General features: G+C 36.2%; 45 protein-coding genes (1 of these 45 running past the window's edge). 34 read left to right on the top strand and 11 right to left on the bottom strand.

Translation table 11 applies throughout. The annotated features are described in order from the left end of the window. From AC5YDH_RS10440 to AC5YDH_RS10410, 7 genes are all read left to right on the top strand, one after another. Positions 1-1,423 carry the 3' portion of an ESPR-type extended signal peptide-containing protein gene (locus AC5YDH_RS10440; RefSeq protein ID WP_496119251.1) on the top strand. 50 nt of this gene lie to the left of the window's left edge, so the window shows 1,423 of its 1,473 coding nt (coding positions 51-1,473); its start codon lies beyond the left edge, outside the window; the stop codon is at positions 1,421-1,423. Positions 1,424-1,426: 3 nt separating this feature from the next. Beyond that, a complete protein-coding gene (locus AC5YDH_RS10435; RefSeq protein ID WP_496119253.1) occupies positions 1,427-5,104 on the top strand; it encodes a YadA-like family protein in 3,678 nt (1,225 codons plus the stop codon). A gap of 80 nt (positions 5,105-5,184) precedes the next feature. Next, on the top strand, positions 5,185-5,961 hold the full coding sequence (locus AC5YDH_RS10430; RefSeq protein WP_496119249.1) for an OmpA family protein: 777 nt from the start codon (positions 5,185-5,187) through the stop codon (positions 5,959-5,961). A gap of 4 nt (positions 5,962-5,965) precedes the next feature. Continuing rightward, entirely contained in the window at positions 5,966-6,418 is a 453-nt protein-coding gene (locus AC5YDH_RS10425) for a hypothetical protein (RefSeq protein ID WP_496119247.1), read from the top strand. Between the two features lie 297 nt (positions 6,419-6,715). Then, complete coding sequence (gene ilvD, locus AC5YDH_RS10420; protein WP_496119245.1) at positions 6,716-8,545, top strand: dihydroxy-acid dehydratase; 1,830 nt, start codon at positions 6,716-6,718, stop codon at positions 8,543-8,545. A 244-nt stretch (positions 8,546-8,789) separates the two neighbouring features. Further along, the gene (locus tag AC5YDH_RS10415; RefSeq protein ID WP_496119243.1) at positions 8,790-10,094 is read left to right on the top strand and encodes a hypothetical protein; all 1,305 of its coding nucleotides are present in this window, start codon (positions 8,790-8,792) and stop codon (positions 10,092-10,094) included. Then, positions 10,091-10,375, top strand: coding sequence for a chorismate mutase (locus tag AC5YDH_RS10410; protein ID WP_496119241.1), 285 nt, complete (start codon positions 10,091-10,093; stop codon positions 10,373-10,375). The genes AC5YDH_RS10415 and AC5YDH_RS10410 overlap by 4 nt, the downstream gene beginning before the upstream one ends. 38 nt (positions 10,376-10,413) lie before the next feature. Here AC5YDH_RS10410 and AC5YDH_RS10405 read toward each other — a convergent pair whose 3' ends face one another. Beyond that, positions 10,414-11,313, bottom strand: a complete 900-nt coding sequence (locus tag AC5YDH_RS10405) for a DUF4198 domain-containing protein (RefSeq protein WP_496119239.1) — start codon at positions 11,311-11,313, stop codon at positions 10,414-10,416. 102 nt (positions 11,314-11,415) lie between these two features. Here AC5YDH_RS10405 and AC5YDH_RS10400 point away from each other — a divergent pair, with 102 nt between their 5' ends. From AC5YDH_RS10400 to AC5YDH_RS10375, 6 genes are all read left to right on the top strand, one after another. Continuing rightward, positions 11,416-12,975 carry a DUF2271 domain-containing protein gene (locus AC5YDH_RS10400; RefSeq protein ID WP_496119237.1) on the top strand — a complete coding sequence of 520 codons (1,560 nt, stop codon included), beginning with the start codon at positions 11,416-11,418 and terminating at the stop codon, positions 12,973-12,975. Positions 12,976-13,004: 29 nt separating this feature from the next. Beyond that, positions 13,005-13,595 (top strand): PepSY-associated TM helix domain-containing protein, encoded by a 591-nt coding sequence (locus AC5YDH_RS10395; protein ID WP_496119235.1) that lies wholly within the window; start codon positions 13,005-13,007, stop codon positions 13,593-13,595. A gap of 9 nt (positions 13,596-13,604) precedes the next feature. Beyond that, positions 13,605-15,080 carry a sulfite reductase subunit alpha gene (locus tag AC5YDH_RS10390; protein ID WP_496119233.1) on the top strand — a complete coding sequence of 492 codons (1,476 nt, stop codon included), beginning with the start codon at positions 13,605-13,607 and terminating at the stop codon, positions 15,078-15,080. A 155-nt stretch (positions 15,081-15,235) separates the two neighbouring features. Beyond that, complete coding sequence (locus AC5YDH_RS10385; RefSeq protein ID WP_496119232.1) at positions 15,236-15,958, top strand: sulfite exporter TauE/SafE family protein; 723 nt, start codon at positions 15,236-15,238, stop codon at positions 15,956-15,958. A gap of 179 nt (positions 15,959-16,137) precedes the next feature. Beyond that, the gene (locus AC5YDH_RS10380; RefSeq protein WP_496119230.1) at positions 16,138-18,822 is read left to right on the top strand and encodes an autotransporter family protein; all 2,685 of its coding nucleotides are present in this window, start codon (positions 16,138-16,140) and stop codon (positions 18,820-18,822) included. 346 nt (positions 18,823-19,168) lie between these two features. Further along, positions 19,169-19,504, top strand: a complete 336-nt coding sequence (locus AC5YDH_RS10375) for a DUF1622 domain-containing protein (protein WP_496119228.1) — start codon at positions 19,169-19,171, stop codon at positions 19,502-19,504. Positions 19,505-19,575: 71 nt separating this feature from the next. On the opposite strand, the gene AC5YDH_RS10370 is transcribed toward AC5YDH_RS10375, so the two are convergent. From AC5YDH_RS10370 to ppc, 4 genes are all read right to left on the bottom strand, one after another. Continuing rightward, entirely contained in the window at positions 19,576-20,085 is a 510-nt protein-coding gene (locus AC5YDH_RS10370) for a fimbrial protein (RefSeq protein WP_496119227.1), read from the bottom strand. A gap of 262 nt (positions 20,086-20,347) precedes the next feature. Then, positions 20,348-21,253, bottom strand: a complete 906-nt coding sequence (locus tag AC5YDH_RS10365) for a LysR family transcriptional regulator (RefSeq protein WP_496119225.1) — start codon at positions 21,251-21,253, stop codon at positions 20,348-20,350. A 93-nt stretch (positions 21,254-21,346) separates the two neighbouring features. Further along, complete coding sequence (locus AC5YDH_RS10360) at positions 21,347-22,648, bottom strand: solute carrier family 23 protein (protein ID WP_496119223.1); 1,302 nt, start codon at positions 22,646-22,648, stop codon at positions 21,347-21,349. 295 nt (positions 22,649-22,943) lie between these two features. Then, positions 22,944-25,628 carry a phosphoenolpyruvate carboxylase gene (gene ppc / locus AC5YDH_RS10355; protein ID WP_496119221.1) on the bottom strand — a complete coding sequence of 895 codons (2,685 nt, stop codon included), beginning with the start codon at positions 25,626-25,628 and terminating at the stop codon, positions 22,944-22,946. A 623-nt stretch (positions 25,629-26,251) separates the two neighbouring features. On the opposite strand from ppc, the gene AC5YDH_RS10350 reads away from it, so the two are divergent. Next, positions 26,252-26,629, top strand: coding sequence for a hypothetical protein (locus tag AC5YDH_RS10350; protein WP_496119220.1), 378 nt, complete (start codon positions 26,252-26,254; stop codon positions 26,627-26,629). 104 nt (positions 26,630-26,733) lie between these two features. Then, positions 26,734-27,846 carry a molecular chaperone DnaJ gene (dnaJ, locus tag AC5YDH_RS10345; RefSeq protein ID WP_496119218.1) on the top strand — a complete coding sequence of 371 codons (1,113 nt, stop codon included), beginning with the start codon at positions 26,734-26,736 and terminating at the stop codon, positions 27,844-27,846. A 175-nt stretch (positions 27,847-28,021) separates the two neighbouring features. Here dnaJ and AC5YDH_RS10340 read toward each other — a convergent pair whose 3' ends face one another. After that, a complete protein-coding gene (locus AC5YDH_RS10340) occupies positions 28,022-31,141 on the bottom strand; it encodes an autotransporter domain-containing protein (RefSeq protein ID WP_496119216.1) in 3,120 nt (1,039 codons plus the stop codon). Between the two features lie 398 nt (positions 31,142-31,539). On the opposite strand from AC5YDH_RS10340, the gene dapB reads away from it, so the two are divergent. The 5 genes from dapB to AC5YDH_RS10315 all read left to right on the top strand — a co-directional run bounded on the left by dapB (position 31,540) and on the right by AC5YDH_RS10315 (position 36,632). After that, positions 31,540-32,361, top strand: a complete 822-nt coding sequence (gene dapB / locus AC5YDH_RS10335) for a 4-hydroxy-tetrahydrodipicolinate reductase (protein ID WP_154773137.1) — start codon at positions 31,540-31,542, stop codon at positions 32,359-32,361. Positions 32,362-32,528: 167 nt separating this feature from the next. Next, positions 32,529-33,806 (top strand): Vi polysaccharide biosynthesis UDP-N-acetylglucosamine C-6 dehydrogenase TviB, encoded by a 1,278-nt coding sequence (gene tviB, locus AC5YDH_RS10330; RefSeq protein ID WP_496119215.1) that lies wholly within the window; start codon positions 32,529-32,531, stop codon positions 33,804-33,806. Between the two features lie 26 nt (positions 33,807-33,832). Beyond that, positions 33,833-34,858: an NAD-dependent epimerase/dehydratase family protein gene (locus AC5YDH_RS10325; protein WP_496119213.1), complete on the top strand. Its 1,026-nt coding sequence runs from the start codon at positions 33,833-33,835 to the stop codon at positions 34,856-34,858. After that, on the top strand, positions 34,855-36,030 hold the full coding sequence (locus AC5YDH_RS10320) for an oligosaccharide flippase family protein (protein WP_496119211.1): 1,176 nt from the start codon (positions 34,855-34,857) through the stop codon (positions 36,028-36,030). The genes AC5YDH_RS10325 and AC5YDH_RS10320 overlap by 4 nt, the downstream gene beginning before the upstream one ends. Beyond that, the gene (locus tag AC5YDH_RS10315) at positions 36,027-36,632 is read left to right on the top strand and encodes an acyltransferase (protein ID WP_496119209.1); all 606 of its coding nucleotides are present in this window, start codon (positions 36,027-36,029) and stop codon (positions 36,630-36,632) included. Before AC5YDH_RS10320 ends, AC5YDH_RS10315 begins: the two co-directional genes overlap by 4 nt. A gap of 22 nt (positions 36,633-36,654) precedes the next feature. Here AC5YDH_RS10315 and AC5YDH_RS10310 read toward each other — a convergent pair whose 3' ends face one another. The 4 genes from AC5YDH_RS10310 to AC5YDH_RS10295 form a co-directional block, all read right to left on the bottom strand. Continuing rightward, entirely contained in the window at positions 36,655-37,110 is a 456-nt protein-coding gene (locus AC5YDH_RS10310) for a hypothetical protein (RefSeq protein ID WP_496119207.1), read from the bottom strand. A gap of 803 nt (positions 37,111-37,913) precedes the next feature. Beyond that, a complete protein-coding gene (locus AC5YDH_RS10305; protein WP_496119205.1) occupies positions 37,914-38,468 on the bottom strand; it encodes a hypothetical protein in 555 nt (184 codons plus the stop codon). A gap of 4 nt (positions 38,469-38,472) precedes the next feature. Further along, entirely contained in the window at positions 38,473-39,519 is a 1,047-nt protein-coding gene (locus AC5YDH_RS10300) for a PAAR domain-containing protein (RefSeq protein ID WP_496119204.1), read from the bottom strand. A gap of 28 nt (positions 39,520-39,547) precedes the next feature. Next, positions 39,548-40,246 (bottom strand): hypothetical protein, encoded by a 699-nt coding sequence (locus AC5YDH_RS10295; RefSeq protein WP_496119203.1) that lies wholly within the window; start codon positions 40,244-40,246, stop codon positions 39,548-39,550. Between the two features lie 279 nt (positions 40,247-40,525). Here AC5YDH_RS10295 and AC5YDH_RS10290 point away from each other — a divergent pair, with 279 nt between their 5' ends. The 12 genes from AC5YDH_RS10290 to galE all read left to right on the top strand — a co-directional run bounded on the left by AC5YDH_RS10290 (position 40,526) and on the right by galE (position 53,740). Further along, a complete protein-coding gene (locus AC5YDH_RS10290) occupies positions 40,526-41,071 on the top strand; it encodes an acyltransferase (RefSeq protein ID WP_496119201.1) in 546 nt (181 codons plus the stop codon). A 24-nt stretch (positions 41,072-41,095) separates the two neighbouring features. Beyond that, positions 41,096-42,214, top strand: a complete 1,119-nt coding sequence (locus AC5YDH_RS10285; protein ID WP_496119200.1) for a glycosyltransferase — start codon at positions 41,096-41,098, stop codon at positions 42,212-42,214. Beyond that, positions 42,211-43,305: a glycosyltransferase gene (locus AC5YDH_RS10280; protein WP_496119198.1), complete on the top strand. Its 1,095-nt coding sequence runs from the start codon at positions 42,211-42,213 to the stop codon at positions 43,303-43,305. Before AC5YDH_RS10285 ends, AC5YDH_RS10280 begins: the two co-directional genes overlap by 4 nt. Further along, the gene (locus tag AC5YDH_RS10275; protein ID WP_496119196.1) at positions 43,302-44,444 is read left to right on the top strand and encodes a glycosyltransferase family 4 protein; all 1,143 of its coding nucleotides are present in this window, start codon (positions 43,302-43,304) and stop codon (positions 44,442-44,444) included. Before AC5YDH_RS10280 ends, AC5YDH_RS10275 begins: the two co-directional genes overlap by 4 nt. Further along, a complete protein-coding gene (locus AC5YDH_RS10270) occupies positions 44,441-45,049 on the top strand; it encodes a sugar transferase (protein ID WP_496119194.1) in 609 nt (202 codons plus the stop codon). Before AC5YDH_RS10275 ends, AC5YDH_RS10270 begins: the two co-directional genes overlap by 4 nt. Then, positions 45,042-45,698, top strand: a complete 657-nt coding sequence (locus AC5YDH_RS10265) for a NeuD/PglB/VioB family sugar acetyltransferase (protein WP_496119192.1) — start codon at positions 45,042-45,044, stop codon at positions 45,696-45,698. Before AC5YDH_RS10270 ends, AC5YDH_RS10265 begins: the two co-directional genes overlap by 8 nt. 20 nt (positions 45,699-45,718) lie before the next feature. Next, entirely contained in the window at positions 45,719-46,888 is a 1,170-nt protein-coding gene (locus AC5YDH_RS10260; protein ID WP_496119190.1) for a DegT/DnrJ/EryC1/StrS family aminotransferase, read from the top strand. A gap of 118 nt (positions 46,889-47,006) precedes the next feature. Then, positions 47,007-48,881 (top strand): polysaccharide biosynthesis protein, encoded by a 1,875-nt coding sequence (locus tag AC5YDH_RS10255; protein WP_496119188.1) that lies wholly within the window; start codon positions 47,007-47,009, stop codon positions 48,879-48,881. Positions 48,882-48,907: 26 nt separating this feature from the next. Beyond that, positions 48,908-49,786, top strand: a complete 879-nt coding sequence (galU, locus tag AC5YDH_RS10250) for a UTP--glucose-1-phosphate uridylyltransferase GalU (protein ID WP_496119186.1) — start codon at positions 48,908-48,910, stop codon at positions 49,784-49,786. A 12-nt stretch (positions 49,787-49,798) separates the two neighbouring features. Beyond that, the gene (locus tag AC5YDH_RS10245; protein WP_496119185.1) at positions 49,799-51,055 is read left to right on the top strand and encodes a nucleotide sugar dehydrogenase; all 1,257 of its coding nucleotides are present in this window, start codon (positions 49,799-49,801) and stop codon (positions 51,053-51,055) included. Further along, on the top strand, positions 51,055-52,728 hold the full coding sequence (gene pgi / locus AC5YDH_RS10240; protein WP_496119183.1) for a glucose-6-phosphate isomerase: 1,674 nt from the start codon (positions 51,055-51,057) through the stop codon (positions 52,726-52,728). The genes AC5YDH_RS10245 and pgi overlap by 1 nt, the downstream gene beginning before the upstream one ends. Beyond that, positions 52,721-53,740 carry a UDP-glucose 4-epimerase GalE gene (gene galE, locus AC5YDH_RS10235; protein WP_496119181.1) on the top strand — a complete coding sequence of 340 codons (1,020 nt, stop codon included), beginning with the start codon at positions 52,721-52,723 and terminating at the stop codon, positions 53,738-53,740. The genes pgi and galE overlap by 8 nt, the downstream gene beginning before the upstream one ends. A gap of 57 nt (positions 53,741-53,797) precedes the next feature. On the opposite strand, the gene AC5YDH_RS10230 is transcribed toward galE, so the two are convergent. Next, positions 53,798-55,168 carry a phosphohexomutase domain-containing protein gene (locus AC5YDH_RS10230; protein WP_496119180.1) on the bottom strand — a complete coding sequence of 457 codons (1,371 nt, stop codon included), beginning with the start codon at positions 55,166-55,168 and terminating at the stop codon, positions 53,798-53,800. Positions 55,169-55,650: 482 nt separating this feature from the next. Here AC5YDH_RS10230 and AC5YDH_RS10225 point away from each other — a divergent pair, with 482 nt between their 5' ends. After that, positions 55,651-56,265, top strand: a complete 615-nt coding sequence (locus AC5YDH_RS10225) for a sugar transferase (RefSeq protein WP_496119178.1) — start codon at positions 55,651-55,653, stop codon at positions 56,263-56,265. A 365-nt stretch (positions 56,266-56,630) separates the two neighbouring features. Beyond that, positions 56,631-57,401, top strand: a complete 771-nt coding sequence (locus tag AC5YDH_RS10220; protein ID WP_496119176.1) for a glycosyltransferase family 25 protein — start codon at positions 56,631-56,633, stop codon at positions 57,399-57,401. Positions 57,402-57,671 lie beyond the last annotated feature (270 nt).

Genomic DNA, 57,671 nt, shown 5'->3' with positions numbered 1-57,671 from the left:
TGTTGTATCTGAGTTGGCTAAAGGTAAGAAAAAATCATCTAAAATTTCAAATATTGTTTCTATTGCCACATTAAGTATGACTGTAGGTCAGTATGTTGTTGCTGGGACCGAGTTGGGCGTTGGGGCTACTGCTGTACCAGCATCTGCTGTTGCAATTGGACAGGGAGCTAATGCTGCAGGTGAAAATGCAATTGCAATTGGTAAAAATGCATTTACAGATTCGTTGACAGGTATGGCTATAGGGTTGAATGCTAAAGCTTTAGCTGGTGGTGCCTCGGCTATAGGTCAATCTGCAAATGCTTCTGGCGTTAACTCTTTTGCTATAGGAAAAGATTCAGTTGCTTCGGCCCTTAATGCTTTCTCCTATGGAGCAGGAGCTCAAGCAACTGCAGGTGGAGCTGTGGCAATTGGTGGTATGGCAATATCATCTGGTGTTGATTCGAGTGCATTTGGTCGTGGGGCGGTAACAGAAGGTTTAAACAGTGTTGCGCTAGGTTCATATTCTAGGGCTGCTTCGGAAAATGGTACGGCATTGGGTTCTTATTCAAATGCTGGAGGTATTCATTCGATTGCACTGGGTCGTAGTGCACAAGCATTAGCGGGTGGATCAATTGTTTTGGGCTATCAAGGAACTGCAACAGCTGCGGCTACTGATAGTATGGTACTTGGTCGTGGTGCAACAGCTTCTGCACAAAATGCAATGTCTATAGGCTATTTTTCTAGTGCGGGTGGTCTGAACTCTATAGCATTAGGGAATGCAGCAAATGCAGTAGCAGGTGGATCAATTGCGATGGGTTCTGGCAGTATTACGACTGTTAGTGCTGTAGATAGCGTGGCACTTGGTCGGGGTGCAAAAGTCTCTGCACAAAATGCAATATCTATGGGTTATTTTTCTAATGCATCTGGAGATAGGTCAGCAGCTTTAGGCTCTGGTGCTGCTGCATCAGGTCAATTTGCTACTGCCTTAGGGCGAGGCTCTAATGCAGCGGCAGATAGTGCACTTGCTTTGGGTGCTCAGGCAAATGCATTAGGTATTTCCTCAATTGCACAAGGTACTAATGCGCAAGCATCTGGACAAAATGCTGTAGCGCTTGGTGCAAACTCATCAACTATTGGTAATGATGGTATTGCTTTAGGTTCTGGAGCAAATACAAGTGCAATTTATGGTGTTGCAATAGGTCATTCTGCAAATGCTAGCAATAATCAAGCTATTGCCTTAGGGGCATCGGCACAAGCGATAGGTGTTAATAGTGCTGCATTATCAACTTTTGCAAGTGCTATAGGTGATCGATCAATAGCTGCAGGTTCGGGTTCAAATGCTGTAGGTGACTCATCTATTGCTTTGGGCCGTGTATCTATAGCATCGGCAAGTGGGGCAGTTGCTTTAGGTTGGTCGGCAAATGCGAATGCAGAAAATGCATAAGCAATTGGTAAAAATGCTGTTGCGTCCGGTATTTCCTCAATTGCTCAAGGTGCTAATTCGAAAGCATCGGCTGAAAATGCAATTGCACATGGTGCGAATACGGTTGCATCTGGAAAAAATGCTGTAGCGCTTGGTGTAAATTCATCCACTATAGGTAATGATGCTGTTGCACTAGGCTCATCGGCAAATGCAATAGGGGGAAATGCCATTTCAATTGGTATTAACTCATTGGCTTCTGGTAATGATGGTATTGCCTTAGGTTCTGGAACTAAAGCTGTAGTTAATGCTGTTGCTTTAGGGGCATCTGCACAAGCGACAGGTGTTAATAGTGCTGCATTATCAACGTTTGCAAATGCTTTGGGTGATCGATCACTCGCTGCGGGTTCTGGCTCAAATGCTGCAGGTGACTCATCTATTGCTTTTGGTCGTGTATCTATAGCATCGGCAAGTGGGGCAGTTGCTTTAGGTTGGTCGGCAAATGCGAATGCAGAAAATGCACAAGCAATTGGTAAAAATGCTGTTGCGTCCGGTATTTCCTCAATTGCTCAAGGTGCAAATGCACTTGCTAGTGCTAGTAATACTGTTGCAATAGGTAATGGAGCTGTCTCGAATTTTGCAGATAGTGTTGCATTAGGTAGTGGCTCGGCAACAACTGCGCCAATGGGAGTGGGTTTCATAACAGGTACAGCAGTACCAACATCTGTAGTGTCAGTCGGTACAGCTTCAAATTTGCGCCGTATTCAGAATGTAGCAGATGGCTCAGCAATGCAAGATGTTGTTACCGTTGCACAACTATTAAAAACGCAAGAAAACGTCGGTAATATTATTGGTCCTTCAGCAACATTGGACAATGGTAACTTAACTACTACAAATATTGGTGGGACTGGTAAAAATACAATTGATGCTGCATTACGGGTTGTTAAAACAGAAGTTGAAAAAGGAAAGAACACGACAGTTGATTCTAAGACAGGCACAAATGGTCAAACGATTTATACAATAAATGCAGATAGCAGTTCAGTTACAGGCTCAACAGGGGTAACAGTGAGCGCTGGTAGCAAAGATACCAATGGCAATACGGACTATGTCGTAGATCTATCAGCAGCGACAAAAGACCAGATTCAGGCAGGTACGGATGCAGCGAATACGGTATCGACACAAGGCTTAACCTTCACAGGAACCTCAGGAACAACAGGTGTTAAGAAGCTTGGGGACACAGTTTCGATTGTAGGCGCAGATACGAACATCACGACCACAGCAGATGGCACGGGTGTGCAAATTGCGTTATCAAAAGACCTGACATTAACAGATGGTAGCATTAACTTTGGTGGCACAGGTCCAGTGATCAACAAAGGTGGCATCAACATGGGTGGCACAACGATCACCAATGTTGCAGCAGGTGTAAACAACACAGATGTGGCAACAGTAGGACAATTAACAAAAGTAGAAGCTGGAACGAATACCACTGTTACGACTGCAAAAGGTTCAAATGGAGAGACGATCTATACAGTAAGTGCTGTGCAAGGTGGTCAATCGGTACAAAACACAGTATCAGCAGGAACGTCAGGTTTAGTGACAGTAAAAGCCTCATCAACAGGTGGTGCGACAGATTACGAAGTAGATTTAACAGAAGAAGTAAAAGACCAGATTCAGGCAGGTACGGATGCAGCGAATACAGTATCAACTAAAGGCTTAACCTTTACAGGAACCTCAGGAACAACAGGTGTTAAGAAGCTTGGGGATACAGTTTCGATTGTAGGCGCAGATACGAACATCACGACCACAGCAGATGGCACGGGTGTGCAAATTGCGTTATCGAAAAATCTAGTCGATCTGAGCAGTATAACGGTGAAAAATGGTGTAGATGGAAAAGATGGCACAACTGTTATAGGTCAAAATGGGATTAGTGTAACAGGTCCAGAGGGTTCAAAAGGAGAACCTGGTAAGACAACCGCAATTACTGGTGGGACGATAGAAACAGAAACGATTCATCTTGCAGGTAAGGATGGAAAAGATGGCGTTGACTTAACCTCAGACCTTGTTGATGGCTTTGTAGAATATGACCGCAATAAAGATGGCAGTATCAACAAAGACAGTATTACATTAGCAGGTACACCAAGTACATCGACAAAGAATGCAGATGGCACCATTACGACGATAGGCGGTACAGTCATTAGTAATGTTGCAAGTGCTGGAGATTACAAAGATGTTGCGAATGCAAGCAATGCAGTAAATGCGGGTGATTTAAACAACGCAGTAACCGGTGCTACGACAGAATTAGCAAATAAAGGTCTTCACTTTGGAGCGAATTCAGGCGATCTCTATAAAGCGAAGCTAGGAGATACGATTTCGATTACAGGAGTAGCAACGAATACAGACTTTAGTCAGTCAGATGCAGGTAAGAACATTTATACGCAAGTTGATGACAACGGTAATATTGTTGTTGGGTTGGCGAAAAATCTAACGCTAACAGACGGTAGCATTAACTTTGGTGGTACAGTCATTAATAATACTGGTTTAACAATTGTTGGTGGTCCTAGTATTACGGTATCGGGTATTAATGCAGCGGGTAATAAGATTACTAACGTTGCAAAAGGTACAGCAGATAATGATGCTGTTAACTTTAGCCAGTTGAAAGCACTAGAAGATAACTTTAAAAATTATACAGGTGGTATTACCTCTGGCGTTGGTAATGTCGCTGTAAGTGGTAACTCTGGAGCAGGATATCAATCAACGACAGATGTTAAAGTTGTTATCAAAGGTGATGATACCAATACTACTTTTGCCAACTCTGATGAAGGGAAGAATATTTATACTCAAGTAAATGCAGATGGCGGTGTTATTGTTGGCTTAGCTAAGAATGTTGATTTAACAGCTGATGGTAGTTTGGATGTAGGTACCACGAAGGTTGTAGATGGCGAGATTACTGGTTTGACAAATAAAGATTTGTCAGCGAGTGATTTTGGTGAGGTAGGTCGTTCGGCAACAGAAGAGCAACTGGGTCTTGTTAAGGCAGATGTAGACAAAAACACAACCAATATTCAAAACTTAACAACTCAAATTAATAACTTAGATGTTGGAAAAGGTTTAGTTCAGCAATCTGATCCAACAGCTGAAATTACTGTAGCAAAAGATACAGGTGGTACAGTTGTTAATATCCAAGGTAAAGATGGTGTGGATAGGACTATTTCTGGCGTATCTGAGGGTGTTAAAGGGAACGATGCTGTTAACGTCAGTCAATTAAATAAAGTATTAGGTGGTGAACTTGATTCTGTAACAAATACATATATTGCACCAAATTATAATGTTGCTGGTAATACATACAATAATGTTGGTGGTGCTATTGATGCATTAGATAAAGCAGATCAAGCAACTAATACCAGAATTGATAATTTAACAAATAATATAGAGCAAGCTTTCTATAATACAAACAGTCGTATTAATGATGTAGAAAAACGTGCAAATGCTGGTATTGCAGCAGCTATGGCTCTTGAGTCGGCACCATATGTTCCAGGAAAATTTACATATGCTGCTGGTGCTGCATACCATGGTGGTGAAAATGCAATTGGTGTGACGTTAAGAAGAACTGCTGATAATGGGCGTTGGTCTCTAACAGGTGGTATTGCTAAAGCAAGTGAAGGTGATGCAAGTTTCCGAATTGGTATTAGTGGTGTGATTGACTAAAAGGTAAATTTAAATTGAAGGTGGGAAAGGGAAATCATATCTATTTCCCACCTTTTATTAAAAAAATTAAGGAAATAAGAATGTATAATAAATTATTAATTGGCATTTTTTTAGCATCTATCATTGGTCTAAACGTGCATGCTAATAATATATCAACAGATTTAGAGATTAAATTTCCAGAAATTAAGCAGAGCTATTTGAAGCAAATAAATCGTTTTGAAATAGATCAGTTAAAGCGTCTTGATGTCGGCTTAAATAAAGATCAAATTCGATATATTTTAGATAACCCTCATTTTAATGAAGGATTATTTGCTGTGAAAACATGGAATTATGTACTAGATGTTCGAGTTCCTGATACTAATACATATAAACGTTGTCAATTACGTATTGATTTTGATAAGCAAGTTCTAGCATTTACTTATTATTGGAAGGGTGAGCAATGTCAAGAGTTGTTAAATTATGGAGTAATAAAAGAGCAAGTTGAAATTAAAAAGCCGAAAGTGGGAATAAAGCAAGCCAGTGTATTTTTTAAATTCGATAGTTCAGATTTGAGTACTGCAATGACGAATATGTTGTTAAATGATATATTAAATGAGATTAAGCAATCTGGAAGTACAAATATCGTTGTACGAGGATATGCAGATCCGATGGGTAGTATTCATTACAATCAAAGATTATCTGAATATAGAACGAATGCTCTTGTAACGTATTTAGTAAATAATGGTATTAACCCAAACTATATTACGGTAGATGCTAAAGGTGCTACTGAACAATATAAAATTTGTAATGTTGAGAATATTCAGAGAAATAGAAAAGATTGTTTAGCACCAAATCGTCGTGTTAATATTTCATGGTAAAACAATGATATTAAAAATAATGATAGAGGCATTTATGAATAGAAAAATGATTCTTTTATTGAGTGCGATTTTATTTGGTACCCAAGTCTTTGCTATAGAAAAAGATCAGATTAATTTAAACAATATTTTTTGGGGGACATGGGGGTTATTTAATCCAGCAACATCATGTACTGAAGATTACCAATTTAGCCAACCAGGAAATTTTGTTTATAAAGCACAACAAAAGGTACTTAGTGGTGAGTTTGCTATTATTCGTAATAGCAATGCAAAAAATTTAGATTTACTTGTTCTTGATATTCAAAATGATAATCGCAAAGTAGGTTGTGGAGCAGATGCTAATAATTATCAAGGGAAAAAATCTAATTTTTTCCTAAAATGGATTTCTACAACTTCGGCTGAAATTTGTGTAGATGACATTGGTAAGCAATGTACAGGTTTATATTTAAATAAAAGATAAAATAGATATGAGAAAAGAGTCCTTAGGGGCTCTTTTTTATAGCTTTTATTTATGCAAAATTGAAAAAATATTCATATAAGTTTTATATTTTCTCTTTGCATATAGCGGTATAGTAGAAAAAGTACCATGAATTGATTAAAAAATTCATGTAGATGATGAAAAGTTCAGTGATCATGCTTTAAACACAGGTTATAGTATGAAAGCTCAGTCTTTGGCTGATATATTGAATATAAATAGGAATATTTTGCCAGAATAAGATGCGTTCTTATTCAAGCATATACATTGTTGGAAAACACCATGCCAGATTATCGTTCAAAAACATCAACACACGGAAGAAATATGGCCGGCGCACGTGGCTTATGGCGTGCTACAGGTATGAAAGATGAAGATTTCGGTAAGCCTATTATTGCTGTCGTAAACTCATTTACTCAATTTGTTCCGGGTCATGTACACCTAAAAGATTTAGGTCAGTTGGTTGCTGAACAAATTCAAGCATCTGGTGGTGTAGCAAAAGAGTTTAATACGATTGCAGTTGATGACGGCATTGCGATGGGGCATGACGGTATGCTGTATTCATTACCATCACGCGATTTAATTGCAGATTCAGTTGAATACATGGTAAATGCTCATTGCGCTGATGCAATGGTTTGTATTTCTAACTGTGACAAAATTACACCGGGAATGTTAATGGCATCTATGCGATTAAATATTCCAGTGGTATTTGTATCAGGCGGACCAATGGAAGCGGGTAAAGTCCAAATCCGTGGTAATGAACAAGCAATTGATCTTGTTGATGCAATGATTGTAGCAGCAGATGATAATTATACAGACGAAGAAGTTAAGGCTTATGAGCGTTCTGCATGTCCAACATGTGGTTCATGTTCAGGTATGTTTACAGCTAACTCAATGAACTGCTTAACAGAAGCTTTAGGTCTATCTTTACCGGGTAATGGTTCTACGCTTGCAACACATGCAAACCGTAAAAAGTTATTTGAAAAAGCAGGTCAATTGATCGTTGAAATTACCAAACGTCATTATGAACAAAATGATTACAGCGTATTACCACGTAATGTTGCAACTAAAGCATCGTATGAAAATGCAATGACTTTGGACATCGCAATGGGCGGTTCAACCAATACTGTTCTGCATTTGTTGGCTGCTGCGCATGAAGCAGAAGTTGATTTTACAATGGACGATATTGACCGTTTATCTCGTAAAGTACCTGTACTTTGTAAAGTTGCACCAGCAGTTAAAAATGTACATATGGAAGATATTCACCGTGCAGGCGGCATTATGTCGATTCTTGGTGAATTAGACCGCGCAGGCTTGCTTGATACTTCTGTACCGACGGTTCATGAAGCGACTTTAAAAGATGCTTTAGATAAGTGGGATATTATTCGTACTGAAGATGAAGAGGTATATAACTTCTTTAAATCGGCACCGGGTGGTGTACCAACACAAACTGCATTCTCACAAAATCGTTATTACACACGTTTAGATGGTGACCGTGAAAATGGTGTGATTCGTAATGCAGAACATGCCTTCTCTAAAGATGGTGGTTTAGCAGTACTTTACGGCAATATTGCACTTGATGGGTGTATTGTAAAAACTGCAGGTGTTGATGAATCAATTTTAAAATTCAACGGTACAGCACGCGTATTTGAGAGCCAAGATTCTGCAGTAGATGCGATTTTAGGTGGTAAAATTACAGCAGGCGATGTTGTTGTGATTCGTTACGAAGGTCCGCGTGGTGGTCCGGGTATGCAAGAAATGCTTTATCCAACAAGCTACTTAAAATCGAAAGGTTTAGGTAAAGATTGTGCACTTATCACAGATGGTCGTTTCTCTGGTGGTTCATCAGGTCTTTCAATTGGTCACGTTTCTCCTGAAGCTGCTGAAGGCGGTGCAATTGGTTTGGTTGAAGATGGCGATCGTATTGAAATTGATATTCCTAACCGAACTATTCATTTAGCTGTTGATGAGGCTGTAATGGCATCTCGTCGTGAAGCACAAGAAGCAAAAGGTTGGAAGCCTGCAGAAGAGCGTCCACGTAAAATTTCTAAAGCACTTAAAGCTTATGCAATGCATACGACAAGTGCTTCTAAAGGCGCAATACGCGAAATCTAAGCATGCATTTTTGCTAAATTAGCATTTAAAAAGCACTCATTTTTGAGTGCTTTTTTATGAAAAAATTTTACTAAAGTGGTTAAACATTGTTTAATTATGCAAAATGAAATTTATCAAAATATTGAACATTTCATTTTGAATTGTTATAAATTTTTTATCCAGCCTATACTATTTTCATTCTTTTTTTATTGAATGTATGTTTAGTACAGTTGCTGAACATGAAACATTTTTCGAGGCTTATCCCATGTCATTGCTACGCCGTTGGTTTGATCCAATCCGATCGAGCTGGTTTTATCAAAAACCTACTCGCCAAGAGGTGTTGTCTACAGATATGGGATTAACGGTTCATTTACGTTTAGATGATGTTTATAGCTATTTAGCAGTTCAGCAATTACCACAATTAGAAGAAATATTAATCAAAGAATTAAAGCCACTGAAAGTGGTGATTTCGAGAAAAACAGCTGAACCACCTAACCAAATGTCTGCAATGGAGTGGCAAAATTATTGTTTAAATGACGCCAAAATTTTGTCTAAACAGCATCGTTTTAGTTTTCATGAAACACCAGAACAACCAACAGATGAAGCAATAAAGCAAGCTGAAACAATTTTGAAGAATACGCCATTAAGAGGGCAAGATTTTTTATACTTATTGGAAGATGTTTTCCATATGCTTTGGCAAAAACAATATGGAAAATTACGTACGCTTTATGCCATGGCAAGCCAACATCATAAAGTTCAAAATTTTGAAGAACGTATTTTTAATGATGATGAGGTTTTGGTCAGTTATTTTCAGTTTGGTGACCGAAAGTATCATGCGGTAGATGATTTATTGCGTTTAACACGTCGCTTAAAAAGACAAAATCTACTGACGGGCAATCCAATTTTTTTGATTAACCATATTGAATGGCGTGAGCATTTAATTAGTGATGCAGAAGAGCTCAATGAAATACAAAGTTTAGACCCAGAGTTGGATTTATATATTGCTTTAGAAGATCCAATTTCGTGGTTGTTATTGGCATATATTAAAGAAGAATTAGCTAATTATTATAATATTCAATTAAAAGTATATCCGCTTACTTATCATGGACGTGATCTATTTGATTGGAGCTTGGCAACTCGTTTATCAAAGCGTACAGAAGTTGCATTTACGCCTTTTTGCAGACCCACTGAAGAAACTACAATTAATATGGCAAAGCTCTTTTATAGCGTGCCTGAAGAACAACAAATTGATGCAATTCATCATATTTTAAAAGCAGTATGGACAGAAGGAAAAGATTTATCTTATACGCCACATTTAACTGAATTAATGCGTGAATTAGAAATTAAAAAATATGCAGATTTAGATGTTCTTTCAAAACTTGAAGAAAACGATATTCATTGTGAAATGAAGTCTCAACCTAATTTTCCAGTGCTCGATTTAAGAATAGATGGGCAGAGTTATGTATTTAATAGCTTATATCGTGTTTGGATGATTGAAAGTATTTTCAGTAACGTGTTAGAAGAGAAGTATAAAAACGCAAGTAATATAGATAGTGAAACGGAAAAATGAAAAAAGAAAAAGTGGAATCTTTGGAAGAAGCCCGCAGCCGCATAGATATTATTGATGATGCATTAATTGAACTGATTGCAACGCGGCAATTTTATGTTGATCAGGTCATTCGCTTTAAGCGTAAATCGGAAGATGTTAAGTCACCACGTATTGAAGAAGTTGTTGAAAAAGTTCGAACTTACGCATCTGAACAAGATTTAGATCCAGATTTAATTGAAAATATTTATAGGGAAATGATTCAGCATTTTATTCGCCGTGAATTAAAAGAAATTCGACCATAAAAAAACTCCTCATTTGAGGAGTTTTTTTATCGCATATATTATTCAGCAACTTCTACAGTTAGACCGTAAATAAATGCATCTGTTGAGGGCTTTTTAGTATTGTCAGGATTTGCTTCTGGATAAGATGTTGTAATTAAATAAATACCTGCTTTCTCGAAAGGTACTTCGATTTCGCCTTTTGCATTTGATTTTACTGTTGGTAATTCACGAGTTTTATCTTTGTCGAAATGACCAGCACCTTTAAATACTTCAAACTCTAAATTTGGTACTGTTTTACCATTAAACAGAACTTGGGCTTTTAAGGAATCACCTTCATACAATTCACTTGGGTGAGTTAAAAGTTTTAATTCAAACCCTTTTTTTGTTGGCGCTGGAATTGGGCTAGGTTTGCCTTTTGTTACATAAGATTCAGCAATAAATTGGTTTTTCACTTCTAATTTTTCAGCCTTTTCAGGCACTTGATCGGCAGAAATAACGCGAGGAATTTGAGTTGTAGTCGGTGCTTTTTCGACTTCAGCTTTTAGCACTTCTGGTTTAGGTGCTGCGGCATTTGACGCTTGTGGCATTGGAGCACGAACAGGACGGACACGTAACCAACGACCATCAACTAAAGCATAATTAGAACTATTCCCCAAAGCATCTTTAGTTTGGATTTTATATGTACCTTCAGTTTTTAAATCAAACTCTGCAACGTTAAAACGCTTTAAAGAAGCAGCTGCATTTAATGCTTTTTGTTCGCCATTTGGCTCAGTAATTATATAAGTTGTTTTGAAGTTCGCACTTGGTACATAAAACTTTTCAACCGTCATACCACTTTGGAAACTTAAATTTGAAGTTGTGATATCAAAAGCTTCTGGCAAGATGTATGGGCTAACAGTGTGGGCTTGGCTCAAAACTGGTAAAGAAGAGAGCAATGCAATTTTTAACCAATGATTCATTGAACCATTCTCCATAGTTATATCGAAATTATCTGTTGTAATCTACTTGATAACTACTCTCATTATCAATAATATTTGAAAAAAATCTTCTGGTGAATCTTAATGATTTCAATGATCCAAAAAAATAAATGCGCACAAGCCACATTTAAACTCACACCATTAGTGATGGCATTAGTATGTATTACACCAATGAATGTAAGTGCGACAGAGTCAGTTTTATTAGATGGTCAAATTGAGCAGGAAGAATCTACGGTACATCGTTTTCATCGAGATTATGTACTTGGTACATCTTTAGATGTAGTTGTGACAGGTGTTTCAAAACAAGACGCTAAGTTAGCTTTAGATGCGATTCAATCTGAAATTGCAGATTTAGATCAAAAGCTTTCAATTTGGCGTGAAGATAGTGAAATTTCTGCATTAAATAAAAATAAACAAGGCGAAGTTTCGGCAGAATTATTTGAAGTGATTGCAGCATGTGAAGCATGGCGCAGCAAAACATGTGGTGCTTTCGATGCACGTTTAGGTCAGCTCATAACCCTTTGGGAAAAAACACAAGGTATTACCGATTTAGACACGGAAACACATGCACAAGTATTGAGTTTATTGAAACCAGATAGCGTATCTTTAGAAGCATCTAAACAAAAAGTGAAGATGGATGATGCAGTTGCATTTGCACCAGATGCTTATGCAAAAGGCTATATTATTGATCGTGCGATGCTTGCTGCACGTGCCAAAGTACCTGCGGTTGAAGGTTTGTTAATTGATATTGGTGGTGATATTCGTGTTTGGGGTAGCGCACCGAAAAAAGAGAGTTGGAGTATTGGTGTTCAAGATGCATTTAATCATCACGATTTAGCCGTACCTACCGATATTTTAAAATTAAAAGATCAAGCCGTTGCATTTAGTGGTCAAGGTTATCGTTCACTTGCAGATCAATCACATTTAATTGATCCAAAAACAGGTATGCCATTACAACATGTTGAACAATGTGTTGTTGTGGGCACATGCGCAGCAGATGCAGATGCGCTTGCTACGGCACTTGCTGCAATGTCACCTACTGAAGGTTTAGCACTAATAGAAGCACTTGTTGGCTATGAAGCTAAACTGACTATGACAGATGGTGCAACTTTTCAAAGTGCAGGCTGGAATGGTTTATTGGAAAATAAACCTGTTCAAGTTGAAATGCTTACGGTTGCTGCGAGTTCTTCTACAAAATGGCCAGCAGGTTATCAAGCGACTATTGATTTAACGATCCCAAAAATTAATGTAGAAAAATATCGTGCTCCATACGTTTCTGTATGGATTACAGATGAAAATAAAAAAATTGTAAGAACCCTTGCTGTTTGGGGTAAAGACGAAAAATGGATTAACTCAAACTATGTTTGGTGGCGCCGTTATGGTCGTCAAATGACAAACTTAGACGCAGTTGCAAAACCGTCACGTCAGCCAGGTAACTATAAGTTAGCTTGGGATGGTAAGGATGATCAGGGCAAGACGGTTGCAGCAGGTCAATACATCGTTCATATCGAAACTTCACGTGAACATGGCGATCATTCATATCAAATGATTGATCTTGATGTGAAGGCGAAACCTTCGAGTCACAGTTTGCCAGCTCAAGCAGAGATTGGTAGCGTGAAACTTAACTTCCAAAAAATTCGTTGATCCTTAACTAGGATCATAAGGTCTAAATCGTGTACCAACGCCGTGATTTTTACCGCCATGCACGCTATGTGCATGGTTGGTTATCTGCATTTGCATTTATTGTGCTCATTTTTTTCTCACTAACAGGGTTGTTCTTAAACAATCCAAGTTGGTTTGAGCCTGCACAAAATGAAACTACAGTAAAACTTGAATTACCTGAAAAGGTCGTTCAATCTCTTTTAAAGCAAGAAAATCCATCTACAGAATTAATTGATTATGTTCGTGAAAAGGAAACCGTGATTGGGCGTTTTCAAAGTAGTGAGGTTCTTGATGGTGAGGTGATGATTCGGCTAGAAAGCCCTGCGGGTTCAACCGATATTTGGGCTTTATTAGATACAGGCGAAGTTGAAATTACTCAAAAACCAGTAACGACAGTATCTTTAATTAATGATTTACATCGTGGCAAAAATGCGGGAATGGCTTGGAGCTGGCTCATTGATATTAGCGCGATTGTGATCATGATTTTATCAATTGCGGGCTTTATCTTATTCCTTAGTATAAAAACTCGTTTGATGACGCATTTATTGATTACAGCTTCAAGTTTGGCTGTATTAATCATTTTTATTTGGCTTGCTGTGTAGGCAAATGTTATGACACAAGCAACCATTTTTCTTATTGGTATTTTTGGATTTTTATTCTTTGTCTATTTATTTTCAATTGTATGGCTTTGGCTAAATCAGTCTAAAAATATACCAAAAATACAGCTTGATACGGATACTTATTTAATCATCTATGCAAGTCAATCAGGTCAAGTAGAGCGTTTTGCTCGTCAAAGTTATACGCAGCTCAAAAGTATAGGTATATGTGCTGAATTAATAAATATAGAGCAATTAAAGTTTGAAAATTTACAGCAAACATCACGTGTTCTATGGATGGTCAGTACCTATGGTGAGGGGGATGCCCCAGATTCTGCCCAGAATTTTCAGCAGAATATCATGCAAAAAAATATCGATTTGTCCCACATATCTTTTGCTGTTTTAGCTTTTGGTGATCGACGTTATGACAATTTTTGCTATTTTGGTTTAGAGCTCAATACATGGCTTTTGAAACAACAGGCACATCCATATTTTGATGCTATTTGTGTGGATCAATATTCTGAAATAAATTTAGAACAGTGGTCTCATCATTTGTCACAAGTCATGGGTCATGAGTTGGAACTGAGCAAACTAGCAAAAAATTGGATTGATGTTTCAATGCAAACACGTACACATTTAAATGCATGTAGCTTAGGTGAACCGATTTACCACATTGAAATGTCACGTGAACATTTGCAGTGGCAGTCGGGTGATATTCTTGAAGTTCAGGCTGCAAATACAAATTTGGAAATTAGAAATTTTTTAAATGAAGTCGGAGAAGATTCAAGTAAAACAGAATACGTTCAAACTTTAAAATTTAAAAATATTCGTCAAACTCCACCTCGCATAGCAGAAGAAAGTTTTTCTGATTGGATAGCTCAATTTGAAAATTTAGCGACACGAGATTATTCAATTGCATCTATTCCCGAACAAAATACTTTAGGTTTAGTCGTTCGTCAGCATCAAACTGAACAGGGCTTAGGCTTAGGTTCAGGCTGGTTAACATTGGGTGCGAATATTACTGAAAATGTACGTGTAAATGTGCGTCACAACTTGACTTTTCAGTTAGAAAATACCGCAAAACCAATGATTTTTATTGGGAATGGTTCAGGTATTGCAGGTTTGTTATCACATTTGTATCGCCGTGAAAAATCAGGTTTTGATCAAAACTGGTTGATTTTCGGTGAACGGCAAAAGTCAGCCGATTATTTATTTGAACAACAGCTTGAGGCTTGGAAAAAATCTTTATTTTTACAGCATTTAGATATGGTTTTTTCACGTGATCAAGCTGAAAAAAAGTATGTTCAACATGTCCTGATTGAGCAAGCTGATCGGTTACGTGCATGGGTGGAAAATGGGGCATATCTATATGTATGTGGTAGCTTGGAAGGAATGGCACAAGGGGTCGATGAAGCATTAAAAGAAGTGCTAGGTCATACAACTATTGAGCTATTAAGAAAGCAAAAACGCTATCGTCGCGATGTGTATTAAGTTTTATATTTTATGAAATAAAGCTCCTTTTCTAGGGGCTTTTTTATTGCCGATTTAAAGCCTCAACTTTTTATTGAGGTGTACTTCAAAAAACACTGATTTTTAAAATTAAAGAATTTGAATAGCATAGCGACATATGCAAATAGGTGGCATTCATGGTTTGGTTTGTTATTACGGTTTTTGCTTTAGCTGGAATGATTAAAGGCACGATTGGCTTGGGCTTACCTGCGGTTTCGATGGGTTTATTGACCATGGTCATTAGTCCATTTCAGGCAGCAACTTTATTAATTATTCCATCGATGGTAACAAATTTTTGGCAATTATTTGCTGAAGGACGAGTACTACAATTGATTCGCCGTTTTTGGTTGTTGTTGCTTGGAATTATTGTTGGTTCTATTTGGAGTGTTTTTCCAACGTTAGGACATAGTGATTTTAATAGCGAGGCTTTGTTGGGCGGGATGCTTGCTCTGTATGGAGTGTATGGTTTATGTGCCAAAAGTATGCCCAATTTGTCGAAACATGAAAAATGGCTCTCGCCTATTATAGGGTATTTAGGTGGTGCTTTAACGGTAGCGACAGGGGTGGTGGTAATTCCTGTTGTGCCATATTTGCAGACTTTAAATTTGCAACGAGATGATCTGGTTCAATCGCTCGGCTTGGCATTTACTACATCAACGATTTGTTTGGCTGTATTTTTACATCAGAATCCTGTTGAAAATCTGCCTATAGATTATGTGATGTCTGCTATTGCATTGATTCCTGCTTTAATTGGAATGTGGTTAGGCACAAAAATTCGTTATCGTATTTCTGAACAAAAATTTCGAAAAGTGTTCTTTTTCGGCTTAATCGCTTTAGGTAGTTATATGATTTTACGATGAAAATTAACTAGGTATTCTCATAAGAATTAAATATTTTGATTGCTTAGTTACTATAAAAGTAAATAATTGTTATTTGTATAATCCATTGACTTTTGTTACGTAAATCACACTATTAAATAAATATTATTACAAAAAAATACGATATAAGTATGAATTGTACAATAAAAAATCGGTTTAAAATGAATAAGACTCTTAAATATAATCATTTGGCTTTGTGTTTATTTTTAGTTATTTCTGGAAAAATTTGTGCCGCAGAGATTGGTGCTATAAGTAGTGGAAAAGGTAATTTTACCATTCCAGAGAATAGCACTATTACCGTGAATAATGCCGAAAGTGTTATTGGTATTAATGTGGGCAATAAAGATCAATATTTGATTAATAATAATGGCTCAATTGATATAAATGTTACTTCTACAACTTTAAGTGCGACTGGTATAAATTTGTCGAGCACTGGTCAATTGAATTTAGGGGAAAATAGTACCGTAGTTGTTCAGGCTGAAGGAAGTGCATTTGGAATAAGAGCTACAGGTAAAAATGATTTTAAAGCTGAAAGTTTAGGTCTAAAAATTTCTTCTAATGAGAATGGGACAGTACGAGGGTTTGATTTATCCTCTAATGGGGTTGTAAACCTTACAGGTCAAAATTCGATTGAAGTAGATAATAAAAATCATAACGCTGTAGGTGTATATTTATTTTCTCAACCAGGCAGTAAATCAATATTTAATGCAAATGATTTAACAATAAGTAAGAGTGGTACAGGTGTTTTTTCCGGTATTAATAGCAATGTTACTTTGTCGGGAATTACAAATATTAATGCATATAATATAGGGCTTGATGCGGAAGGTGTTTCTGCTGTACCAAATATTGGCGGAGTAATTACAGCAGATCAGATAAAAATAGTTTCTGAAAGCATCGGGGTCAAAGCTCAAGAAAGTGGAAAAATTTATATAGGTAAGGGAAGTTCTGTTGAAACAACATCAGGGCATGGTTTGTTTGCTAATAGTAGAGTAAATAATAATACTCCTCAAGAAACGATGATTGAGTTTAATGGTGATGAAAACACGCTTAACTTAATAAAAGTGAAAGATGGAGCAGCTGTTTTTGCTAATAACGCTTTAGCAACAATAAATTTAAAATATACAAATATAGATATTACTTCAGATCTTAAGAACAGTTATGGTTTAGTTGTTCAAAATGGAGCTATTATAAATGCAAATACCATCTCTATCGTTGCCTCCGACTTAGATACAAGTCAATCAAATTTTTCATCTATTTATGCAACTGGTAATGGTTCAAAAATAAATTTAGAGGGTTTAACTTCAATAGATACCTCAAAAACAAATCAACATGTTGCAATATATAATAGAAATTTAGCTGTCATTAATATTTTAGGAGATATTAAGTCTACTGGCGATAAAACAGCAATAGATAATGATAATTCGACAATAAATATTTATGGTCTAAATAGTACATTTTCTGGTGATATTAAAAATAATAGTAATGGTGTAATTAGTTTAAGTAATTATGATCCAAATAAGCCAATTCAAGGTGTCCTTTTTGGAAAATTAAATATTGGTGGCAATTTTACTGGTACAGGCGGTATTCTACAAATCGACACTAAACTCGCATCTGATAATAATGTAAATAAATTAGATACAGACTTTATTATTATAGCTGGTGATGCTACAGGTTCTACTGAACTTAAAGTGATTAATGCTGGTGGCTCAGGTGCTAGAACTTATAAGGGTATCCAGATAATTCAAACAGGTTCATCAACTTCTAATGCATTTTTTATTGGAAATAAAGGATACGTTACAGCAGGTGCTTATGACTATGGTCTATTTCTAGATAATAATAATTGGTATTTAAGAAGCCATCGAAATGATGGGGGTATTGATACAGATGACCCTGTTTACACTCCAGATGTTGGTGAATACTTAGCAACAGAGACCATGGGGAATACCCTTTTTACATCTCGTTTAGAAGATAGAGAAGGTGCAAGCCAATATCAAAACCTAGGTAAGAATAATAAAGATTTAGGGAAGGTTTGGGTTCGTGCCTCTGGTGGGCACAACCAATTCAAAACGATGGAGAGTCAATTAAAAACGACGGGGAATAGCTTTGTCACTCAAATCGGTACGGGCTTAGTTACTCTAGGTGAAGAAGATCAATATAACTTAGGTGCTATGACTGGTTTTGCTTATTATGATGGTAAAACACGTTCAAAAGTCACTGACCGTGAATCAAAAACAAAAATCGATGGTTATAGCTTGGGTCTATACGGTACTTGGTATGCTCACCCAGTTGAAAAACGTGGTGCTTATATTGATTCATGGGTACTTTGGAATAAATTCAATAATAAAATCGATACACCAGACCAAAACCAATATAAATACAATTCATCTGGTGTAACAGCATCCATTGAGGTAGGTGGTGATTATCTGTTGAATAAAAATGGTAAAAAAGACTGGTGGATTCAACCACAAGCTCAACTCATTTACCAAGGCGTACACGCTGATGATTTTAAAGATGCCCAAGGTGTTGATATTTATCATGGGAAAGATAATGTACAAGCACGTATGGGTGTTAAAACCTATTTAAATATTCCAACCAATGGAAATAAATTAACAAGCTACCGTCCATATATTGCTTTGAACTATATTCACAATACCAATCCTTACTCTGTTGTAATTGATGGTATTCGTTATGAAAATGAAGGTTCAAAAAGCCAGGGAGAGTTTAAAGTAGGTGTTGAAGGAAATACGACTAAAAACAGTCAAGTTTGGTTAAATGCCTCGTATACTACAGGTAGTCATAATAATGAATCTTATCAAGGTAATATAGGATGGAAGTATTACTTCTAATTCATATAATCAGTGAAAATAAGACCTCAATTGAGGTTTTATTTCTATGATATTACTAATATGGCATAGGTAAATAATCAATAATGTTATATGCCCATATAGTATTTTGAACAATTTCTTTTTTTAGAGTATTACTCTTTGACTTAATTGCTTTAGGTAGTTATATGATTTTACGATGAAAATTAACTAGGTATTCTCATAAGAATTAAATATTTTGATTGAATTATTATTGTGGAGCGTGAAAAATAAACAATAGCAGTTTGAGCTACTCATATTTTTAATTCATATAAAATTTGTGATGATTGATATCTGCTATTTCATAACTCATTTACAGTCGTGGTTACCAATGCTTGATATTTCAGTTTTACGTGAATTACTCAACTCAACTGTGCATTTATTGCAGCTGTCTTTAGAAATAATTTCAATTATTTGTGTTGTGATTGGATTAATTAAAGCATTAATTATCTTATTTAAAATGCAGTCTGGGCGGACAGCACGTTATTCATTAGGGGACTGGTTAGCGACAGCCTTAGAATTCCAATTAGCCGCAGATATTTTAGCAACTACAGTTGACCCTGATTTAGAGAGCCTGATTCAGCTAGGAATTCTTGCTGTAATTAGAACTTTTTTAAATTATTTTTTAGCAAAGGAGCTAGAACATAAGCCAGAAGCTGAAAAATAACGATATAAATCATTTAAAGTTTTGTGTAGAACATGACTCCTCCAAATTTAGAGTCATGTTTTTGTTAGCATTTAGTGATAGTTGATTGCGAAAACAATCATTGAATTCACTTTTTTCTCTGCTTCTATATTGTTTTTAACAATATAACGTGCTGAAAAATTTAAATTTTTATTTATTGCATTTTCTTCAAGTAGATAATGTTTTCCTGCAACATGTATCGCTTGGTTATTATCATCTAATAATTCAAGTGAAACATTCGGTAATACTGGGTCATTATTTTTTATATAAGTACTAATAAGTTTTGTATTTTTATTGGTGTTCACATCGTATATAGAATAACTAATGTTTGGACATTGTTTATCCTGACAGCCAGTGAATTTAACTTGAAAAGGGGTACTTTGGGTTGAAGATGGGTTAAGTTCATTCAGCAAAATTACTCGATTTGTATCATTACTGACATAGAGTTCTGAATTTACAACTTGCCCCATAAATGTAATTTTTCCACCTTCTTTAGGAACCTTTGCATTTGCAATATTGATTGAAGTGAATAAACACACAGTGAATGGCAGAAAATTTCTCATGATGTTTATCTGTATCGCATGTAGATATTGCTAGAATACAGAATATTTCTTTTTGTTGGTATAGTGTTTGTTGTGTAATTTATTGTAATTTTACTGTTCTAAATATAACCAGTTGATTTTATAAATATAATTTAATTTGTTTGTATTTTTGAGTAAATCTCATTCTGTATTTATTAATGTGTGATATATCTCACTTATTTAGTAAAGTTAAATTATTAGATCAGCTAGTTTAGTGATTATATTTGAGCTTTTCTGCCTTAAATTATTTCAATTTTATCTGACTATTTTGAGATATTAAGAACTGTGCAAAGTGTTGATAGGCTACAGGTAAATCATCAAAATTTTGTGCAGTAAGTAACAGTTTCCTGTTTGCCCATTCACCGACTAATTCCACTTGCTGAAAAGAATAAAAATCCTTTAAACGCAAAGCAGCACGTTTTGGCATAATTGCAATCCCTACACCATTAGCAACCACCTGAGCAATTGCTGTAAAATTAGGTAAACGCAAACGATATTGAATAGCACATCCTAATAATTTTGCTTGAGTTTCAATAGATTGTTGTAAAGAGTGGTATTGCATTAAACCTACAAAAGCATGAGAAAGTAGATCGGAAAGGCGTAGTTGATTTTGAGCTGCAAGCTCATGATGAAGAGGGCAGACGAGTACCAAGGGATCATCTGAAAATTCTAAAGTTTGTAACTCATGTGACTTAAAAAAACTTGAAATTAAACCTAATTTAGCAGTCCCTGATTCAATTGCCTGCACAATGTCATTTGATTCTGCCTCTTTTAAATCGATTTGCGAATTTGGATTTTCAATCAAATATTGTGGTAATAATAATGGTAAATATTCACTTTGTGCAGAAGAATTACACCACAGTGTAATATTCGAGTTTAAGCCCGAGGCAAAAGGTGCCATTGCTTGATGCATTTGCTTTGTTTGTAATAATATTCGCTGAGCATGCTCAACAAAAGTCTGTCCTGCAAGTGTGAGTTTTACTCCCGTTGCATGGCGAGTAAACAAGCTTACATCAAGTGACTGTTCAAGCTTTTTAATACGTTCACTACATGCTTGAAGAGAAATAGCAGAACGTGCAGCGCCTTTGGTTAGGCTTCCTGTATCTACAATATGAAGAATAAGTTGCAGATCGAACAAATCTAAGCGCATAGTGAATGATCAATAATGTTATATGACCATAGTAAGAAAAAATGAGCCATAAAAAAAGCAGTCCGAAGACTGCTATAAAATTTTATTATGCTTTTAAGATTTATCACCTAAACTGAAGAACCAGTTTAAAATAAGTGCTACAAAGGTAGCCGTACCAATACCACCAAGGTTGAAATTACCAAATTGTAGTGCGAAATCACCTGTACCTAAAATAATGGTAACCGCAGCAACCATCAGGTTCTTATTCTTTGAAAAATCAACTTTGTTTTCAATCCAAATTTTTGCGCCTGCAATGGTAATTAAACCAAATACAACAATTGATGCGCCCGTTAAAATGGCAGTTGGAATGGTATGGATAATTGCACCAAACTTAGGAGAGAAGCCTAAGAAAATTGCGAAAATTCCTGCGAATACAAATACGATGGTTGAGTAAACACGTGTTACAGCCATAACACCAATGTTTTCACCATAAGTGGTCATACCTGGAGCACCAACACCACCAGATAATGTTGTTGCAATACCATCTGCAACAAAGGCTTTACCAATGTGCGGGTCAAGGTTTTCACCTGTCATAGCACCAACAGCTTTAATATGGCCTAAGTTCTCAGCAACTAAAATCAATGCAATAGGTGCAATGATGAGCATTGCATTCATATTGAATTCAGGACCATGGAATTGAGGAGCACCGAACCATGCTGCTTGATGAATAGGTGCAAAATCAATAGGTGTACCATTGCCCATTACATTTGAAACAATGTAGTAAGTGAGGTAAGCAAGTAAAAGACCAATTAATAATAATAAACGTTGTAATAAACCACGCGTGAATACAGCAATTGAGCCCATACAAAGTACAGTTACTAGTGCCATCCACATATTAAAGTTATTACCAGCTACGTTTTTCACTGTAACAGGAGCAAGGTTTAAACCAATGATCATGACTACTGCACCTGTTACAACAGGTGGCATGAGCTTTTCAATCCAACGAGTACCCGTTGCCATTACAATAAAACCGAAAATGGCATACAGCACACCACATGCCATAATACCGCCAGCGGCTAAAGCAATATTGGCATTTGGAGCTCCTGTTCCTGATGCTGCATAACCTGTTGCAGCAATCACAACACCAATAAATGCAAAGCTTGAGCCTAAATAACTGGGAACACGACCACCAGTTATAAAGAAGAACAAGATTGTACAAATACCAGACATTAAAATTGCAAGGTTGGCATCAAAGCCCATTAAAAATGGGGCAAGAACTGTTGCACCAAACATAGCAAAAGCATGTTGTATACCCAATACAACACTTTGAGCAGGAGGTAGGTATTCGTTTGTACCTACTGGACGAGCGTCAATGCTGCCTTCGTACGGGCGCCATTTGGGAAACCAATTGGACATATAATGAGCACTCAAAAAATAAATTGTGCACATCATACTCTTGTTAGATTGAAGTTTTAATGTTTGTAACAAAAAAAGATTCAAACTAATTGCCTGACTTTATTTGGTTTTTTACCACTTGTTTGAAATGGTGTTGATGAAAAGTTTCGTAAAATCAGCAGTTAATGGAAACAAGTTGTGTTTTGTAGTGAAGTGTAAAGTTTGTAATTTTACTGATATAGCTCATGATTTTTTTTAATGAATGTTTATTAAAAAAGCACACTCAGAAGTGTGCTTTTAATATTCTGTATAAATGTTAGCCGGTATTGCGTAATCCCGCAGCAATTCCGGCAATACTAACCATTAAAGCATGATCAACAGGTGTATGTTCAGCTTGTTTTTCTCCCATATATGAACGACGACGTTTCATTAACTCCGCTTGAAGTAAATGAAGTGGAAGTAAATATGGTTTGCGAACTTTCATTGATTGATCAAGTACATCATTACTACTTAAAAGCTTAGATTCACCTTTCAGTGCCAATAATGTTTTCACTGCATCTTTTAAACGTTGACGGAGTTCTTCACCTAGAATTTTTAAATCTTCATCTTGGGTAAGGTGAGATTCATAATAAAGAGCAACATGGCTATCTGCTTTTGAAAGTACCATTTCTAGCATGTCGATAAGGGTCTGGAAATATGGCCATTCTTTTAACATTTCATCTAAAAGATCTTTTTGATCATTTGCAATTACATGATTAATGGCAGCACCTGTACCTAACCATGCAGGAAGCATTAAACGAATTTGTGTCCATGCAAATACCCAAGGAATGGCACGTAAAGATTCAATACCACCGCTCACTTTACGTTTTGCAGGACGAGAACCAAGAGGGAGCATTTGCAGTTCAAGCTCAGGTGTAACAGTGCGAAGGTATTTCACAAAATGTGGATTTTCTCTAACTGTTTTACGATATACCTGAACCGATAAATCTGTCATTTGATGCATTAGCTCGCGCCATTCATCTTTTGGGACAGGTGGTGGTAAAAGCGTTGCTTCCAATGTTGCAGCGGTATAAATCTCTAAATTCTGTAGTGCAATACCTTCTAAACCAAATTTGAAACGAATCATTTCACCTTGTTCAGTCACACGGATTGCACCTGAAATTGAACCCGGTGGTTGAGAAAATAATGCTTGCTGTGTAGGTGCTCCGCCACGGCTAATTGAACCGCCACGACCATGGAATAAAGTTAATTGCACACCGTATGTTTGTGCGACAGCAGTTAATTCTTCTTGAGCACGATATTGTGCCCAGTTTGCAGACATAAATCCTGCATCTTTTGCAGAGTCTGAGTAGCCAATCATGACTTCATGTTTACCTTGAATATGTTGTTTGTACCAATGCATACCGAATAGGGTATTCATGGTTGCAGCGGCACCATCCAAGTCTTTTAAAGTTTCGAATAAAGGCACAACACGTAAAGCATGTTTAATATCGGCTTCTTTTTGAAGAAGAAGAACAGCCAAAACATCACTTGGATATTCAGCCATTGAAATAATATAAGCACCTAAACTTTCTTGAGGTTGTTCTGCCAAAGTACGCATGGTGGCAAATACTTCCTGAACATCTGGATGTTCAATGAGGCTACCTGCAGGTTCATTTAAGTATTTAGGTAACAGAGGGCGTTTGCTTTGCAACTCTTGTAATAAGAAGTTTTGGCGCGCTTGTTCTGTCCAGGTTTCAAAATTACCTAAACCTAAATATTCCGTAATTGCAGAAATGGCCTGGCGATGACGACCAGACTCTTGGCGAATATCGAGTTTTAAAAGTTCAATGCCAAAACAGTTTACACGGTGGATGTAATCGAGCAATTTGCCATTGGCAATAGCAGGTAAATTACACTCAATTAAAGATCGGTAGCATAAAAGTAGGGGTTGTAGAAGCTCATCTTTACTTCGAATAACAAGGCTTTCATCTGCATCACGACCTGCAAGTTTTTCAGATAACCAAGAACGAGTCGCTTTTAATTTTTCACGGATATCTCGTAAATACTCACGGTATGGTTCTGCATGATTTTTGCCTAGAGCTTGTTTGAGCTCATTTGAACACTGCTGAATAGAAAGTTCCCAGCGCAAATCTTCAATATCACGTAAATACAGGTCTGCAGCTTGCCAACGAGAAAGCCATAAAACTTCTTGAGTCACGTTATGTGTCACATTGGGGTTGCCGTCACGGTCACCACCCATCCACGAAGCAAAACGAACAGGTGCAACGGTTAAAGGCAAACTTTGACCGCATTGATCTTGCACCATGTCATTTAATTCACGAACAAATTTTGGAACAGCATTCCATAGGGTTTGTTCAATGGTTGTGAATCCCCATTTTGCTTCATCGATTGGCGTTGGTTTATTTTGGCGAATTTCATCTGTTTGCCAAGCAGAACAAATGAGTTGTTTTAAATCTGCTAAAACAGTTTGGCGCTCATGAGGTGTTAATTTTTGTTGGTCAAACTTATGTAAGCAGTCATTAATGCCATCGTACTTTTGAATAAGCGTACGACGACTCACTTCTGTTGGGTGCGCCGTTAATACCAATTCAATTTTAAGATCACAAATTTGTTGATAGAGCGTTTCGGGAGAAATTTCTTTTTCTTTAAATTTTTCAAATAAATGATCAAGCGGATTTGGAGAGGGTAAAGACTCATCAAATTCACTTTGGCGACGGCTACGAACCACATGGTATTGTTCGGCAATATTGGAAAAGTTTAGAAAGTGAGTAAATGCTCGGGTCAGTGGCAAAATTTCTTCATCTCTTAAACTCGATAATAATTGTTCTAATTCTTTTTCTGCTTCAACTTGCCCATCTCGTGCGCCCTTAGATAAAGCACGAATTTGTTCGACTTGATTAAACAAATCTTGTCCTGCTTGTTCCTTGAGTGTTTCACCTAAAAGATTACCCAGTAAACGTACGTCTTCGCGTAATGGAGCAGCAATTTGTTGAATCATTTTAATCATTCCCCGCTGGATGTTCTATTTTGAATATACCGTGAATACGTGACATTTTTAGGTGACTACAGACAAAAGTAGCACAAATACTGTCGATAAAATCTGCAAATGGCATGCCATTTAAGAAAATGAAATAAAGATTTAAATAAAATGATGTGAAGTTAAGAATGTAACGATAAAAATATGTATATTTTTAGATGTGATCGATGAGCAATATTCATGATGAAAGACGGCTTCACGTGGAACATAAAGAGAAGAAAAGTATTTTAAAAGTGAAAATAAGTGATAAATTTTTATGAAATTTCAATAAAAAAATAAAGTTAAAAAAAGAGGTCTAAATTTAAAATAAAAATGACTTTTTAATTTATTTTTATACTGTTCAAATGGATATAAGTAACTAACAAAATAGAACTTACATTATTTTTAACGCAATTTTCCTGCAAGCGTTATATAGCCTTAGGTTTAAAGTAAAAAAAAATAACATTAGTGCATAATTTTCTGTCAATATGGGGTGTTAAAACCTGTAAAATTAACTATAGTAGCACCTTAATATTTTTAAGATATTGAATACATAATTTTGCTAAAAATTATAAAATGAAATGTGTAATGGGGTAGTAACGAACATGGGCAAGGACAGCATAACAAAGAGTCGTCGTAACATCGCGATTTCGTATGTGTTTATGTTTCTCACTTTATTTACAATTGTCTTTGGATTGTTTTCCTATTTATTGGCTCGAAAAGTATCGGTCACTGCCGATTTAGAAGTTTGGTTGCAAACACATGCTTTTTGGGTAATGCGTAATATTGTTATTTATTTCTTCCTTTGTTTATTTGCCTCACTTTGGTTTATTCCACTGTATTTTTACTATTGGGATACTTACATGTGGGTAACCGCTTGCACTGTAATCGGTGTCGTTTTTGCTATAGTTGCATTTTTATTTTTATTAAATGCATGGTTAAAAGGCATGTCTAAATTTTTCAAAAATAAAGCTGTTTTTTAAATTAGATCAATTTTTTTCAAACATCCTCTTGTAAAATTTGGTTTGACCCCCAATTCAGACCACAGTTAAGTATTAATAAAATTCCGTGAGGAGCATCGCCTGACATGGCTAAACGTGATTATTATGAGGTTTTAGGCGTATCTAAAACTGCTAGTGATGATGAAATTAAGAAAGCCTACCGTAAGTTGGCGATGAAATATCATCCAGATAGAAACCCTGACAATGCGGAAGCTGAAGAGAAGTTTAAAGAAGCGGCTGAAGCTTATGAAATTTTATCTGACAGCGAAAAGCGCAGCATGTACGACCGTATGGGGCATCAAGCTTTTGAAGGTGGCATGGGCGGCGGCGGTGGCTTTGGCGGTGGTTTTAGCGCAGAAGATATCTTTAGCCAGTTTGGTGATATTTTTGGTGGTGCGTTTGGTGGCGGTGGTCGTCAGCAACAACGTGCGCGCCGTGGGTCAGACTTACGTTATGTAATGGATCTTACGCTTGAAGAAGCAGTGAAAGGCGTGAAAAAGACCATTACGTTTACAGCCCCTGCACCATGCGAAGCATGTGATGGTAAAGGTGCTAAAGATCCGAAAGATGTTGAAACTTGTAAAACTTGTCATGGTGCGGGTCAAGTCCGCATGCAACAAGGTTTCTTTTCTGTTCAACAAACATGTAGTACATGTCGTGGACAAGGTCAAACGATTAAGAACCCATGTAAGTCTTGTCATGGTTCTGGTGTAGCAGACCGTCAACAAACACTTGAAGTGACTATTCCTGCGGGTGTAGATAATGGCGATCGCGTTCGTTTATCTGGTAAAGGTGAAGCGATTCGTGATGGTCAATCGGGTGATTTATACGTGGAAGTTCAAGTGCGTGAGCATGAGATTTTCCAACGTGATGGTGCAGATCTTTATATGGATGTACCTGTTTCAATTGCCGATGCTGCTTTAGGTAAAGAAATTGAAATTCCAACGCTTGATGGTCGTGTAAGTTTGAAAGTGCCTGAAGGTACGCAAACAGGTAAGTTGTTCCGTTTACGTGGTAAGGGTGTAAAACCTGTGCGTACAAGTATGACGGGTGATTTACTTTGCCGTATTGTGGTTGAAACGCCTGTGAATTTAACTTCACGTCAACGTGAGTTATTGGAAGAACTTCAAGCGTCTATGGATGGAGATGACAATAAATCTTCTCCGAAGAAGAAGTCTTTCTTTGGTCTGTTTGACTAATTGATGTTGAATAAAAAAAGGACGCTAAGGCGTCCTTTTTTGTTCTTAAAATATGATATAAATATAAAAGCTAGAGCTAAATTATATTTCGTATAAGAGATTTTATGTTAAATCGTAAAAAACCAAGGTTCCTGAAGGAACCTTGGTTTTTATAATCATATAGTCGGGGATTTACTTAGAACTTGTAATCCACTTTGAGTAAAGCACTACCACCTTCGCGTTTGCCAAAGTAGCCACTGCCTTTAAGGTCAAGACTCAGACGTTTGTATCTGCTTGGCTCATAATGTAAACCGGCTGTAACAACACCTGTACTGCCTTTCACACTCGCATCATCTATTTCAAAGCGCCCATAGGTCGTACCTTGTGCTTTACCATCAAACTCATATTCATAACCTAAACCTGAAATAAAGCTCAGTTCTGGGGTGAATTGATAGCTATTTTCAGCATTGAGTAAAACACGATGTGAATTTAGCCCATCAAAATGGAAGTCATCCCCTGTGATATTTACATCATGACTCGAGGTACTTGCCCATGAGTATTTGGCACTTAAATCAACGGTATTTCGTGTATTCCAAGCCCAGTCATACCCTCCTTTTAAACTCGCACCATAGTAGTTGCCTGAGAGGTTATAACTTGCACGTTCTCCTGTCACAATATGACGAATGTCATCTGTTTCAAAGGCTGTATGTAAACGGCCTCCTCGTAGTGTTCCATCTAAGTAAACTTGATTCTCAAAGGTATAACGGCCAAATAAGCCCACCCCGTTGAAACGGTTGTGGCCTTTGCCGTGAACATCGGGTGCATTGTCAAAGTCATTATAGGTTTTATAGCTATCCCAGCCATTTTCCATAAATGCACCCCAAACATAATTGTCGTCATAAACACTGAAACCTGCAGTGAATAATCCACTGTTCGATTTGATGTGAGAACCCGTGTTATAACGCGAATGTTGCCCTGAGAAGATCGCAAAAGGCACTAAACTTCGTTTATGCTGTTCATCTCCAAAGAGATTATCTGAAAGATGGTCAGCACCTCGTGTTAATAGCATTAAGCCTGATAGATTACCTTCTAATAAGGCTTTGAGATGTGGATTCACTTTAGGATCAAGGGCTGGGGTTGGGATATCTTCGTTTACACCTGATTTGAATAGGGCATACACTTGATCTTTGTCATGATCCACTACGGTTTGTACATCATAAAGCAGTGAAATCCCTTGTTGAACTTGTGTAACTTTATCTAAATAGCCCTGTCCATCTCCTTTTAAGTTCCCTTTATCTGCTTGCATTAAGACAAACTTGGTTCCTGTTGCAATCGCTGGACCAGATTGAATCCCCACCACATGGATGTTTGAGCTAATTTGAGCATTATCTGCCAATAGGTTTTTGGCTTGTTGGCTAATATTAGAAGTTAATAGTGCAGTTTTAACCTCTTCTGTGATGACATAGCTTGGATTCGTGGCATCCTCTGCAATGGTTGGGATTAATGCTTTAATGTCATCAGAAATACTGGTAGAGGCTAAGGCTTCTTGACTCACCGTGTTGTAGATTGTTTTTTGTAGTTGATTGGCGCTCATATTTTCTAATGAACTACCTAAATACACAGTATTAGCTGTGATCAGATTCTGTTTGGTTAGCGTTGGATTTAAAGTAAAGTTATAGTTTTGGAAGTTACCAATTTCTTTAATCGTAATTGGGACATTGTTGTTGTAATTTAAAGTATTACCAGTAAAGACATCATAGGTTTCTGGACGGACAAAGGCTTTTACATCTGAAGCAGTACCGTCAGCCTTGGCAAGGAAATAGTCTTGCTCTTTATTATAATTTAGATAACCACCGTAGATCACGGATTGAGGGTTGCTAAAAGTATGTTCCCCCACAATGCTAATGGTGTTGTTATTAGAAAATGCTTGTGTGCCATTAACATTTATAGAGTATGTTCTTAAACCGAGTTTTCTACATGGTCTGTTAGTATCTAATCTACCATTTCTATTATCATCACAATATACAGGTGATATATTGTCTTTATAGATTAAAATTTTTTGACTAATTTCATCTATTCCATTTTTTAACAAATTATGACTAATGTTGAAATCAATGACTCCTGTTTGTACATTGCCTGAAATAGATGATTGACCCTTTAAATCAATTTGATTTTGTTCTACATTAATATCAGTATTTGATAAATCAACAGTGAAAATTATTGTACCTGGCTCCTGTGTTGTTACACCATTTAGGAATGTAGTCACTGCACCTGTAGTTAAATTTCCATATTGAAAATAGACACCAGCTTGACCTGCAGTTAAATTTCCTACTGTAGTTTCGCCATTGATATTGATTAGATTTTGATTTGCAGTAAAAGTGTTGGCATTGGCATTGATGTTGGCATCGGTGGAGAAGTTGGTGGCATTGATATCAGCATATTGTAAATGAATTAGATTTTGACCTGCAGTTAAATTTCCTACTGTAGTTTCGCCATTGATATTGATTAGATTTTGATTTGCAGTAAAAGTGTTGGTGTTGGTGTTGGCTGATATGTATGCATCGGTGGCATTGATATCAGCATATTGTAAATGAATTAGATTTTGACCTGCAGTTAAGTCTCCTATACTCTGATTCAAATCATTTTCTTCAATTAAAATAGAGTTGGTATTGTTGCTGATTTGAATATTCTGAAATTGATCTATCTTTGAAATGAATGTTTTATTTTCACATAAAGTTGTATTAATCACACAGTCAATGTTAGCTGTTTTTTGTGTATGTTGCACAAGCCCAGAATAGACAGAGCCAATATCCCCCTGTTTTAAGATAATTTGATTATTACTGAGCGCTATCGTTTCTGCTTGATCATCTGCTGTAATATTTGCATAGCCTGCCACCAAAAAATCAGGTGTTATTCCTACGCCATTCACATAGTCAATCGTTAGCTCGGTATCTGAGGTCGCGGGAGTTCCATTATTGTCTACAATAAAACCCTGCTGCGTACCATCTGTATCTCCAATTAGATCTTTAAAACTCCCCAATACGGTACTACTGCTGAGTGGTTCGCTACCGGTGTAACTCACGGGTATTGCCGCATAACTGATCCCACTCAGTACGCTTGTTAGTAATACCCCTATAGCAATGCTGAGCTGTTTCTTTAAAAATGTAGGTTGAATATAGGTAGCGACAGCAGATGTATCATTTTGAGTATTTGCTTTAGTATTTTGTTGGCTTTGACAGTTGCTACTGGTCTTTTCAGAAACGACAGCAATTTGTCCTGTTCTTTTATTAAAAATGGTTTTATAGAGATGATTCATGCGCTTCCCTTATTATTTCTATTAAAATAATGTGTTGTTGGTTTTTATTTAACCTATTGTTGTTTTATTTGTATACTATTTCTTTGTTTTATTAAGAAGTTAAGTTTTCCTAAAATTAACATAATACACCTTATACGAAATGCTCTTTTTTATTTCTTATAATTCATCATCTTATGTCGATGTGAAAAGCCCAATCCTCACCGATTGGGCTTTTTTGTTGATTTTTCATGTTCCACGCCTATTAAATAATCATTGTTCCACGAATTTGATTAGTAAAAATAAAAAATCATCAGCAAAACAAATTTCAAATAACACACATTTTTATAGACAGAATCTTAGAGTTCAGCACGACATTTGCTATAGTAAGAACAATTTTGAATCATCTTTAGGGAAATAATATGTCAGCAGCTCCACGCATTGGTGTATTAGGTGCAGGCGGTCGTATGGGACGCATTCTAATTCAAGCCGTTCAACAAGCAGGTTACCAACTTGCAGCAGCAGTAGAACGCCCTGAAAGTAGCTTAATTGGCTCAGATGCGGGCGAACTTGCAGGAATTGGAGCAGTAGGCGTAAAAGTTTCAGGAAGCTTGGAAGAAGTACTTAAGGACTGTGATGTTGTCATTGACTTTACAGCACCTGTAGCAACAGCAAACCATCTAAAGCTTTGCCGTGAAGCAGGCGTTGCAATTGTCATTGGTACAACAGGTATGAATGACGAACAAAAAGCATATTTAGAAGAAACAGCAACCCAAACACCTGTGGTTTATGCAGCAAACTACTCGGTAGGTGTAAACGTATCTATTAAACTGCTTGAACTTGCTTCAAAAGTATTTGGCGATACCGTAGATATCGAAATTATTGAAGCACATCACCGCCATAAAGTAGATGCACCATCAGGCACAGCTTTAATGTGGGGCGAAGCCATTGCAGACACATTAGGTCGCGATCTTAAAGAAGATGCCGTATATTGCCGTGAAGGTCATACAGGCGCACGTGAACGTCAAAGCATTGGCTTCCAGACCATTCGTGGTGGCGACATTGTGGGTGAACACACAGCAATGTTTATTGCAGATGGCGAACGTGTTGAAATTACCCATAAAGCAACAAACCGTATGAACTTTGCATCGGGTGCAGTACGTGCGGCAGCTTGGGTTGTAGGTCGTGATGCTAAAAAATACGACATGAAAGATGTTTTAGGCTTTAATGATATTCAAGTTTAAAACTCAATTAGCTTGGTAAAATAAATGGGGTCAATCGGATATTTATCTGAATGATCACAATTTTACAAAAGCTTTTAATAACGGGAAAATTCTGATTTCTGTTATAATGAAAAGAGCCTATAAAATGGCTCTTTTTTATTATATGCACAACAAAATAAGGCTCTGTAATGTTGCAACTCGCTGAACTAAAAATCGCAATTATTGGATTGGGTTATGTTGGTCTTCCTTTGGCCGTTGAGTTCGGTAAGAAAGTGCCAGTTGTGGGTTTTGATATTCATCAAAAACGAATTGATGAATTAACATCAGGACATGATCATACATTAGAAGTGTCACCTGAAGAATTAGCGCAAGCATCACAATTAAGTTACACCGCAAATTTAGAAGATTTAAAAAGCTGTAATTTCTTTATTGTGACGGTCCCAACGCCTATCGATGAATTTAAACAACCCGATTTAACACCACTTGTAAAAGCATCTACAAGTATTGGTCAGGTGTTAAAAACAGGTGATATCGTGGTGTACGAATCGACGGTATACCCAGGTGCAACAGAAGAAGTTTGTATTCCAGTTTTAGAAAAAATTTCAGGTTTAACATTCAATCAAGATTTTTACGCAGGTTATAGCCCTGAACGTATTAATCCTGGTGATAAACTGCATCGTGTAAGTAATATTCTGAAAGTTACATCGGGTTCTACGCCTGAAATTGCTGAATTTGTCGATCAAGTTTATAAATTGGTGATTGAGGCAGGCACGCACAAAGCGGAAAGCATTAAAGTAGCGGAAGCAGCAAAAGTCATTGAAAACACGCAACGTGATGTGAATATTGCACTCATTAATGAGCTCGCACTTATTTTTAATAAAATGGGCATCGATACAGAATCAGTATTAAAAGCAGCGGGTACAAAATGGAACTTTCTTCCATTTCGCCCGGGATTAGTCGGTGGTCACTGTATTGGTGTAGATCCGTACTATTTAACCTATAAAGCGCAAGCGATTGGTTATCATCCTGAAATTATTTTGGCAGGTCGTCGTTTAAATGATGCGATGGGTGCTTATGTCGTGACTCAGCTTGTAAAGAGCATGATTAAGAAAAGAATTCAGGTCGAAGGTGCAAAAGTTCTCGTTCTTGGTTTAAGTTTTAAAGAAAATTGCCCAGATATTCGTAATACTAAAATTATTGATATTGTAAAAGAACTTCAAGAATATCATATTGATGTTGATATTTATGATCCTTGGGTAAATGCAGACGAAGCGGAACATGAATATGGTATTCGTACCACTGAACAGCTTCAAAATGGTGTTTATGATGCTGTGATTCTTGCAGTTGCACATGAGCAATTTGTGGCTTTAGGTGCAGAAAAAATTCGTGCATTGGGTAAAGAAAGTCATGTGTTGTATGACTTGAAATATGTTTTGCCACAAACAGCATCAGATATTCGTCTGTAATTAAAATCAAGATTAGGAAAGAAATAATGAACCAATTTGAAGTGGTTTGTGAGCAATTAAAACAAACACCAAAAACTTGGTTAGTGACGGGTGTTGCGGGCTTTATTGGCTCGAATTTGTTGGAAACGTTATTAAAGCTCAACCAAAAAGTGGTGGGTTTAGATAACTTTGCAACAGGACATCAGCACAATTTAGACGAAGTAAAGAGCTTAGTAACGACAGAGCAATGGGCGGGTTTTGCCTTTATTGAAGGTGATATTCGTAAATTTGAAGATTGTCAAAAAGCATGTTCAGGTGTGGACTATGTTTTACACGAAGCGGCTTTAGGTTCTGTACCTCGTTCTATTGCAGACCCAATTACCACCAATGAAACCAATATTAGTGGTTTCTTGAATATGTTGACCGCCGCTCGTGATGCTGGCGTTTCAAGCTTTACTTATGCGGCAAGCAGTTCGACTTATGGTGATCATCCTGCATTGCCAAAAGTTGAAGAACATATTGGTAATCCACTTTCTCCATACGCCGTGACTAAATACGTAAACGAGCTTTATGCCGATGTATTTGCACGTACTTATGGCTTTAAAACCATTGGTTTACGTTACTTTAATGTGTTTGGTCAGCGTCAAGATCCAAATGGTGCATACGCTGCGGTTATTCCAAAATGGACAGCATCCATGATTGCAGGCGATGATGTGTTCATTAATGGTGATGGCGAAACAAGTCGAGATTTTTGCTTTATCAATAATACGGTTCAAGCCAATATTTTGGCAGCCACAACAGTAAATGATGATGCGAAAAATCAAGTTTATAACGTAGCAGTAGGCGATCGTACAACACTCAATGATTTGTTTAATGCAATTAAAGTAGCTTTATCTGAAAATTCAGTGAATTATCAAAAAGATGCAGTTTATCGTGAATTCCGAGCAGGGGATGTACGCCATTCTCAAGCGAGTATTGCGAAAATTGAAAAGCACTTAGGGTATGACCCGAAATTTAAAATTGATGAAGGGATTCAACTTGCAATGCAGTGGTACGTTAAAAATCTGACATGAGCATTAAAAGGCTTGTTTTAAAATATCAATCAATTGGATTAATTACATCCAGTTTATTAGTAGGTGCGATAATTACATTTATCGCACTTCCTTTTTTAACGCGCCTATATTCTGTTAAAGATTTTGGTCAATATGGTGTAGCACTTGCAATTGTGAGCGTGCTTTCAACCATTGCCAATTTACGTTTAGATCAAGCCCAACTTGTGGCAGATGATGAACATCAGAAAAGTTTAATTTTTGAAGGTTCAGTTTTTTCACTGATTTTCTGTGTGTTAACGGCAGTTGTTCTTAGTTTCTTTTTTGATATTTCAATGATTCTTGCCATCTGTTTTGGTGTGCTATCGAATACTGTTTTACAAAGTTTATATAATTATAAATTTGCTCATGAAGCAGAATTTTTCTGTGCAGGTTTAAATATTTATCGCAGTTTAATTGTGGTCGTTGTACAGCTTGGTTTGCCGCTGATCATGAGCATTAGTTTGGTAAGTAGTTATGCGGTTAGCTCGGTCATTATGTTCTGTACTGTGCTGTTCTATATTGCGATTCACGGCTTATACAAAGTGAGTTGGAGTAGTTATAAAAACTATAAAGATTTCATTTTTTCCAATACGCCGCACGCATTATTAAATAGCTTTTCACATAATTTACCGTATTACGTGGTGTCGCATTTTATTGGTTATCAGGCAGTTGGTTTTTATGCCATTGTTGAGCGTACTTTACGTGTACCTATTAACCTTATGTCGCAAACCATTCGACAGTTCTTTATTCGTAAATTTAAACATGCAGATTCGCCTCGAGAAGCCTTAAAAAGCAGCGTGTTTTTAAGCCTTATTTCGCTGCCATTTTTTGCACTGTTTTTTGTATTGCCTGAATCTTTATATTTGATGGTTTTTGGACAGCATTGGGTAGGTATATCGCTGTATTTTCAGATTTTAGCTTTGGGATATTGGGCGGTATTTTGTAATCCACCAAGTTCAGCTTATTTAATTGCAAAACGAAATAGCCAACAATTGTTTAAATTACAAATTGTTGAACTTATTATAAAATTTGTCTTGTTTGCAGCATTGTATATGTTGATAGACAATAAAATGTATATGCTTTTAGCAGTGCCAGCGTCTTTAATTTTCTACAATTTTGCCATTTTGTATGTGGTATGGAGAAACCCAAAGTGATCTTTTTTAAATGTTTAAAAGTACTCAATTGGTTTTCTGCATTTTGCCGAAAAAGCCTATATAACATGGCATTTTCTAGTCAGTTTAAGTATTTTGGTAAAGGGACAAAACTCGATATTTCAGGGCAAGTTCAAATTGGTAAAAATGTATATATGGGTGATGATGTAACGCTCATTGTAGAAAGTGGCGCATCCTTAACCATAGGTGATAATAGCTTTATAGGAGAAAGTTGTTATATCAAATGCTTTGGTGGAAAAGTGGAAATTGGACGTGATGTAAGCATCAATTCCAAATCATTTTTAAATGGTTGTGGTGGTTTAAAAATTGGTGATAACACCCGCATTGGCACACAAAGTATTATGATTGCGAGTAATCATAAGTTTGATGATCCTGATGTTTTGTTTAAAGATGCGATTACCAAAGAAGGCATTGAGATTGGTCAAAATGTTTGGTTTGGTGCACGTGTGACCGTGTTAGATGGTGTACATATAACTAATGATGTTGTAATTGGTGCGTGTTCATTGGTGAGTAAAAATATTACCGAAGCAGGTGTATACGTAGGAACACCTGCGAAAAAATTGGCACAAAAGTCAAAAGAATAATTCGAATAGGTTTAATTTATATCTATAAATCTAAGAAATCGCTCTCATAAGGATTCTTTTTTATCTTCACATTTCCCGATTGTAAAGTCTTGAATGGCTTTATTAGCATTTCTATTGGAAACACAAAACTCGTGCCGAATGACATTTCGTTATCTGCTTCAATAACGATTAAGTAGGGTTTACCTTCTTGATAAATAGTATTGCTAAAACTTGATGATGAAATACAAGACGCTTTTTTAGGATATTTTTCCTGAAATTTAGATGTAAACTCTCCAAGTGTTTTAATTGTTTTATCTTCAAATAAAGTTATGTAATACGTTCCTGATAGCTTCATATTCTCAATATAAAAACATGGCTCATTGTTCTTAATAAGAATAGAAACATCCCCCCCTCTATATTCTCGACTCATAGAAAAAGACTGTGATGAGAAAGCTAAAACAACAATGCCTAAAGTTATTTTATTTAACAGATTAATCAAATCAATAATTCTCCTGTCCTCTTGATTTTGAAATCAACTTATCATTATTAGGATTTACTAAAAATTCAGATATAACTCTTTTTAAATCAGGTAGTTTTTTGTCTTTTTCATATAAGTAAAGTGAAATTTTCGAGCATAGGTTATTGGCATTTCATTACCTATACTCCTATATACCTTAGAAGCTCTTTTATTGACTAAGTTTTATTTCTTTTTGCTGATATTGCATAAAATATTGGTATAAAAGGGAAAAAAATTATTATTAAATTCCATCCAATAATTCGCATAAAAATTGAGACATCTGTGTAAAAAATTTTCCACCAAATTATCTCAAGAATGATTACCATAAACACAGCAGCAAATATAACACTTAATAAGAAATCCCTATTTTTTCCATATATTTTCAAAACAACAAAATCTATGAAAGTAAAAAGTGTAATATAAAATATATGCCCTATTAAAAATCCGAAAATGACTAATATGGGAGAAATTATTAATGTTACAAATGCAGCAATACCATCTAATTTATGTGTGTATTGGAGGTTTAAGAGATCATAAACAAAAACACACCAAATAATAATGAGTAGATATAGTGCTCCTCGAAAACACTTTTTAATGAATGAAATAACTTCCGTGTTTTCATACCTTTTATCAAATGTAGCTTTAGTAACCATTGTCAAAAAAATAAAAATCAATACAACACAGCTAGTTAGAATTATTGTGACTATTTACCAAATTTAAAAATCTGCAACATAAAAACGAAGATCTTTTGATATTCATAATGTAATCAGCTCAATTTTATTAATCTAATAAAATTGTACTTTTAATGTGTAATCTAGCGTACGATATGGTTTAACACCCCAATCTTTTTTATATTGCATGACAGCACACTTAACATCTGTACTTGAATATGTAAACTCTTCTATCAAATCACCTTGTGTACACATAAAAGTAGCATGCGCCTCATTGCCCTTGTATTGCAAATGAACAAGTTTAGCTTTAGAAGTGCATTTAGCACCAATAGATGTGAAAGTAGTTTGTTCTATATAGGGGAGATCTGGAAAATCCTGCTTCATTATTGCGTAGTTGGCATCACTAATTAACTTTATTAAATGCTCATCTTTTGGCAAATTAAGACTTAAGGGACTACAATTCCTAGATGTAGCACGATTGGTATCAATCTTATATTGTCCTGCCGAAAGAGTTTGATAGGTGTTATAAAAGCGGATGAAAGAAAAATCCTGTAAAGTCCTTTTTAAGGGTTCAGGATATTTCTTCATAACATAGGGTAAATCTTGAAAATCTAAAAAGAGATACACTACAACGCCAAAAACAATAAAATATCGTTTCTTTATTTTCACACTATCACCTGCTTAATATAGGTGTTTTCGCACCATTTTTCATATAATCAAAGTGAAACTTTCGAGCATAGGTGGTTGGCATTTCATAGTCATACTTTTTATATACATTAGAAGCAGTTTGTTTACCTGTCATTAACTCAACAAGCGTACCTCCTACTTGAATTCCTGCATTTTTAATCTGACTCGTATTATCAAGCTTCCAACTATATCTGTCGCCTTTTATCAGCAAGTATCCTACAAATTGAAAATTAGGCTGTCCTCGTGCATCAGTGCCTAATTTAGTTAATTTCCCTTTAGCAGTAAAAGCCAATCGTCCTAATGGCCACTCTTTAGATCCAATTGTTCTAAAATAATCACCACCTAGGCCTAAATCTTCCCATACGAAATCTATGGTTTGTCCATTATTCATTTTGGATAGAGCAGTACCAATATCAAATTTTTTATCAACACTTTTTTGAATCAATGAAGGTAAGTCTTCAAATGCGACTTCAACGTCCCATGCTTTGGGGTCAATTTCATAAGTAATCGGACTTGTTCCATAAGCATATTGATGATGCATTGCTTTAAAATTTTCAATAAAACTTCGCTTTTCTTGAGCTATTGTTTCAGGTCTATTAGATTCAAGCTTACCCCACCACCATTTATAATAAGAATTGCCCTGATCCTTATTATCCACCAAACTATTATTTAAATTTTGTTGGAGGCTAGGAGCACTAACATTCAGCGGGTTTTTAGGAGTATTTATAACAATTCCACCCGCAACATTATGAGTAAATGATGTTTGAGAATTTTTAAGTACAGGCGGTGGATTACATTTACAAATACAAAGATCACCATCTAATGCAGGTATGTCTTTATGATTGTCAAAAGGTCGTCGCATTCCTGCTGCTTCTATATATCCAACAGAACCACATGCAGGACACTTAATTTTGTCACCGATATTACTTGCTAAACGGTTATGCCATACAAAGGATTTTCCACCCCCTGTGTGACGCTGAACAATACCGCCTGCGGTGGTTACATCATTTTCAAAAATTTGATAACGAATCATATTTTTACCTATTTATTTTTATAAAGCTTTAACTTGGTTGTTGTGAGTTAAAAACATCTTGTTTTGTAAATTTCCACTTTTGACCTAACGGAGAAAATAGAGCGAGTTGACCACTCAAACCAAATTGAATTTCTTGTACAGGGGTAATTTGAATCGAAGCAATTGCTTTTTTAGCTAAGGTAGATAGCTCTTCATCTGAGGTGTTATTTAATGCTTCAATGGATTTGGCATATTCATCATTCATAATGCTTTGCCAATATTCTCTTAAACTTTCGAAGTAAGATTCATCAAATTTAAAAGTGATATGTGCTCCTTGGGAAGGAGCATTTTCATCGCTAAAGACTATTGGAATTAAACTCATACGTGGTGTGCGATGATTTGGCGTAATTAATGAATTTTGTTGAGATGCAACATAGGCATTAAAAATATGAATGTGTAAAGTTCCACCCATCATAGAAATCATTTGAGGTAAATCAATTCTTGAAAGCTCCCAACGTTCCCATTGATTTTCATTGTGGGGAATAGATGCATTTTCAATTTGTCGAATAATTTCTGCGTCTAAGGCAGAAACAAATACAACTGGTCCGCCTTGTAAAGCACCAGTGCCAGCCCAAAAAGTCTCAATCACGGTTTGACCTAATTCATTTTCTATACAACGTGCTAGTACCGTCATTTTATAATCAGCAATATAATGAATAGGGTGATCTTTTCCACCGCAGTGCAACATAAGTAGCCTCTTTTATTCTATTTTTTATTTAGGGTTTTATATCAGAATTTTAATTGAAATAGATAAATAGAATATATTTCATGTGCTTTATGTTTTGAGTAAGCAGAGTTGAATCTATTTAAAGAATGAATATGGTTTTTAGACCCGATTCTTCAATAAATAGAACATATCTGAAAACTATATTTTCAGTTAAAATAAGCGCACCTGATTCCGCATTATTTAACAGAAGTATTCGGTTTTTATTTTCTATTCCCCTCACTAAATCAAAGGTTTTTCGCCATGAAAGTTTTGAAAGCTATTTTGTGCCAAGTTTTTGATTTAGCGTATTTCTTTATAAAAGGCAGTGTTGCTTATGCACGTAAAAAAGGCGTGGTTGTAGGTGAGCGTTGCCGTATTTATATTAAAAGTTGGGGGTCTGAACCTTTTTTAGTCCAAATTGGTGATGATGTAACAGTGACATCGGGCGTAAAATTTATTACCCATGATGGTAGTACCTGTTTGGTTAAAGATGAACATGGTAAGCGCTATCAAAAATTTGCATCTATTACCGTAGGTTCACGGGTTTTTATTGGTGTGAACACTATTATTATGCCTGGTGTAAACATTGGTTCTGATGTAGTGATAGGTGCAGGCTCGGTCATCACCAAAGACATTCCAGATAATTCTGTGGCAATTGGTGTACCTGCAAAAGTGGTTTCAAGTTTTGAGGATTACCAAGCCAAAATTAAAGCGACTTGTGTAAGCGATACAGACTTAGCCAGTGTGCAAAGTTATGCCGAACGTGTGCAACGTGCTATTGAATTGCAAAATCAAAAAAACTCTTAATTTCATCTAATTTTAGGTCTTGTTATGCTGAATAAAGTCATGTTCTTTTTACCCACGCTTGGTGGTGGTGGGGCAGAGCGTACCGTCATTCAACTTGCCAATAGTTTTGTCGAGCAAGGCTTAAAAATTGATTTGGCTGTTTGCAATATTCATGGTGAAAAAGGCAAATTGTTGCCTGAAGTGAACCCCAAAATTCAGTTAGTAAATTTGGATTGTGGTCGTGTGGTGAATGCTTTATTTCCTTTGAAAAAAAGGCTTCAAGCTGAACATTACGATTGTGTTGTTGCAACTCAAACGCATACGAATGTGATTTGTGCCTTTGCTAAAAAATTGGCAGGCGTAAACACTAAAATGATTTTTAGAGAAGTTTCGACACCTTCTAAAAATATGAAAAATGAAGGGCTATCGAAATTAATTTTAAAAGGTTTAGTGAATTTTACTTACCCAATGGCAGACCAAGTGGTGTGTGTGTCGAATGGTGTACAGGAAGATTTTCGTGAATATTACAGCTATAAAAAACAAAATCTTATTACCATTTACAACCCTGTAATTGACGATGCTTATTTTGAAAAATTAAAAGTGCCAACATCACATCGCTTTTTCCAAACCAACTCTAAAGTGGTAATGGCAGTAGGACGTTTAACCGAAGCGAAAAACTTTGCCTTTTTAATTCGTTCTTTTGCAAAGTTACATCAAGCACATTCTGAAACTCGCTTACTTATTTTAGGTGAGGGTGAGTTACGTGCCGAACTTGAGCAATTAATTAAAGATTTAAACTTGGTTGATGTAGTCGATTTAGCAGGTTTTGACCCAAATCCATACGCATATTTTAAATATGCCGATTTATTTGTTTTAAGTTCAAATTGGGAAGGTTTGCCGGGTGTATTAATTCAGGCATTGGCTTCAAAAATTAAAGTGGTGAGTACCAACTGCCCAAGTGGTCCAATGGAAATTTTAGTCAATTCTAAATTTGGATTATTGGTGGAATGCAACGATGAGCCTGCAATGACATCAGCCATGAAAAAGGCATTATTTGAAAATTATGTGGATTATAGTGATGCCGAGTTCGAGCAACATTGCAGTCAATTCCATAAGACCAATGTGCTCGAGCGCTATTTAAATATGATGGAGAATCCATCTTGAATAAGCAAAAAGTGGTACATGTAATTACCAATTTTGCAGGCGTTGGCGGTGCAGAAATGATGTTGTCTCGCCTTATTCAGCAAACTCAGCATGAATGTGAACACATTATTATTTCATTAATGAAAACATCCGAAGTTTATGCAGATGCTCTTGCGATGTGTTCATCACATTATGTTTTGGGATGGAATGGTTTAAATAGTTTTTCTGTATTAAGAAAATTACGTGTATTGCTAGAAAATTTGGCACCTCAAACCGTGCAATGTTGGATGTATCACGCTAATGCACTGACTTCGCTTGCGACATTGAAAATGAAGAATAAACCTCAAGTTTATTGGGGTATTCATCATTCATTGGCATCTCCAAAAGATGAGTCGATTAGCACCAAAGTGGCTTTAGCATTCAGTAAATTTTTGGCTAAAAAGCCTGAAGGTATTATTTATTGTGCGCATTCATCTTTAAAGCAGCATACTAACTTTGGTTTTCAAAATACAAATTCAGCCGTTATTGCTAATGGTGTAGTTTTAGAAAAATATCAGCCTAATCCGCAACTGCATAATCCAATTGTGATTGGTTTTGCAGGGCGTTATCACCCAGCTAAAGGTTATCCATATTTATTTGAAACCATTGCAAAACTTAAAGATCAGCTGATTATTTTTAAAATTGCAGGTACAGGCGCAAATTTAGAAAACCCTGAAATCAAAAAATCTTTTGAACAATACAACTTAGATGAAAACCAAGTTCAATTGCTCGATCAAGTTTCAAATATGCCTGCGTTTTATCAGTCAATTGATGGCTTTTTAATGACCTCAATTACGGAAGGTTTTCCGAATGTTTTGGTAGAAGCAATGGCTTCAGGCTTACCTTGTATTAGTACCGATGTCGGTGATGCAAAATATATTGTGAATGATCATGGTTGGATTGTTCCACCACGTGATGCTGATGCATTAGCACAAGCAATTTTGGCTTATGTACACTCATCAATTGAACAAAAACAGCAATTGAAACAGGCAACACGGTTACGTGTAGAGCAAAATTTTGGTATTGAAAGTGTGAGCCAACAATATTTGGCAATGTGGAGTAAAAGCAGATGAAATTTTTAATGGTGAGTAGCTTTTTACCATCTGTCTTGAATTTCCGTGGCAAATTATTGGAAGCCATTCATGCCAAGGGTTTTGAAATTCATATTTGTGCGCCAGATTTAACGGAATTTCCAACTGAGCTCGAACAACTTAAAAATATGGGCTATCAGGTTCATTCGGTGCCCATGCAACGTACAGGAACCAATCCAATTCAGGACTTCAAAACCTTATTGGCTTTGGTTGCATTGATGCGTCAAATTCAGCCTGATTATGTACTTTCTTATACCATTAAACCTGTCATTTACGGCACATTTGCAGCTCGCTTGGCTCAAGTGCCACAGAGCTTTGCGCTGATTACAGGGCTTGGCTATGCATTTCAAAATGTGGAATCGGGTAAACGTAGTATTTTCCAAAAAATGGTACATCATTTATATGCCCAAGCTTTAAAATTTTCAGATAAAGTTTTTTTCCAAAATCCTGATGATTTAAAATTATTTCGAGATATGAAATTACTCGATGCTAAAAAACTTGCGGTTGTGGTGAATGGCTCAGGCGTAAATGTTCAGGATTTCGATGTTATGCCTTTGCCTGAAAATAACCAAGGTGAAGCCAAAGCATCATTTTTATTGATTGCTCGTTTGCTTGGAGATAAAGGCGTACGTGAGTATGCACAGGCAGCGCGTATTGTAAAAGCAAAACATCCTGAAGCGGAGTTTCACTTGGTGGGGTGGATTGATGATAATCCATCTGCAATTTCACAAGTTGAACTTGATGCGTGGGTGGCAGATAAAACGGTGAATTATTGGGGTAAATTGAGTGATGTACGCCCTGCAATTCAGGCAAGTTCGGTATATGTGTTGCCATCTTACCGTGAAGGTACGCCACGTACAGTTCTAGAAGCAATGGCGATGGGTCGTGCCATTATTACCACAGATGCACCAGGCTGTCGTGAAACGGTAATCAATGGGCAAAATGGTTATTTAGTTGGGGTAAAATCAGTCGATGATTTGGTGCAAACCATGCAGTATTTCATTGAAGATCCAAAACTCATCCGTTATATGGGGCAGCGTTCACGTGAAATTGCATTGAATAAATATGATGTGCATCAAGTGAATAAACACATGATGACTGAAATGGGGATGTTGCCATGATCAAACGATTACTTGATATTGTGATTGCATCAGTTGCATTGGTTTTATTGTCGCCTGCATATTTTATTGTTTCTCGCAAAGTAAAAAAGAATTTAGGTTCGCCTGTACTTTTTCGTCAAGTACGTCCGGGCTTGCATGGTCAGCCTTTTGAAATGATCAAGTTTCGAACCATGAAAGATGCAATAGATGCCGAAGGTAACCCATTACCCGATAGTGAGCGTTTAACGCCATTTGGTAAAATGCTTCGTGCGACAAGTCTTGATGAAATGCCTGAGCTTTGGAATGTAATTAAAGGCGATATGAGTATTGTTGGACCACGTCCACTACTTGTGGAATATTTACCTTTATATAATGAAGAACAAGCTAAACGTCATAATGTACGTCCGGGCATTACGGGTTATGCTCAGGTCAATGGTCGCAATGCAATTTCTTGGGAAAAGAAATTTGAGCTTGATACATGGTATGTTGAAAATCAGTCACTTTGGCTTGATTTCAAAATCATGCTAAAAACAGTGAAAAAAGTACTCGCAAAAGACGATATTAGTGCTGAAGGCGAAGTGACGATGAGTAAATTCACAGGCACAGTGGAACATAAAAATGACTAAACTTTATGCGGTTTATGGTGTTTCAGGATGTGGGCGTAGTCTTATGCCTGTGGCGCGTCAACAATTAGCCCGAAAACAAGATTCCTCAGAAATAGTGTTTATTGATGATGCATTAATAGAAATATCTAAAATAAATGGTCATCGTGCAATGAATTATGCACAATTTTTAAAAGAAGCTGCCTCGCAAAAATCTGTACTTATTGCGATTGCGAATAGCAAAATTCGTGAAAAATTAGCAACACGATTAGTTGAAGATGGTATTACGCTTTGGTCTGTTTTTGCAGATAACGTGGTGTTGATGGATGAAACAAAAATTGCAGAAGGTTGTGCAATGAGTCCATTTGTTAGTATTACGTCAAATATTAAAATTGGAAAATGCTTTCATGCCAATTTATATAGCTATGTTGAGCATGATTGCATCATTGGTGATTTCGTTACCTTTGCACCAGGCGTAAAATGTAATGGCAATATTCATATTGAAGATCATGCTTATATAGGTGCAGGTGCTGTTATTAAACAAGGAACACCTGAAAATCCTTTAGTAATTGGTCAAGGTGCAATTGTAGGTATGGGGGCTGTTGTCACTAAAAGCGTACCTGCTGGTGTAACTGTTGTGGGAAATCCAGCTCGAATAGTCGAGCCGAAATAATTTTAAACTAGGAAAAATCCATGTTAAATACTGCATTTGAACCGTGGCCAAGCTTTACTCAAGCTGAAGCAGACGCGGTATCAAAAGTTCTATTGTCGAATAAAGTGAATTATTGGACAGGTCAAGAATGTCGCGAATTTGAAAAGGAATTTGCACAATTTGCAGGGACAAAATATGCAGTAGCCGTAGCAAATGGTACGGTGTCATTGGATGTTGCATTAAAAGCATTAGGTGTTGGTGCAGGTGATGATGTCATTGTGACATCACGTACTTTCCTTGCATCTGCAAGTTCAATTGTGACAGCAGGGGCAAATCCTATTTTTGCTGATGTTGAACTTGATTCTCAGAATATTTCATGCCGTACCATTGAAGCTGTTCTTACACCAAAGACCAAAGCCATTATTTGTGTGCATTTGGCAGGTTGGATGTGTGAGATGGATCCAATCATGCAATTGGCAGAAGAAAAGGGTATCTACGTGATTGAGGATTGTGCTCAAGCACATGGTGCGATATATAAAGGCAAATCTGCGGGTTCAATTGGTCATATTGGCGCATGGTCTTTTTGCCAAGATAAGATTATGACGACGGGTGGTGAAGGCGGTATGGTGACCACCAATGATGAAAATCTTTGGAAAAAAATGTGGTCTTATAAAGACCATGGCAAAAATTACGACAGTATTTATAACAAACAACATCCACCAGGATTCCGTTGGCTGCATGATAGTTTTGGTACCAACTGGCGCATGATGGAAATGCAAGCGGTGATTGGTCGCTTACAACTTGTTGAAATGCCTGAATGGACTGCAAAACGTAATGCCAATATGGAACGTATTCAAGCTGCATTTGAAAAGAGTCCTTATTTTACTGTGGCAAAACCATCTACAGATTATGTTCATGCCGCTTATAAATGTTATGTACAAGTAAATACAGATGCTTTACCTGAAGCTTGGTCACGTGATCGAATTATGGCGGAAATTAGTGCTTTAAACGTGCCATGTTTTAGTGGTTCTTGTTCTGAAGTGTATTTAGAAAAAGCATTTGATGGAACAAATTGGCGTCCTGAAAAGTCTTTAGAAAATGCAAAATCTTTAGGTGAAACAAGCTTGATGTTCTTGGTACATCCAACATTATCTGAAGAAAGTATGCAAAAGACATTGAGCGCAATTCAGCAGGTGATCGCTCAAATCTAAATAGATTCGCCAAATGATGAACTCAGGTATAATCATTTGGCGTATAACATTTAAAATAGTGTTCTATTAAGTCGATTATTCATATAGAACAGCACATGCTTGGATCGAATCTTACTCTGTGAAATCAATCATTTTACCTCTATCTACAGCGCCACGTATTGTGAAGCAAAGCTTCTTGGTGCTGATGGATTTTCTTATTTTCCCCATTCTTATTTGGCTTTGTTATGCCATTCGATTGGTGAATTTAGGTGTAGAAGCGGTGCCAAATATTCCATTTGGTCCGCTATGGGTCGCTGCGATTGCAAGTTTGATTTTGGTTGCATGTGGTGTTTATAAATTTATTGTTCGTACCTTCAATGAGGCGCTGATTGCTCAATTGGCATTGGCAACCTCATTAACCGTTTTTGCGCTTTATCTTCTCGCATATTTAACGCCTGCATTTATTCCAATGTCTATTCCACTCATGTTTGGCTTCATGATGTTTGCATGGATTTGGTTTAGTCGTGGTGTAATTCGTTTTGTGGTGCGTTCACAATTTTTGTCAGATGTACTGCGTAAACGTGTTGCGATTTATGGTGCGGGTTTTGCAGGTCAGCAAATTGCAGCACTTTTAAATAAATCAGATGAACATTTACCTGTATTTTTCATTGATGATAATTCATCTTTATCGGGTCAAATGATTGGGCGTTTAAAAGTCCATAATGCAAAACACGCTTTAAAAATTTTAAAGAAAGACACAGTTGATGAAATCTTAATTGCATTGCCGTCGGTTGGTCGTGAGCGTAAAAGTGAAATTATTAAATTTCTTGAGCCAACACATCTTAAAATCACTGAATTACCGAGCCTAACTCGCTTAGTTGATGGTGAAGTTCGTATTTCAGATATTCAAGAAGTCGATATTATTGATTTATTAGGACGTGATCCTGTTCCACCAGTACCTAGTTTACTTGCTAAAAATATTCAAAATAAAGTCGTGATGGTCACAGGTGCAGGCGGTTCAATTGGTTCGGAACTCTGTCGTCAAATCATCAAAAATCAGCCAAAAATGTTGATCATTTATGAAATGACAGAGTTTGCTTTATATCAAATAGAAAAAGAATTACGGTTATTGTCGAATGAAACGATTGTTCCAATTTTGGGAACAGTACTCGATCAAATGAAACTTGAGCGTGTTATTCAACAATACCAGGTTCAAACGATTTATCATGCTGCAGCTTATAAGCATGTGCCTTTGGTGGAATGTAACCCAATTGCAGGTATTAAAAATAATGCTTTGGGTACGGCTTATAGTTTAAATGCAGCCGTGAAGCAAAGTGTTGAAACCTTTGTTTTAATTTCTACTGATAAAGCGGTACGCCCTACAAATGTGATGGGTGCATCGAAGCGTTTGGCGGAGTTGTATTGTCAGGCGATGGCAGAAGTACAAGATCAAACTCAAATTAGTATTGTTCGTTTTGGTAATGTTTTAGGTTCATCAGGCTCAGTTGTACCTTTGTTTAGACAGCAAATTGCTAAAGGTGGTCCAATTACGGTGACCGATCCTGAGGTAACACGTTATTTTATGACTATTCCTGAAGCATCCCAATTAGTCATTCAAGCAGGGGCAATGGGTAAAGGTGGCGATGTCTTTTTATTGGATATGGGACAACCTGTCCGTATACAAGATTTAGCCCGTCAAATGATTTCACTCAGTGGCTTAAAAGTAAAAGATGCAAATACACAAGATGGTGATATTGAAATTCAATATACAGGCTTACGTCCTGGTGAAAAACTTTATGAAGAATTGTTAATTGATCAAGAAAACACCGAAACGACAGAACATAGCCGTATTTTAAGATCTTATGAAAAGCATTATCCTTTAGATAATATCTTAAAAATTTTTGAACGAATCGAATCACTTACAGCAGTTGACGATGATGTGACTTGGATACTAAGTCAGTTAGAATATTATGTCGATGGTTATAAACGTGGTGATCAAATTCAGGTAAACTAATCCTATAAATATATTAGAGTTAAGTTATGAGTATTAAAAAAGCCATTCTTCCTGTGGCAGGTTTAGGCACACGTTTTTTACCTGCAAGTAAGTCTATTCCGAAAGAGATGGTGACCGTTGTTGATCGCCCTGCCATTGAATATGTTGTGAAAGAAGCTGTTGCTGCAGGTATTGAGCAAATTATTTTAGTGACACACTCATCTAAAGCTTCGATTGAAAATTATTTTGACCGTAATTTTGAATTGGAAACAACTTTAGAAAATAAAAAGAAAATTGATTTATTGAAAGAAATCACTGAAATTTTACCGCCACATGTGAGTGTAATTAGCGTACGTCAACCACAGCCATTAGGCTTAGGTCATGCGGTTTTATGTGCAAAAGCTGTGGTGGGTGATGACGACTTTGCTGTATTGCTTCCTGATGTTTTAGTCAAAGATCCATCTGAAATGAATGATTTAAGTTTGATGATTCAACGTTTTAATGAAACGAAGGCATCTCAAATTATGGTTGAAGCTGTTCCTGATCATTTAGTGGATCAATACGGTATTGTCGATGTGGCATCTACACCTGCGGAAGGTCACAGTATTCAAATGCAAGGGATTGTCGAAAAGCCTGTTGTGGGCACCGCACCCTCAAATCTTTCAGTTGTTGGTCGTTATATTTTACCTGCAAAAATTATGCAGCTTCTTGAGCAAACACCGAAAGGTGCGGGTAATGAAATTCAATTGACCGATGCAATTGCAATGCTTCAAGACACAAACACAGTTGAAGCATATCGTATGAAAGGTCAAACTTTTGACTGTGGTAGCAAGCTTGGTTATTTAAAAGCTGTGCTTCATTATGGTGTAGATCATCCTAAACTTGGTGATGAATTTAAGGATCTCATCAAAGAACTAAAACTATAAAAAGGACGTTTTATGAAAGTTGCAGTATTTGGGCAAACCCTTTATTCAGGTGTGTTTTCGGCATTATTGGCTGAATGTGGTCATCAAGTATTTTGGTGCGATGTGCTGAAAAAGCCAGCATCAGAACAAGCTTATACGCAAGATGAAGCGGTAAAACATTTACTTGATAAGCAACTTGAAAATGGTTTTTTAACCTACTGCAATTTTTCTAAAATCCCTTTAGATATTGACGCCTATTTCTTTAGTTTTAATCCTACTGAGAAAGCGCAATGCATTGAAATTTTAAAAGAGTTGAAACTACGTCCCATTATTCATCCTAAGTTAATGATTAATGCTTCAACTTTAGGCCTTCATGGAACTGAAAAATTCGAGCAAATTTTATCGGAAGATGATTGGATTTATTTACCCGATATCATCCAAGAAGGTAATGCATTACAAAGCCTTGTTCGTACAGAGCAATTAATTGTAGGGTGTTCTTCTGAACGTAGTGAAAATAAGATTAAAGAGTTATTAAGACCACTTTTTCCACGTGCACATCAGTATTTATTTATGCCGATATTAGATGCTGAATTCACGAAACTCAGTGTTTCAGGTATGTTGGCAACACGCATTAGTTATATTAATGACTTGGCTGTGGTTGCTGAAAAACTAGGGATCGATATTGAGCATGTTCGTCAAGGTATGGCGGCAGATAGCCGAATTGGCGCATCTTATTTGTATCCTGGTGCGGGCTTTGGCGGTGAAAACTTTTCACATGATATTTTAACATTGGCGAATACAGTGTCTGATACAGGTACGAAAAGCCAGTTGCTTTCCCAAGTTTGGGATATTAATGAACAACAAAAAGAAATTTTATTTCGTAAACTGTGGAACTATTACCATGGTGATTTAAGTGGTAAAACGGTTGCAATTTGGGGTGCCGCATTTAAAGAAAATACCGCTCGTATTCAGCAATCTCCAATTCATGCCATGTTAAAAGCACTTTGGGCACAAGGTGTAACGGTTAAATTACATGACCCACAAGCACTTGCTGAAATAGAAAAAGAGTATGGGCATCGTGCAGATTTAATTTATTGCACAGATCAATATGAAGCGACCCAAAATGCCCATGCACTTTGCTTATTGACTGCATGGAAGCAATATTGGAGTCCTGATTATTCAACATTATTAAAAACAATGAATCATCCACTTATTTTGGATGGTCGAAATATTTATGATCCGAGTTATGTAAAAGCTCAAGGATTTGCTTATATGGGGGTAGGTCGCTAATGGGAAATCCAGCGAAACCGTATGCAGTTGAAGATTTAGATGCGGTGATTCATCGTTTAGAAAGTTTCAAGGCTGAATTTGAACATCAGCATTTAACGCATTTGTTTGCTGAAGATAATACACGTTTTCAAAATTTTTCAGTGGCGTTATCACCCATTGTTTTTGATTTTAGTAAGCACCGTATTAATCAAAATGTACTAAAAAATCTGGTGGCTTGGGCAAATGCACAAGATTTAACGCCGTGGATTAAACGTTTATTTTCAACTGAAGAAATTAATTACACAGAAAATCGCGCTGCAATGCATTGGGCACTTCGTTTGCCTAAAAATGATCAAGTACATCCTGAACTTGCTAAACAAGTACATGAGCAATTAGATCGAATGTATGCTTTGGTCAATAAAATTCATGAAGGGCAATACCGTGGTGCAACGGGTGAAGTCATTCAAGATGTGGTCAATATTGGTGTGGGAGGATCAGATTTAGGTCCACTCATGGTCAGTCATGCACTTTCTGATTTTAAGAAAACAACCTCAAAGCCACTAAATACACATTTTGTTTCGACGATTGATGGTAGTCAGCTTTCAGATTTATTACATAAATTACGTCCCGAAACGACGCTATTTATTATTTCATCGAAGTCTTTTGGCACTATTGATACTTTATCAAATGCACAGACTGTACGTTTATGGCTAGAAAAAGCGCTTGGTCAAGATCAGCAAATTTTAAAGCATCATTTTATTGGTGTATCGACAAAACCTGAAAAAATGACAGCTTGGGGGATTGCGCAGGAAAATCAATTCTTACTTTGGGATTGGGTGGGTGGTCGTTACTCACTGTGGTCGTGTATTGGGTTGCCTGTTGCATTAACTGTTGGTGTGGAAGGTTTCAAACAATTATTGGCAGGTGCTTATGCCATTGATCAGCACTTTCAAAGCGCATCTTTCGAAAAAAATATTCCTGTTCTAATGGGTTTATTAGGTGCGTGGAACAATAATTTCCTAGACATTCAAACTCATGCTGTACTGCCTTATGATGGACGTCTAAAATATTTTGCAGCGTATTTACAACAATTAGAAATGGAGTCGAATGGTAAGTCGATTCAGCGAAATGGCAAAAGAGTTGAATTAGATACTTGTCCGATTGTGTGGGGGGAAGTTGGTCCAAATGCACAACATGCTTTCTATCAGTTGTTGCATCAAGGTACGCAGTCGGTAAGCAGTGATTTCATAGCACCTGTAAATCGTTATAACAGTCAGCAATTTACTTATGTTGATAATGCAGAAGCACTTATTGAGCAGCATCATCTAGCACTCTCAAACTGTTTGGCTCAATCTCGATTACTTGCTTTTGGTAATCAAGCGCTAGATCAAAAAGAAGTTGCCGATTTACCTGAATATAAGAAGTATGAAGGAAATCAACCAAGCACAACAATTTTGATGCAAGAGTTAAATCCTTATAGTTTAGGTATGCTCATTGCCATGTATGAACATAAAGTTTTTGTACAGTCAGTGCTCTGGAATATTAATCCATTTGATCAATGGGGAGTTGAAAAGGGCAAAGAGATTGCCAATCAATTACTCCCAATTTTAAATGGTGAACAAACAGATTTATCTATATTTGATGCATCGACACAAGGTTTAATACATATTTTAATGAGGAAAGAACATGTCTAAGGTTTTAGTAACAGGTGGTGCGGGATATATCGGTTCTCATACCTGTGTTGAGCTATTAAATGCAGGACATGAAGTGGTTGTGCTCGATAACCTATCTAATAGTTCTAAAGAAGCATTGAGCCGTGTTCAGGTACTCACCTCAAAGTCTGTAGAATTTATTGAAGGTGATATTCTTGATCATTCAATTTTAGATCAAATTTTTCAAACACATGAAATTGATGCAGTGATTCATTTTGCAGGTTTAAAAGCGGTAGGGGAAAGTCAGCAAATACCACTTAAATATTTTGAAAATAACATTTCAGGTTCGATTAGTTTGGTAAAAGCAATGGAACGTGCCAATGTTTTTAATTTGGTTTTTAGCTCATCTGCAACGGTTTATGACGAAGCAAATATATCGCCATTGAATGAAGATATGCCAACTGGCATGCCAAGCAATAACTATGGCTATACAAAACTGATTGTTGAGCAGTTATTAGAAAAACTCGCGCAAGCAGATGAACGCTGGTCAATTGCATTACTTCGTTATTTTAATCCTGTAGGCGCGCATAAAAGTGGCTTGATGGGTGAAGATCCACAAGGTATCCCTAATAATTTAATGCCTTATGTGACTCAAGTTGCAGTTGGCCGTCGTGAAAAGTTGTCTATTTTTGGCAATGATTATGACACCGTAGATGGTACAGGTGTACGTGATTATATTCATGTGGTCGACTTGGCGAATGCACATTTATGCGCTCTGAATAATCGATTAAATGCTCAGGGTTGCCGTGCATGGAATATCGGTACAGGCAATGGGTGTTCTGTTCTTGAAATTAAAAATACCTTTGAAAAAGTGAATAATATCGAAATTCCATTTGAGTTTTCACCACGCCGTGAAGGTGATGTTGCAACTTCTTTTGCTGATAATGCGCGTGCAGTGAAAGAGTTGGGTTGGACTCCGAAATTTGGTTTAGAAGATATGTTGGCTGATAGTTGGCATTGGCAGAAACAAAATCCAAATGGATATCGCAATTAAAATCTAAAATAAAAAAGAGCCTTAAAGGCTCTTTTTTATTCCGTTCTTAATTTTTAATTAAGATTGAATAAGTTGTGTAAGCTCATCAATATAAGCTTGCATTGGTTTAGGGTTATGATCTTTACGGCTTTCAATATTTAAACGTAATAACGGTTCTGTATTTGAAGCACGAACATTTAAACGCCAAGCACCAAAATCTAGGCTTACACCATCAGTCTTATCAATGGTTGGATTTTGTTCTGCAAAGTGATCGAATATTTTTTGAATCGTAATTTGAGTGTCTTCAACTTTAAAATTGATTTCACCTGAACAAGGGAATTTTTCAATCATTTCTTCAACAAGCGATGATAATGGTTTTTGTGTTTCTGAAAGTACAGAAACAGCCAATAACCAAGGAATCATACCGCTGTCACAATATGCAAAATCACGGAAATAATGGTGTGCACTCATTTCACCACCATAAACAGCATTGTGCTCACGCATTTTTTCTTTGATGAATGAGTGACCTGATTTAGATTGAATTGCTTCACCTTTAAATTGTTCAACAATATCAAATGTGTTCCAAACCAAACGAGGATCATGCACAATTTTCTCGCCAGATTGTTTGAGTAGAAATGCTTGAGCTAATAATCCAACAATATAATAGCCTTCAATAAATTGCCCTTTTTCATCAAAAAGGAAACAACGGTCGAAATCGCCATCCCAGGCAATACCCATATCTGCATCATGTTCAAGTACAGCATTACGTGTACTATCGCGGTTTTCAACTAAAATAGGGTTAGGAATACCATTTGGGAAAGTACCATCAGCTTCATGATGAATTTTAATAAACTTTACAGGGATATTTAAAGCTTGGAATTTTTCTTCAATCGCATCAATAACATGACCTGCTGCACCATTACCTGCATTGACTACAAGTTTCAATGGGCTAATTTTTGCAGGGTTAATATATGTCATTAAATGATTGATAAACTCAGGTAAGACATTGTATTTCTCAGATGTACCTTTTACAGCAACATCATTAAATGTACCTGATTCTGCTAAAGCTTGAATTTCTTTTAAACCTGTATCGGCACTAATAGGACGTGCATTTTCACGAACCAATTTCATGCCATTGTAGTCCATTGGATTATGACTTGCAGTGACTTCAATACCACCTTGAACATCAAGATGGAAAGCACCGAAATATACTTCCTCAGTACCTGTCATGCCTAAATCAAGAACGTTTACGCCTGCATCATTTAAACCTTTTATGGTTGCTTGTTTTAAGCCTTCACTGGTTAAACGAACATCACAACCTGCAACTACAGTTTTTGGTTGATAAATTTGACCATAAGCACGACCTACTTTATAGGCGATATCTTCATTGAGTTCTGTGCCAAGTTTGCCACGAATATCGTAGGCTTTAAAACAGGTAAGCTTTGTCATTTTATTTCCAAATTATGTGAACGAGCTGAAAATTTGTATGAGAGTAATGAGTTTTCATACTTTCATTTTAAATTTTCCTATGTTATTTTGACATGAATAAATTTGATTTATAGTCTATTGTAATAAATATAGAGTCGAATTGAAGTTTAGTAGAAATCAAGATACATTACATCAAATCGAACAAAGTGGTATTTCTCATAAGGTAATATTGTGAGGAAAACATTTAAAGAAAAGTCCATAGCATGAAGGTATATATTACAATAATGGAATAGTTTGAGAGAGTTGAATAAGTATTACTTTAAGTTTTAGTTAAGACTAAAGTGGTTTTAGATGAACGTTAAAAGTTTCTATAATTTTATTCTAAAATTTCTACAATAGTATTACTTCATTAAACTATATAGTAAAATATATAAAGTACTTATTTATTTTTTTAATGGAATAATACAATTGGAAAAATTGTAGTTCTGTTAAATGGGGGGAGGATGAAAAGGTTTATTGATATTATCGTTTCTTTTTCAGCACTTATCATTTTATTGCCTTTATTTATAATAGTCACTTATAAGGTATATAAAAATTTAGGATTACCAATATTCTTTTTACAAGAACGACCAGGTAAGAATGGAAAGTTATTTAAATTAATTAAATTTCGATCTATGAGTAACGCAACTGACAAAAATGGGAACTTTTTATCAGATGAAGAGCGTATCACTGCATTCGGTCAAAAACTGCGATCAACAAGCTTAGATGAAATGCCGCAACTTATAAATGTTATCAAAGGCGATATGAGTATTGTAGGACCTCGTCCAATGCTAAAAGAATTTATTCCATTGTATTCTCCAGAGCAAGCTCGTCGTTTAGAATTGCGTCCTGGTATGACTGGTTTATCTCAAATTAGTGGTCGTAATGAATTGGAATATGAAAAACGATTTCAATATGATGTGTGGTATGTAGATAACCATAATATATTTATAGATTTGAAAATTATGTATAAAACAATAGGTGTTATTCTTAATACAGAGGGTATTAATGCACCTGGGCATGCTGGCCCTTCTTTATTTGAAGGAAATAAATCGGTAAAGTCACAAGGCAATGATTGAATTTTATTAGTTTAATTTTTTAATTAATCTATAAAATGAAGTATGTAATGGTGAAAAATAAAACTTAATAAATGGATTAATTTTTTAATCATTCTATAGATGTTTAAATCACTTTTCATGATTATTTTCTAATGATGTAAGGATGTTTTTATTTTATAGGGTAATACGTATTCATACTAAATTTAATGAATATAAACTTATCAATAATGCAAAGTAGTTAGCTATTATTAAAAATAAATATTAGTATGCATTCAGTATGGGTTTTTTTAACTGATTATTTTATTTATAAGGCCATCTATTATTTGTAATATTTGTAGTAAAATATGCTTTGTATATATTGATTTTAACGCAATAGAATTATTTTTATGAAAAATTATGTAATCAGTTTAAAATCAGAATGTAATCGTAGAAATCATATTATTGCTGAGTTTAATGCAAAGGAAGTTCAATTTGATTTTTTTGATGCTTTAACACCACAAATGGCAATGAATGAAGCCAATAATATGGGATTCATTGTTAAACCGAGTTTAATATCTAGTGGTGAGCTGGCATGTTTTATGAGTCATTTTGCTATTTGGAAAAAAATGATTGATGAAAATATATCTTATATTACTATCTTTGAAGATGATGTTGTTTTAAGTGAAGATGCTAATAAATTTTTATCTTCTTATCAGTGGATAAAAAATGATTGGAATATTATAAAAATTGAAAAATTTGATCAAAGAGTTTTATTATCTAAGATAGAGGGAGAGAGTCCTGATTCTAAAAGAGAGTTAAGACAGCTGGTTAGTAAGCATTATGGTTGTGCAGGTTATATTCTTTCATTAAAAGCAGCTAAGGAACTTATTGCTTATTTAAAGCAAAAGCCTGAGTTAATTCCATTAGATCACGTAGTATTTGAACACTTTATGTCTGGTTTTACAGGAAAGGTTATTCAATTAAATCCTGCGATATGTATTCAACATAATGTTTTTATGAAAAATCATGAAGATTTTCCCAGTAGTTTAGAGTTAGAGAGAAGAAAAAGAATGAAAGAAAATAAGAAAAAAAGGTTCATAAAGTTTTTAGGTGAATTTTCAAGAATCGTTCAACAAATAAAATTAAAATTATTTGGACAGAATATAGAGTTTAAATAAATTTAAAATTATAGTCTCAAAGTGTAATAGTACATAATTGACAATTTTTTTTCTTGAGCTTGCAATAATAAGTTGGAGATTTTTTAAATAATGATATTAGAAATCTATTTTATAGAATAGGCATTTTATTGATGGTTGAGATCGGCTTTGTTGCACAAACCTAGCATGGAAGGCTTATTCAGCAATATAATTTCAAAATGAATAAACCTGCCCCTAAAATCTATCGTACAACCAATTGGTCATCCTATAATCGAGCCTTAATCAACCGGG

The sequence above is a fragment of the Acinetobacter sp. FY683 genome, from assembly GCF_059515885.1.
This window is presented reverse-complemented; position numbering and strand designations above follow the sequence as displayed.

Coding starts and splice junctions, on each gene's coding strand:
- AC5YDH_RS10340 (WP_496119216.1), bottom strand. CDS start 31,141: ATGAATCATCTCTATAAAACCATTTTTAATAAAAGAACAGGACAAATT.
- AC5YDH_RS10285 (WP_496119200.1), top strand. CDS start 41,096: ATGCTGAATAAAGTCATGTTCTTTTTACCCACGCTTGGTGGTGGTGGG.
- ppc (WP_496119221.1), bottom strand. CDS start 25,628: ATGATTCAACAAATTGCTGCTCCATTACGCGAAGACGTACGTTTACTG.
- AC5YDH_RS10410 (WP_496119241.1), top strand. CDS start 10,091: ATGAAAAAAGAAAAAGTGGAATCTTTGGAAGAAGCCCGCAGCCGCATA.
- dnaJ (WP_496119218.1), top strand. CDS start 26,734: ATGGCTAAACGTGATTATTATGAGGTTTTAGGCGTATCTAAAACTGCT.
- AC5YDH_RS10325 (WP_496119213.1), top strand. CDS start 33,833: ATGAACCAATTTGAAGTGGTTTGTGAGCAATTAAAACAAACACCAAAA.
- AC5YDH_RS10430 (WP_496119249.1), top strand. CDS start 5,185: ATGTATAATAAATTATTAATTGGCATTTTTTTAGCATCTATCATTGGT.
- AC5YDH_RS10225 (WP_496119178.1), top strand. CDS start 55,651: ATGAAAAGGTTTATTGATATTATCGTTTCTTTTTCAGCACTTATCATT.
- AC5YDH_RS10275 (WP_496119196.1), top strand. CDS start 43,302: ATGAAATTTTTAATGGTGAGTAGCTTTTTACCATCTGTCTTGAATTTC.
- pgi (WP_496119183.1), top strand. CDS start 51,055: ATGGGAAATCCAGCGAAACCGTATGCAGTTGAAGATTTAGATGCGGTG.
- AC5YDH_RS10300 (WP_496119204.1), bottom strand. CDS start 39,519: ATGATTCGTTATCAAATTTTTGAAAATGATGTAACCACCGCAGGCGGT.
- AC5YDH_RS10260 (WP_496119190.1), top strand. CDS start 45,719: ATGTTAAATACTGCATTTGAACCGTGGCCAAGCTTTACTCAAGCTGAA.
- AC5YDH_RS10270 (WP_496119194.1), top strand. CDS start 44,441: ATGATCAAACGATTACTTGATATTGTGATTGCATCAGTTGCATTGGTT.
- ilvD (WP_496119245.1), top strand. CDS start 6,716: ATGCCAGATTATCGTTCAAAAACATCAACACACGGAAGAAATATGGCC.
- galE (WP_496119181.1), top strand. CDS start 52,721: ATGTCTAAGGTTTTAGTAACAGGTGGTGCGGGATATATCGGTTCTCAT.
- AC5YDH_RS10375 (WP_496119228.1), top strand. CDS start 19,169: ATGCTTGATATTTCAGTTTTACGTGAATTACTCAACTCAACTGTGCAT.
- galU (WP_496119186.1), top strand. CDS start 48,908: ATGAGTATTAAAAAAGCCATTCTTCCTGTGGCAGGTTTAGGCACACGT.
- AC5YDH_RS10360 (WP_496119223.1), bottom strand. CDS start 22,648: ATGTCCAATTGGTTTCCCAAATGGCGCCCGTACGAAGGCAGCATTGAC.
- AC5YDH_RS10380 (WP_496119230.1), top strand. CDS start 16,138: ATGAATAAGACTCTTAAATATAATCATTTGGCTTTGTGTTTATTTTTA.
- AC5YDH_RS10350 (WP_496119220.1), top strand. CDS start 26,252: ATGGGCAAGGACAGCATAACAAAGAGTCGTCGTAACATCGCGATTTCG.
- AC5YDH_RS10405 (WP_496119239.1), bottom strand. CDS start 11,313: ATGAATCATTGGTTAAAAATTGCATTGCTCTCTTCTTTACCAGTTTTG.
- AC5YDH_RS10365 (WP_496119225.1), bottom strand. CDS start 21,253: ATGCGCTTAGATTTGTTCGATCTGCAACTTATTCTTCATATTGTAGAT.
- AC5YDH_RS10390 (WP_496119233.1), top strand. CDS start 13,605: ATGACACAAGCAACCATTTTTCTTATTGGTATTTTTGGATTTTTATTC.
- AC5YDH_RS10290 (WP_496119201.1), top strand. CDS start 40,526: ATGAAAGTTTTGAAAGCTATTTTGTGCCAAGTTTTTGATTTAGCGTAT.
- AC5YDH_RS10425 (WP_496119247.1), top strand. CDS start 5,966: ATGATATTAAAAATAATGATAGAGGCATTTATGAATAGAAAAATGATT.
- AC5YDH_RS10245 (WP_496119185.1), top strand. CDS start 49,799: ATGAAAGTTGCAGTATTTGGGCAAACCCTTTATTCAGGTGTGTTTTCG.
- AC5YDH_RS10220 (WP_496119176.1), top strand. CDS start 56,631: ATGAAAAATTATGTAATCAGTTTAAAATCAGAATGTAATCGTAGAAAT.
- AC5YDH_RS10385 (WP_496119232.1), top strand. CDS start 15,236: ATGGTTTGGTTTGTTATTACGGTTTTTGCTTTAGCTGGAATGATTAAA.
- AC5YDH_RS10400 (WP_496119237.1), top strand. CDS start 11,416: ATGATTTCAATGATCCAAAAAAATAAATGCGCACAAGCCACATTTAAA.
- AC5YDH_RS10265 (WP_496119192.1), top strand. CDS start 45,042: ATGACTAAACTTTATGCGGTTTATGGTGTTTCAGGATGTGGGCGTAGT.
- AC5YDH_RS10295 (WP_496119203.1), bottom strand. CDS start 40,246: ATGTTGCACTGCGGTGGAAAAGATCACCCTATTCATTATATTGCTGAT.
- tviB (WP_496119215.1), top strand. CDS start 32,529: ATGTTGCAACTCGCTGAACTAAAAATCGCAATTATTGGATTGGGTTAT.
- dapB (WP_154773137.1), top strand. CDS start 31,540: ATGTCAGCAGCTCCACGCATTGGTGTATTAGGTGCAGGCGGTCGTATG.
- AC5YDH_RS10320 (WP_496119211.1), top strand. CDS start 34,855: ATGAGCATTAAAAGGCTTGTTTTAAAATATCAATCAATTGGATTAATT.
- AC5YDH_RS10415 (WP_496119243.1), top strand. CDS start 8,790: ATGTCATTGCTACGCCGTTGGTTTGATCCAATCCGATCGAGCTGGTTT.
- AC5YDH_RS10370 (WP_496119227.1), bottom strand. CDS start 20,085: ATGAGAAATTTTCTGCCATTCACTGTGTGTTTATTCACTTCAATCAAT.
- AC5YDH_RS10230 (WP_496119180.1), bottom strand. CDS start 55,168: ATGACAAAGCTTACCTGTTTTAAAGCCTACGATATTCGTGGCAAACTT.